Source organism: Legionella waltersii (genome assembly GCF_001468085.1).
GTDB classification, from domain to species: Bacteria; Pseudomonadota; Gammaproteobacteria; order Legionellales; family Legionellaceae; genus Legionella; species Legionella waltersii.
Genome location: NZ_LNZB01000015.1, coordinates 256394 through 314064, shown reverse-complemented (window position 1 = coordinate 314064; position 57671 = coordinate 256394). Strand labels below are relative to the sequence as shown.

Sequence of the window (57671 nt, the reverse complement as noted above, 5' to 3'; positions counted from 1 at the left end):
TTTGCCTAAAGGAGTGGTAGTAACACATAAAAATATTTGTGCAAATCTTGATCTTTTAGAAAAATATTTAGGGCATGAATCGGTAAGTATATGCGTCTCATGGCTTCCTATATTTCATGATATGGGATTAATTGGCAATACTTTATTGCCTTTATACACCGGCGGAACCTGTGTATTTATGGCACCGTTTACGTTTTTAAAACGTCCATTTTTTTGGCTAGAGACAATGAGCAAGGAACAGGGGACCTATTCAATGGCGCCTAACTTTTCTTATGATTTGGCTCTTAAAGCATTAATATCTAAAAAATCATCCGTAAAACTTGATTTTTCACACCTGCGTTGCGCTGTCAATGGTGCAGAACCAATTAAACCGGAAACGATACGACACTTTGAACACACATTGGCAGCTTATAACCTTAAAAAAGGTACGATGAGACCTGGTTATGGTATGGCAGAAACAACCCTTTGTATCTCTGTTGAGATGGATAAGGAGCGCATATTTCAAATTGACAAAAACGATTTAGAAAAAGGCATTGTCACAAAGATTAAAAATAGTAAATCTGGCGCCTCAGCTGAATTAGTAAGTTGTGGATCTGTGCCAGACGAATATTTGGCTCGAATTGTTGACCCTAATAGTTTGCAGGTGCTTCCAGCTAATACTGTCGGTGAATTGTGGGTTCAGGGCGATTCAGTTGCTTCTGGTTATTATAAAAATCCGGAAAAAACTAAAGAAATATTTGGTGCATTTACTGCTGATACTCATGAAGGCCCATTTATAAGAACAGGGGATTTGGCTTTTTTGGATGATAATGGCCGTTTAACGATTTGTGGACGTGTAAAAGATTTAATTATTATTAATGGGCGCAATATTTATCCTCAGGATATAGAGGCTGTGTGCTATCAAAGTGATCGCGCGCTGATGCCTCATTGTGCCGCAGCCTTTTCAATAACTCAAGATTCAGGTGAAGCTTGCGTATTGGTCGCTGAAGTTAGAGCAGCGCTTGGCGATACCAAATATCGAGGAATTATTGCCAACATCAAAAAAGCAGTTCTTGAGGCAACAGATGTTGGGTTATCCGATATTGTATTAATACCTCCGCAAAGAATATTAAAAACCAGTAGCGGGAAGATTCAACGCAACGCCTGTAAACAAGCTTACCTGAATGACGAGTTTGAACAACTGGCACGGATGAGACAACAGGCAGAACACATTGAAAATACCCCGGTAATACATACAGATGAAATAGAGAACAAGCTCGTACATTGGCTGAAAGAGTGGATTGCTACACAGACAGATACTCCTTTTGAGGCCATTGAAGTGGATGGGGTTTTTTCTGAATACGGGCTTACGTCAATCCAATTAGTAACGATGATGAGTGATTTGGAAAAAATTGTTGAGCAAACTCTTGATCCCTGGTTAGCTTGGGAGTTTCCCAACATCCATAGTTTATGTGCGCATTTAACCCAACATCAAGCGACTAATCGTCACGATGTAGAATCAAAAGACTACGAACCTATTGCCATTATTGGGATGGATTGTCGCCTACCCGGAAAAAACTATCAGGACATTAATGGTATTGATGCGTTTTGGCAGAGTTTGTTAAAAGAGGAGGACAGTATTGAACCCATTCCCCAATCGCATTGGGATAATCGACTGTATTTTGATGTTAAACCTGATACTAAAGGTAAAATGTATTCTGCCAAAGGTGGATTCTTAAATGATGTAAAACGCTTTGACGCAAAATTTTTTAACATTTCCCCTCGTGAGGCAGAATATCTTGATCCACAACAGCGTTTGGCATTAAGTACTACCTGGCATGCCTTGGAAGATGCAGGCCTAGTCGAAAGCGAATTAAAAGATACGCATACCGGCATTTATCTTGGCATTAGTACTCATGATTACGATCAATTAATTCAAAAACAAGTACCTCTCACCGAATTAGGTACTTATCAGGCCACAGGCACCAGTTTTGCTACCTCAGCAGGGCGCATTGCCTATTTCTTAGGTACAAATGGCCCTTGTATGGCCATTGATACAGCATGCTCTTCTTCTTTAGTCTGCATTCATCAAGCAAGTCGCGCACTCCAAGCAGGAGATTGTGAATTAGCAATTGCTGGTGGGGTTAATTTAATTTTGTCACCTGAAAGCAGCATTATTTTTTGTAAAAGTGGCATGCTTTCACCGCATAATCTGTGTAGTACTTTTGATATTAGTGCCGATGGTTATGTACGGAGTGAGGGATGCGGTATCGTTGTGTTGAAAAAACTAAGTGATGCTTTGCGCGATGGAAACCGCATTCATGCAGTGATTTATGGTAGTGCCGTGAACCAGGATGGTGCGAGTAACGGTTTGACTGCCCCTAATTTGGCAGCGCAAGTGGATGTGATTAATACTGCATTAAATTTGGCTCACTTAGAGCCTGAGCAAATCACTCATGTCGAAGCACATGGTACTGGAACTGAATTAGGGGATCCGATCGAATGGGAGGGGATTCGCCGCAGTTATGCTCAAGAACGTACAAATCCTTTGTATGTTAGCTCGGTAAAAACACGTATTGGCCATCTTGAGGCCGCTGCGGGCGTGGCAGGTTTCATTAAAACGGTATTAACAATTAAATATGGACAAATCCCTGCGCATTTAAATCTGCACCAGTTGAATCCTAAATTACATCTACACGATGCCATGTCGATTCCAATACATTGTATGCCATGGGAACATGAGGAGCGTTACGCAGGAATTAGTGCTTTTGGTTTTAGCGGCACCAATGCACATATCATTTTAGGCAACACACCAATGATGGAACCTAAAAAAGAGCAGATTAACCGACCCGAACATTTATGGGTTGTTAGTGCCAAAGATCCGATAATTTTGCAACAATATCTACAAAATTATCGTATTTACGGTGAACAGAATTCTACAATTCATTTTCCTTCTCTCTGTCATCAATCCTTGACTCAACGAACCCATTTTCCTTATCGGGCCTTTATTAGTGCCAAAGATGAGTCTAGTTGGTTGTCTGCTTTGCAGCAAGAGCAATGGCATGAAGGGAGCATTGCGAAAAGTAATCAGTTGGCCTGGCTATTTACTGGGCAAGGTTGCCTGTTGCCGAATGTAGCAACGTCTTTATACCAGACTATTCCAGAGTTTGCTGCGGTTTTGGAACAGTGTTGCACTATTGCTCAAAATTGGCTTCCTTATAATTTACGGGCCATGTTATTAAATACCCCTGGAGATGTGGATATCAATAATACCTTATATGCTCAACCCACCTTGTTTGTCTATGAATATAGCTTGGCGCAATGGTACTTACATTTAGGGTTAAAACCTAACTTGCTGTTGGGACATAGTTTGGGAGAATATGTTGCCGCCTGTATTGCAGGGATATTATCTCTTCATGATGCCTTATATTTGGTATGTAAACGTGCGTTATTAATTTCCTCCTTACCTGTTTCTGGGGGAATGCTGGCAATTAATGCTTCAGCACCTGAAGTAGAGCAGCTAATTTCTCGTTTTGACGATTTGGTCATTTCTTTAAAAAATGGCCCGGAACAAACGGTAGTTTCAGGAACAGATGCCGCAATTTTAGCCTGTCAAAATTATTGTAACGAACATGAAATTCGTTGTAAAAAAGTGGCAACTTCCCATGCATTTCATTCACCACTAATGAAACCAATCGTTGATGAATTTGCCAAACTTGCTACTGAAGTTACCTATCATCCAGCAAAAATGGCTGTTGTTTCTAATGTGACTGGGGAACTGTTAAAAGATGGGCAAGTCTCCACGGAATATTGGTGCTCGCACATGTTGCAAACCGTGGAGTTTTTACAGGGAATTCATACTTTGGTAGCTCATGGAGTAGAGTTATGCCAAGAAATAGGGCCCAAACCCATTTTAGTTGCTCAAGCACAAATGGTTCATGATTTTCTCATTTTACCTTCGGTGAGTGAACCTGAAAATCCCTGGCCTGGAATTATGGAAACATTAGGCACCCTCTATTTAAGAGGGGTGGATATCAAATGGCGGCAGCTGGATAAACATGCATCTTTTGTGCACGAAGAGTTACTTAAATACCCCTTTGGTGGTAAAGAATATTGGCTTCCCAAAACCGAAAATCATAGTCCTCAAAACACTGAGGTGTGGAAGACTTATTTATATCGTGAGCAATGGCTGCAAGTAGAACCCCATTTGCCGTTGATCAGCTTAAAAGATGAGCATGTACTTTTGAGTGGTACGACCATGGTTGAGCCTAACGCTCTATTTTTGTGTAAGTCCATAAACGTTCTCTCTGCGGAAAAAGTAGTAGATCGTTCTCATCAGAATTTCTTACAAAAAGCAGGTTGGGTTGTTTATTTTTGCCAGTCTAGGCCCGAACAGATTATCTCTGAGACGACTTCGTTTACCCATTTTGTCCAATACCTAATGCACTATTACCCGGATAAACCAGTTCTATTGCTTGCCGAGAAGGATTCTTTAGTTGCTCCTTCTCTATTAGCCTTACTGAAATCAGTAAAACAAGAATACCCACTATGGCCTGTGCATTATTTAGAATTCAACTTAAGTGATGTAGATAATAATCCAATGCAGTTTATTGGCAGTAAGGATGAACGTTATTGGGTTTTACGTAAAGAGCAAGAAGTATTTTATCGCCAGGATATTAATCCGATTGAGGCCGAGCATATTGATGGTGAACGGCCAATTAGTGCCGACTATTCATGCCTGGTTACCGGGGCAGGTGGGGATGTGGGACAAGCATTGATTGAATCATTATCCGCATTAGGAGCCCGATATATTATTGCGATTGGACGCAAAGAACAAGAACCTACCTGGAATGACGAAATAGCACAACAACAAATTAAAGGAACTAAAATTAAGTACTACTCATGTAATATCGCAGATTATGCCGCTCTATTGCAATTGCTAGAAACACTTGAGGAGTTCCCTCCCATAGGCATGATTGTTCATGCAGCAGGGCTTGCTCATGACAAGCCTTGGAAGGAAACTACAAAAGAGGATATACAAGAGATACTAGGCGCCAAAGCTATTGGGGCTTGGAATTTGCATCAGGCAACCCTGAACCATCCACTGTATGCGTTTATTACCATCTCTTCTCTCTGTGCGGTATTAGGTAATCAAGGACAAGCGGCATATGCTACAGCGAATGCATTTTTACATACGTTGAGTAGCTATCGTCATCAAAAAAGTCTACCTGCTCAATCATTAATTTTAGGTCCGGTTAAAAACACCGGTTTATTTAAACGTAATGAACAACAATTAACTGCTTATTTAGCTGAAAAGGGGATTACACCGTTGTTAAGATCAGAACTACAACTGATTTTTCAACAACAAATTAATGAACCTAATTTAATTGTGAATAATTTTTCAAAAATAACTTCATTGATTGTTACCCCCATAGCTTCCTTTCCTGATTATTCTGCGAATGCTTTGGATAATAAGTCATGTACTGCAGAAAAAATTCTGCAGATTGTCGAAGAGGTTCTAAAGCTTTCTTCAGGAGAGCTCTCTATTACGGATAATTGGTTTGAGTTTGGTATGGATTCGATTATGGCGACACAACTTATCTATAAAATTAACCATAAATATCCCAATACTCGTATTTCAGCACCAGATGTGTTTAACCATGCTTCTGCACAAGAGTTGGCACTAAAACTGAATGAGCAATCTAGAAATAGTGAGCCGGATAAAGGCGTAGCACAGACTCCTGTTTATCAAAGCAGACGTACGTTTCCTTTATCGTTACAACAGCAGGAAATTTGGAATTTTATCCAAAATTCGCCTCAAAGTCTAGCTTACCAGATTCCCATGGAGCTTGCAATTACAGGTAAACTATCCATAGATAAATTACAGCAAGCCTTGTCCTTTGTATTGATGCGCCATGATATTTTACGTTGCAGCTTCCATGAAATTGTACATCAGGTCAATCAGCATGTGCATAATGAATGTTCTCTCACTCTGGAATTATTTGATAAATATGATGAGCAGCAGGTTACTGACTTTTTTAATATGCCTTTTAATCTGAGTAAAGCACCTTTGCTCAGAACCTGTTTAATCCAAGATGGACAGGATCATTATCGCTGGCTGCTTGTTTTCCATCATTTAATTTGTGATGGCTATACGGCAACATCCTTTATAAAAGAAGTAATCGCGCATTATGAAAATGAACAATTTGAGGATGAGATAATTAACTACAGTGATTATGTCAGTTGGCAATGGGATCAGGTTCTAAATCGTTTTGATGGCGAGATTGAAACTTTTTGGTCGCAGCAATTACAAGGAATTTCTATAGGCGTACCTTTGGCAATGGAAACTCAACTTCCGCAAGAAGCTGGAGTGATTCGTGCAAATATTACCCTTAAAGACTTGAATTCATCTTTGGAATTAATTGAACAGAACAAACTCTCATTGAGTAACTATATTTTAGCAAACCTATTTACTATGTTGTTCGATAAGTTTAAACAGGAGAAGCAAGGAATTATCGTCTTTTTCTCTGGTAGAGAAAATAGCGACTTTGCTACAGTTTTTGGAGATACGTCGAATGATGTTCTGTTAGTGGGTGCCCATGATGCGTATATCTTTAGTCTCGCGCAGCAATTACAGCAGCAAATATTTTCCTTACATGAAAAACAATATTTCCATATTCCTGTATTCAAGGAACTAGGCCTGGCTGCACCGATGATATCATTTGATTTTCAAAGGAATAGTGACTTAAACATTAATACTCAATTACAAATTAAAGCATTAAAAAGTGGCAATATACAAAATTATTTATGGGGCGATGAGCCGCGCTTATTATCGTTTAAGGTTCTGTTAAAAGCACAAAGTTTAGAGCTAAGTTTGAAATATCGACGCGATAGAATAGATGAGCCATTAGCTCATTCTTTATTAGATGCCTGGGTGGATACTTTAAAAATCCAGGAACAAAATAATACTCATTTTGTTAAGGAGAAGCCCTTAGCTTTATACGATGCCTCAGTGATGCAGAGCAATTTATGGCCCTTATTTAAAGGACATCCTGATGGGGCTCCATATTATGTCCCAGTGTTCAAAGAGGTGAGTGGAGTTTTGGACATTGAGCGCCTTAATCAAGCAATCAATAAAGTGATTAGTGATACGCCTGCACTACAAGTCTTTTTTATTGAGGAAAATGGAGCACTTAAATGGAATTTTAATCCTAATGTGAGCACAGAAGTGCGCGTTATCAATGATAAGCATCTTTATGAAACCGTAGGAGGCTTATTAGTCGATCCAATTGACATAACGCAGGCTCCTTTATTTCGATGTTATCTAGTTCATTGCGAGGATCATGAGAAATCAATTTTATTAATTCGTTTTCATCATCTCATTGCGGATGGTGTTGGTGCAGAATTATTTTTTAAGAAGTTAGAAGATGTATATCTTGAGAAAAAAACCAGCTCGGAGCTCTATATACAAAAAAATAATTATCTGCATGATCATCATCAAGAAGCGATGCGATATGAGATTAATAAAGCAGAATATCATCGCTACTATAGTGAAATTAACCAGCAGTTGGAAACACGGTATTTCAATAAGCCACCCCAAACAATAAATTATGTTGGCGGGGTAGTTTATCAACTGTTACCACATGAAGATTCAGAAAGGGTCCATGCATTTTGTCGACGGCATAGTATTTCGCTTTATATTTTTTATTTCCATCTCTTTTGTCTTACTTTGGCGGCGGTAAATAAGCACAATAAGATTTATATTAGCATGGTGAAATCAAATCGTGGTCGCTTAAATGACCCGGAAATGATTGGATATTATGCGGATAGTGTTCCTTTTCTTTTTGAAGCCAAATCGAATAGCAACTCAACTCAAGCGCTTAAAAATACTCAGATGCAAGTGCTTCAATTAATTGAACGTTTTCCACATCCTTTACGTAGTGAAGATGCGGCACATTCTGAATATATACAACCACAATTTATTTTTAATCAATACAATCTAGAGCCTTCACGCGGTTTACTTTCTTGTGCCGATTACTTAATTGAGAGCTTAATTAAGCTCAGCGGCAATAAGGTGGGGCTCTGGAATTATAATCGTCCTGAACAGTTTAATTTATTAGTTCGTAGTAGCCATCTTAATCACATGATGGGATTGGTTTATGACCAGTCCTTATCAACGGAAGCTGAAGCGGAATTATTACTACAATATTTTAGAGAAAAAATATTAAGTTTTCTTTAGGTGATGATAAAACACCTAGAACCTCATCCTGGATATAATCAGATCAAGATCTCTTATAACAGGATCAAATTGGATTTGTGGTGCTCTGGACTCGAAAACGAAATATCAAATTATCAGACAAGCAAAGAGCCCTGCTTGTAGAAATAAGTAAAGCGCATACATCAACGCAGGTACATAAGCAGCGTGCTGATATTATTCTTCTGACAGAACAGGGTTATTCCCAACGAAAAATTGTATCCGCATTGAAAATTACTCATTGTACCGGGCTTTGTTTCCTAACCCCATGCCTTGGAGACTTTTCCCCGATTTTTTCATAGAGCACTCGCTGCGCTTGTTCATGTTCTGTTGCCTTTTTAGCGGCTTTGTCCGATTTATTGAATAAATCAGCCCCGTGCTCTATTAACTGCTTTTTCCATGAATGGACTTGAGCAGGAGATACTTCATATTTTTTACATAACTCATTTAAGGTCAACTCGCCTTTAATCGCTTGTAAGGCTATCTCAAATTTTGCAGACGATGACCACTTCTTATATTTACTCATATAACAACCTCCTGTCAGAGGCTATTATCTCTCAAATTTTACTCTTTGTGTGGTCTAAATTTTGGGGGGCATTATATTGGAACACGATCCATGAGTAAAACAAAATTGAGAAGTGCTACTTACTCCATTCATCATCTGGTGAAACAGATGAGGATCTCATCCTTCAATACTCGAGCAGATACGCGTGTCATGCTGGTACGTTGTATTAAGGATTTACATGAGCTGGGCTTTAAAGTAGGACATATCAAGGGAATTAAAGAACGGCATGTCCATGCCTTAATAGAACATTGGAAAAGCCAGGGGAAAAATCCAGCTACCATTAAAAATTACATGGCCAAACTGCGTAAAATGGCAATACAACTAGGCACTCCAGAGTTGATCAAATCAGAAAATATTGCTTATCAAATTGAAAGTCGCTCTTACATCCCCTCAGTCAATAAAGCCATTACTGATATTGATTTTTCACAGTGCCGCGATGCTCACATACGCTTGTCACTTGAAGGCCAGGCATTATTTGGATTTAGGCGTGAAGAATCACTTAAATTTACCTTGAGTGAGGCTTATGAAGGAAACCATCTTAATATCCAGCCCAGCTGGACCAAAGGTGGTATAGGCCGGATTATTAAAATAAGGACTGAAGAACAACGACAATGGCTTAATCGAGTCAGCCAGCTCGTCGGTCCTGGACAATCGTTGATACCACCTGAGAAGTCCTATAAAGAACAGGTGGGACATTATAAAACGATTACAGCTCAATTAGGTCTCTCTAATTTACATGGGCTTCGACATGCTTATGCACAGCGTCGTTATCACGAACTGACCTGCTGGTTTGATGAAAACAAACAAGGGCTTTTGCCACCCATTGCAGGAGGAAAACTTTTTAAAGAGTTGTCACCAAAAGAACAAGACTGGGACATACGTGCCAGGCAGATCATTTCCAGAGAATTAGGTCACTCCAGAATGTCGATAACCAAGATTTATTGTGGTTAATTCACCATTTTTTATAGAATTTATTAATTGAGTTTAGTAGAATAAGAAACAGAAAACACAACTGATGAACCAGTGTAATTCTGGTGAAACCGAACTCTTCGGTCTTGTGACTTGCTACCCTAATTCCCCAATCACTGTAGCTGAGCGTTTAGTCGGGAACCTGATATACCTTAATTCAATACACAAATATTGAATCCTATTAAAACAATAGAGGTGTACTCCTTTATTTTTATTTCATTAAAGCAATTAATCTTGTTTTGAACCCGTTTGAATTCATTGTCTGATACCTATCAGACAAACCCATTTTGAGAATGTATTCTTTAACAATTTGGGTTATTCAACCATGTTTAGAAAAAGGTGAATGACGTAGGCTTACGCTGGAGAAGAACTCAGCGTTTGCTGATTATTTCTCTGGCTTTTTACAGGAGAAATGGTCGTGCGTATTCAGACAGATACCTTAAAATATGCTAAGATTCTTAAAGAGAGTGGGTTTTCTAAAGAGTCATCAGAGGGATTTTTTTCCACACTGACTCAGATAGAAATTCACAACATTTATAGTATTGATGAGGTGGATAACATGTTAAGTGAAGCCGTCAGACAAGTGTTTGTTGAGCAAGATAAAAAACTTGTTGAACAGCGTCGCGAGTTCGATGAGCGAATGAAATCCTACAATGAACAACTGCGTGAAAACAGGGGTGAGTTGTTGGCATCAAGACGCTGGATGATTGGTACAATCATCACAGTCGGTCTTTCATTAGCCGCTTATCTTTCAGCATTAATTCATTTCAATCACTAAGCCTATATATAGGTTTGTAACCCATCGGGGAAATCACACTTCCTCATGGGGCAAGGGTATTTCCCAAAATCTAAGGAGAGAACCCATGCAACAACTATCTTTTGCAGAATACACCAATCAATGCACTCGAACTGATTTAGCCTTTTTTGATTTATTGCGCTCTATAGCGGAACTTCATGCCTATCAGCATGAGTTATCAGCAGAAGACATAGCACAACTTCAAATTGGCGCTCGAACGTTGAATGGAATAATTGCAAGGAATACCACAACGAACCATTCCATACAGTTGGTCTAGGAAGCAGGATTAACCCTGTTACTTGTTTTACCCGTTTTAATCCGCACAATCGGAAAATTTCTGCCTTGTGCGGAAGTTCTCCGATTGTGCGATTTTTTATTAATTACATTTAAAGGAGAACTAAAATGGCAGTATTGAACAAAGTCCAATTAATAGGTCATGTGGGTCATTCACCTAGAAGTACCCAAACAAAGGAACATCATCCTGTTGCATCAGTCTCCATTGCCACGAATGAATCCTATCGCCGTAACGGTGAGTGGGAAACCATTACTGAATGGCATCATCTGGTGTTTTTTGGAAAATTAGCAACTTTAGCTGTGGAACGCCTGCAAAAAGGCAGTCAGGTATATATTGAGGGCAAATTGCGCTCAAATAACTGGACTGATACAAAAGGTGTTAAACGCCAATCAATCAATATTGTGGTGCAAACCATCCAGTTGCTTGATAACGCAAAACCCAAAGAGCTACCCGAGCAGACTGATAAACCAACACCAGAAGAGTATTTAGCTCAAATGCACTCGATGTTGGAATGTGAAGAAGTTCCTTTTTAATTGTTTCATTAATCCCGAAGGGAGTTATCCCTTTGGGAACAACTCCTTTTTTAAAACTTAAGGAGAACCATTTAAAATGAATCCATTTGAACTGACCGCAGCATCTACTTTCCTCAGTTATTTTCCCGATGATATTGAGTATTCAACCCTTATCAATCGGTTAAACAATGATGAATTAGGGACTGATGACGATGCAATAGATTTTTGGCAGCCCTTTGAATACTACCCCGGTATATTCATCGCAGAATGCATAGAAACATTGCACGATCGATTGGTTAAAACGTTTCATACTCTAGCTTAACCCATTCAGGAATCTATCCTGAATGGGATGGATTTTTGAATGTTTTTAAGGAAAACATCATGAATTTAATTAAGAAAATTACCGCAGCTGTATTAGAGGATGAAGAGCCAACAGAGAAACAGTCGGAGCTTTTAGTCGAATCGTACCTTAATAGCAGCGACAGGCAGGCAATTGATAAGTGCTTTACTTGTCTTTGTGGGTATAGCCTATCCAGTTTAATTAATTAAAGTAATTTAATAACCCTAATGGGAGCAAGACTCCCATTAGGGACTTGCTCCTTTTTCTTTTGAATCAGGAGAACATAATGAATATTTTAACAAATGAACAACTTTATAAAGCAGCCCCTTCGCTATTTACTCAAGGAGCCGCTGAACACACTAGTGAGCGATATCAACCAATTGCCACTTCTGACATCATTAATGTATTGCTTCAGGAAGGGTTTTATCCAACCAAGGCAACACAATCAGCGAGTAGACATGAAGAAAGGAAGGCCTTTGCAAAACACATGGTCCGATTTCGACATAGAAACTATCACGAGCAGGATGGCGGTTTATTTCCTGAACTGGTATTGGTCAACTCTCACGATGGCATGTCCTCGTATCGTTTGATGGCAGGACTGTATCGTCAGGTTTGCACCAATGGTATGGTTGCCGGTAAAAACTACACTGAAGTGCGTGTTAGACATCAAGGTGATGTTATTAGAAACGTCATTGAAGGAACCTATCAAGTTGTTGAATCGTCTCACAGAATGCTTGATGCCGTAGAGCAAATGGAGGGGATTCAATTAACCAATGAGAGGCTTCTGGATTTTGCTCAACAGGCGCATGCTCTTCGTTTTAGTGAGGATGATAACCTGGTCATCGAGGCAAAAACTCTTTTAACACCAAGGCGACGTGAAGACATGAAACGTGATTTATTTTCTGTTTTAAATGTCGTTCAGGAGAACCTTATCAAAGGAGGATTGCCTGGTTACAGACAGGATGAGAAAGGACGCTGGCGACGTGCTCGAAGCCGGCAAATTAAAGCAATTGATCAAAATATCAAAATAAATCGAGATCTTTGGAGCATTGCTGAAAATACTTTGTTATCTTGCCCTTAGAACTAATCTGTTCAAAGCCCCATATCCTGGGGCTTTTTTTTGCCTTGAATTTTTCAAAAAACCTATTATCATTGCTTCATCTTTGCAAGGTTGGACTTGCATATACCAACACAAAGGGCTGATTTTGGCACAGGATCAGCCCTTTCTATTTTGTAACAAGAAGAATTTATGATTTCCTACCAAGCCCCGATGCTCCCCGATGTCAATTACGCACTGCTTGACGAAGACGCTTATTTTTCGTTAACTGATCTTGAATACGACACCATGAAAAGCTGTAGTCATTTTCTGGAAGAACTCAAATGGGTACTCATCGAAGAAAAACTGGTGCAGATACCTCAAATTCTGTGCGGTTATCTTTGCGCCTACCTTGGTACAATCACCACGGTACACACCGTTAAAAAAGCAGAAGCTTTAGTACCATCTCTCCTTACGCTCATCCAGCACCAGGCAAAAGCCTCACTCAATGCTTTTGCACAACACCCCATCAATCACAGCGTCAAAAGCACCGAAAAAAAGAAAATCCATCTTGATCAACTGCGCAACATCACCCCTGGCAGCATCGTGGTGCAAACCATGCGCCTTGGGCGAGAAATCATGGACATGTTTGACGAAATAAATAATCAGCCAGGAATCAGAAGCAAGAAAAAGCAACCTACCCCCTTCTGCTCTGATGAATCACTGACAAAACTCATGCTGCTGATGGGCTCAGAACAATGCGCACAATGGAGAGAAGAACTCGATGGGCTTTCAGACCATTATGTTCTCAATCAATTAGCCATCCAAATTGGTTGGGTGATGGGCTATTTCACTCACCTTCAAAACAAATCCCTCAAAGAATCACAATATTTTGATTATGGCCTACCCTTAGTGAGCCTCTTTCAAGAACATATTTATCGCTTAATGGAATCGTACGCCACCGCAGAGCATGCAAAAATAGAAGCCCAGCAAAGCTGCTCATTATGAAGAAACGGAATCCCTTTTAAGTGAAATTCGCCACCTTTCCGAACAGACCTACAACCAAAAAACGCCCGCTGCCAATGCATTTCAAAAAGAGGTTCTCATCGCCCATGCTGGCATTGAAAAAACACTCATGGAGCTGATAACCCAGGGGTATGAAGTTAAAATCATTTTAATGAGCCTTTTTTATTTCTGGTTTATCCTGGAGGCTCCTATAAATGGAGTGAGTGAACAAACACTGGGCAAGACTGACCCTTTCCACCACATGCTGCCCGTCATTAAACTGGTCAAATCAACTACCCACTCCCTGCCCAAGCCAGAATTAAGCAAGGAAATTCATGCGCTAAACGATTCCATGCAACAATTAAAAAAACATCTGACCCACCCTGAAAAATTGGATAACGTGCCGCAGAAAATTGCCCTGGAGCAGACCGAAGCGGTCAACACAGCCATTCACACCATCACCTGTGATTTCCTTAAAAAGGATATGCGCATCGAAGCTATTACTAATGCTTTATTCAGCCACTGGCTTCGTTTTTCCGTGTTTTTTGGTGTCAGTGAAAGTGAATGGCAAAAGATGGATTACTACCTGGTTGAGATTCTTAAAGCAGTCCGAGGTTATCTGGATTCTGAATTAGGGTAATAAGACTCTTCTTCGGCTAAAAAATTGGGTAAGTGCCTCCATTTCTATTTGTGATTAAGATTGGGTTACAATCGTAATCACAGGTATCCTGACTCGTCTCATATATTTATAATATAGCGTTTAGTCCTTTCTTTTCGATTAAAGAAAGTAATTTCAAAGAAGTACCTGCTGGTTTTTTAAGCCCCCTCTCCCATTGGCTAATAAGATCTTTAGACACATTAAGACAATACGCAAATATGGGTTGGCTCACATTTTCTCGTTCACGCAATGCCTTTATTTCTACAGGTAAAAATTCATGTATCGGGGTTAAACATGCGCGATCAAATTGTCGCATTGTTTTTTTATCAATAACACCCGCATCAAACATATCAACAACAGTTTCATGTACAGCCTCAAAAACCTCACTTTTATATGTTTTATTTGTGCTCATTATATAGTACCTCCACAAGTGCACCTGATTGGAGCAATCGCTCAATGTCATCACCAGAAAAATTAAGCATCTGCGAAGATAAATCTTTAAATATTTGCTCTTCTTCCTGGCTTATGTTGTCACGTTCATTTTTTGGAAATCCATACACTAAAAAGGCCAGATCTTTATATCGATATAAAATAATACACCGATACCCACCCGACTTTCCTTGGTTTGCTCTGCCAAGCCTTTGCTTTATAACTCCACCACCATAATCAACATCAATTAATCCTTTTTCAATCTCTTTTATTAACTTACATAATTGAGAATCTAAAATACGCTCTTTCTTTGCAAATTTAGTAAACCATTTGTTTTTAAAAACCCGCAAAATAACATTCCATATTTCTTTTTATTATATGGTGTAATTATATAGCACTCAGTTCTATATTTCAAGAAATACTAACCCAATTATTAATAGATAAATTTTAAATGATTAAATCCTGATAGATGGAAATCCAGAATATTAACCTTATAGAAATAAAGGACATGCTGAATTTAGGGAGAATTTCACCATCCGTAATGGCTATTCCAAAGCTCAGAAATAATGTAAACCCCCTCTTCATCAAGGTAGGATCGAGCATCAACAAAGTTTGATGTACCAACTTTTTCAAGTAGTTCTTGACCGCACTCAGGATCAAAAAAAGAGTACATCATAGCAAGCAATACTTGTTTGCTATGGCTATAACCGCCTATGGACTCTTTAATGAATTGATAGTTGGGTTCTAACTGCCATCTTTTGTGAGCATCATTGAGTGAGGATGCTTTTAGGTTAAAAAATTCAACACCAACTTTTTTTACACCTTGCTTCCAAGCCTTATCAAAGCGGATCATGAGATCATTTCTGTTATTCATTAGTTGTCCACCGTTTTGTATTTTATTCTCATTAACATCTACTTTACTTTAATGGCTTAAATAAGACCAAATTATGATTCAAATAATTCTTCTATTGTTTCCTGCATTTCGTCCTGACTGGGCTTCGCATAACGAAAAATTTCTTTTATTGAAACATTTCCACTAAGTTCCTGAGCAAAATGCACCCCATGCTTGTCAGTTACTTTCTTTAAGAACGTATGCCGAAGTTTATGGGGTGTAAATTCAAATCGCTCATTTTCTGGTAATAGTGCTAGCACTTGTTTTAAGACACGCTGACATATGCGAAAAATATTCCGAGTATTAATACGATTCCCAGCCCTATTAATAAATAATGGTTCGTCAGGTTCTGAAACGCGGCTTTTTAAATAATGTTCCAAATGTTCTCTACTTTCTTGCGGTAAGGGAATTTTAGTAGTCACCCGTTTACTTTTATGTCGTACTACAGAATGAAGCCCTTTTGAATGATATTGGTGTACATTTAATGAGACCAATTCAGATTCCCGCAAACCTGTTCCCAACAACACATAAAAAACAGCAGTTTCCAATAATGCATTTTGATTTTTTCGAGTACATATTTTAGCGCGTTGCTCGCAGGCTGCTTTTAAGCGCATAAGCTGTTTCGAGTTCAAACCATTCCATTCTGGAGCATCTGTCTGTAAATCTTTAACCCCTGATAAAGGATCGCCCGCAATTAAGGGTCGTTGTTGATAAAGCCAACGGCCTGCATGACGAATGGTTGCCATGGTCCGATTAATGGAAGTCGCTTTGTATGCTTTTCCGGTTTTCTCCGAAATGGTATTGCATAAGGAACGTTGAAATTGTTTACTTACTGCTGGTGTCCAATTATCTACCTGGTCGTGCCCTACTTCGACCTGAAAAAAATTTAAAAATTTAGATAAGTCTTTTTGTTTAGCCTGAACTGTTTTTTCGGGCGCACCTTTGACATGAACCTGAAAATAAAATGACAACCAGGCCGATAACGAATTGGTATCAAAATGAACATCCAATGGATGGAAAACCTTATCTACCCCAAACTTTCGATTTTTGTCGTTTTTATCATTCAGTAAATTCAAGGCATGCTCCATGAGTGCTTTTCTCATTTTACCTCATTTGGGGTAGATAAGGTACGTTATCTATCCCAAAGTATATCGCATATTATTTTACAATAAAATTCTTACTAAGTGGCCATTTTGTGCTACAATTAAATCATGGGTACTTTTGAAGAGAATACATGAAAACGGCAACAGTTAGAGCCAGGGTAGAACCTGAATTAAAATTGGAAGTTGAATCCGTATTAAATGAATTAGGGTTATCGGTGTCTGAGGCCATTGAACTCTATTTACATCAAATTAAACTGATTCATGGAATTCCATTTGATATACGTCTACCTAATAAAGTTACCCAACAAACATTTAAAAAGACAGATGAAGGCAGTGAACTCAATTATTATGATAATTCTGATGATTTATTTAAAAAACTGGGAAATTAATTCATGCTTCGAGCAGTAACAACTAACCAGTTTGAAAAAGACATTAAATTAGCCAAGAAAAGAGGTAAAGATCTCAATAGAATTTTTCACTTGATGAAATTGCTTTTAAATGAAGAAACAATTCCTTTAAAACATCGTGATCACAGCTTATCTGGAACTTATGTTAATCGTCGTGAATGTCATATTGAGCCTGATTGGTTATTAATCTACAAATTAGGAAGCGAAGAAATTATTTTTGAACGAACTGGGACTCATTCAGATTTATTTAAGTAAATTACATTGAATCATTGTCTTCTTATTTTAATGAATTTTCGATATTTTGATTATTAGATAAGTTTTTAATGTAAGCGGCCAAATTAAAATTGATAAACAATGGGCTGTCATTTTTCGCTGGGAACATGGAAAAGCTTATGATGTATGTATCCTTGATCATCATGACTAAGGAAAACAAATGTTTCCAACTAACAGAACCCCCACCCTGCCAGGGGAAATGCTTTTAGAAGAGTTTATCAACCAATGAATTTAACACAGAAAGTGTTCGCCTCTCATTTGGGTTGGACTTATGCTAAGCTGAATGAAATTGTTCATGGCAAAAGAAGCATAACTCCTGAATTTGCTTTGGATTTAGCAGATACTTTGAATATGGAGCCTGAATTTTGGCTTAATTTACAAAGAGACTGGGATTTATGGCGTGCCAAACAAAAACATAAACCAAGGATCGCAATTAATATATTAACTAATAGTCATGAGTAAAGAATTTAATTTGACATATGGAGATGAAAGATTAAAAGTATGCTTTGGATAGCAATAAAATTATATCGATAATTATTTTTATGTGCTTTACCCAAAAATTACTAGAATCAGCCTCCTGACACACCTCATTCATCATCCCAGGCCATATCCACCAAATGCTTTAATTCTAATAAATGCAAACGAATAAGAATCCGCGCTCCTAATGAAGATTTAACCACTAAAAAACGTAAGGAATGAGCACTATCCTGCTCATCAGGAACCCAATTATTCATCATCCACCCAATTCTAAGATAAACCAGCCACGCCGCTCATTCACTTCTCATTTCCTGATATTTAGAATGCCCTTTGTGTGAGTTAAGTAAGCGTAGGCCATTCGCAACAACAATTAAGCTTGCACCCATATCAGCAAATACTGCCATCCAAAGCGCAGCTAATCCTCCCAATGCCAGAATAAAAAATACTCCTTTTATGGCAAGGGACAACGTAATATTTTGGCGAAGAATACGCGCCGTTTTTCGGCTTAAATCAATGCATAAAGGAAGCATGGCTAAATTATCATTCATTAGTGCTACATCCGCTGTCTTAAAGCGGTATCAGTACCTTTCCCCATCGCAAAACTAATGGTGGCCTTAGCCAGGGCCGGTGCATCATTAATTCCATCATCCACCATTCCTACCGTGTTATATTGCACTAGAAGGGGCTCTAACCCCTAATTGAAGGCAAAACGGTATCAAACCGTTTTGCCTGGTGAATTATGCAACCAACTTGAAACATCAGAGCAGCCTTGCGTCAGATTAAGTCGAAACTAATTCACTTAATGAACTAGTTTCACTAGTCGATGTTTATCCCATATCCCTGTAAACGCCCTGCAGCAAGTGAGTGTAATTTACATATATTGACCACCATTAATATCAAAATTTGTCCCTGTGATAAAACCACTTTGTTCATCAGCAAGAAAGGTTACTAATCGCGAGACTTCTTTTGGATAGCCTAATCGTCCCACTGGAATTTGGGCAACGATGGCATCCAGAATATCTTCTTTTATTGACGCGAGCATTTCCGTTTTAATATAGCCTGGTGAAAGGGTATTCACTGTAATTCCTTTTTTGGCCACTTCCAAGGCTAAACTTTTAGTAAATCCATAAAGTGCTGATTTACTAGCTGAATAATTGCATTGTCCGAACTGTCCTTTGCGACCATTGATGGAAGAAATAGTGATAATACGGCCATAATTATTATCCAACATATTGGATAATACCGTTTTAGTCATATTAAAAACGCTGTTCAAATTAGCATTGATTACGTCCTGCCATTGCGTTTGTGTCATTTTTTTCAATGTAGCATCGTGGGTTACGCCTGCGTTATTGACTAACACATCGATTTTGCCATATTTTTCAATGACCATATCCGCCAATTTTTCACAATCTTTGAATGAAGAAATATCAGCATAGACAATATCAATATCAAATCCTTGAGTAGCCTGTCTGGTCTGCCAGGCTCTGGCCAAATCGTGATTGCCATTTTTGAAATAACACGCGATAACTTGATAATTTTGATTTTGCATCTCTTGGCATATAGACGTTCCAATACCCCCTGTACCCCCCGTAACCAGTGCAATCCGTTTACTCATTTTATTATTCCTCCTTGAATTTGACGGTTCATAAGATACAGCTGATTTTTATCACTTACTTGGCACAACAGACAAATCACAATAAGTGCTATTTAAATGAGCTCAACCTCTTCTGCCTGCAGCCCTTTCTGTCCTTTCCCCATTTTAAATAACACCTTTGCACCTTCAGGAAGGGTCTTAAAGCCGTTACTTTGTATCGCACTAAAATGAACAAAATAATCCCTACCGCTGCTTTCAATAAAACCAAAGCCTTTTCCTTCATTAAACCATTTTACTTTCCCAGGCACTTTATCAGTCATTTGCTTTTTTCCTCCTAAATTAAGCATTATTTTAACAGTGTCATGTCTCACAACTCACAATGTCAAGAGTCTATTCTTTAAAAACAGATCTGAGGGCTTTATGTTCCATCTAACTTAATCAAACGTTGATGTTTGGATGGTTTATTCTAACCTAATAATAGCGCATCGACACTCAACTCTATAATAAATAGCACGATTATTTATTCCCAGATTCGTTCATAAATTCCCCCATAGCAATCTCAAAGCATTCACGATGACCGAAACAAAACTTAGTTGATCGAGTAAGCCAAAGGAGCTCCCCCTTAGCTTACTCGATCACTTAGTAACATGGCGACTGCCGCGATAATTAAGCTTAATAGTAGCCCTATCATTGGATACAATATACCGGCCGCGACCGACACACCCAGTGCATTATAAATAAAAGCAAAGAAAAGATTTTGATAGATGTTTTTTATCGGATGCATGGAGAGTTCATAGACTTCCTAGCGCTTATTTAAATCGCAAAATACAGGGCAATTTAATAATTCCTTTTATTTATTGTTTAATGCTCGAAGTACATCTTTATTGATAGCTTATTTCATAATCTTAGAGTGATCATTTAATTAAATACCAAAATAATAAAGTGTTATTCAAGATTATTAACTCTACTGCATAGATGAAGTGTCTTTTTGCATTCCGTTTGTAATGTAGTATGTGAAATTTTAAATTGACTCAATAACAATGACTGAGCTTCCCCCCTTACTATTTCCTCTTTAAACCCCGAGGCAATAACAAGATGAGCGGTTAAGCTAATTTTATCGCTGGTTATAGCCCAGATATGTAAATCGTGTACATCTGAAATACCCTTTATAGACATTATTCGAGACTTAATTTTATTAAGATCAATTCCTGCTGGGACGCCTTCCAAAAGTATGTTGATAGTCTCTTGGAGAAGCATCCACGTGCGCGGCAATACCCACAAACCAATTAAAACAGCGATAGCTGAGTCCACCCAGCTCCAACCAATAAAACGAATTATAAGTGCTGCAATGATGACACCTACAGAACCTAACATATCACTCCAGACCTCAAGATAAGCACTTTTTAAATTTAAATTTTTATCTTTGTCACGGGACAATAAATACATCGACGCTAAATTAACAAGCAAACCCATACTGGCAATAATTAACATACCCATGGAATAGATTTCCGGAGGTTGTTTTAACCGTTGATAGGCTTCATATATGATATAGAGAGCCACACCAAATAAAAGAGCTGCATTAAATGCGGCGGCTAGAATTTCAAATCGATAATAACCAAAGGTACGGCGTGCATCAGCAGGTCGTTTACTTACACGAATAGCAATAAGTGCGATAATTAACGCGGTAACATCGGTTAACATATGCGCTGCATCAGATATTAATGCAAGACTGCCGGTCAGAATGCCACCTACAACCTCAGCAATCAGGAAACCACATGTTAGTAAAAGAGCCCACCAAAGTGATTTTTCTCTCAAAAATTGTTGAATATTGGGGTTAACCTTTTTGTTCATGAAGTCTTCCTAACAACAGGTATTACAATACCTCTTGAGAATCTAAAAATTTAGATCCAAGAGGCGCATTACACCAAAATCGTTTATAGCATTCTGAATGAAACACCTTGTAAAAAAATGGCCGCAAAAATTAGAACAATAAATACAACAATTATGAAATGTCGACTTTTTCTTTTTCTAAAAAAGAAAAGAAAAAAACCGCATAGCACAATCAGTACTGCTGCCACAACGACCAAAAACCACGGATTAATGTCCATCATTCTTCCCTGTCTGGATAAAACTAATCTTGCTATTCTTTACCTTGGTGCATATGTCCACCATCACCACCAAAACCCCCTTCATATCCTTCTTCGGGATGAGCTGGGGCAGGAGTGTTTTTTGCACACGACATTAAACTGCAACCCAGTAAGAATGCCCCAATCAAAATAATAATTTTTTTAGATCCCTTATTCATTTTTTTATTTCCTTTTATATCAGTTCAGATTGAGCATAACATACTGAATAATAGAATGTAGTGCCCCCTCTGCCCTATGTTAGTTTCAACCTCAAAAATACATTACTGATTTTTATTATATTCCTCCAAATAATCAATTATCTTATGTACATCGTTTACATTCATGGGCTTTGCAAAGCAAGGATAAAGGTTGTTTCTTAAAATTGTGCGAGGTGATGCACTAAGCAATATAATAGGTGTCCGTTTATTATAGGTTGATTTTTCACGGATCCTGTCAATCAGCTCGTAACAATCGAACCCTTTATTACGTTCTGCATCCAGCAAAATTAAATCATAAGTTTTCGACTCCACCAAAACCAAAGTGGATTCTCCATCAAAGGCCATATCGACAGAATGTCCCAATTGAATTAATTGAGAGCGTATGACAATACGTGCACCGAGTGAGGCTTCGGTGACCAAGAAATGCAATAATTCATTCATACGCTACCTCTCCATACCTGCCTGATCTCTTTCATTAACACTACATGTGATTTCTTATTTTTTTAATGTCTACACACTGCGTGCCTCAAGGAACTACAAATCCAAACATTTAAACTCACTCCTGAGTGTTTTGCAGCCATCAATATATCCCGAAAAAGTTCGGGCGGAATATTTAATGTCAATTGACCTGAATAAGGTACTTCAGGCTCTTTAAATTGTTCGTCACAATATTTCAAATAATTATCAATGGCCTCAATAAAAGCCTTTTTTAAATGGTGAGCCATAGTAGCTTGGAAGGTAATCACCGCTTGTGTATTAATAATTTCACCAAAAAATAGTTCATTGAGATCGTCAAATACCACATGGCCTATATAGCCTTTATATTGTAACATAACGACCTCCTAACTCATGTACCAACCTTATTAACGCCATTTTTTAAATCGCATAATTAGACGATTCAGTGTTGTCTTCCACTAAGTGATTACTTTCCATATAGGTTTTATGGGAGTTCAGCAGTCGTAAACCATTGGCCACCACAATTAAACTAGCACCCATATCTGCAAATACAGCCATCCACAGAGTTGCAAATCCACCCAGAGCTAAAATAAAGAACAGCAATTTTATAATAAGGGATAAGCTAATGTTTTGACGTAAAATTCGAGACGTTTTACGACTTAAGTGAATGAATAAAGGCAGCATCGCCAGATTATCATTCATTAAAGCGACATCAGCTGTTTCTAAAGCAGTATCAGTGCCTTTTCCCATAGCAAAACTAATAGTAGCTGCAGCAAGGGCAGGGGCATCATTAATTCCATCACCGACCATTCCCACTGCTTTATATTGCTTTAGAAGAAGACTGATGGCATTCATTTTTTCTGTAGGCAATACATTCGCTTGTACTTCATCAATGCCTACCAGCGTTGCAATGGCACGAGCAGTAACTGCATTATCCCCGGTGAGCATCGCGGTTTTTATGCCTTGTTGATGTAAGGCATCAATTGCCTTTTTACTGTTGGCTCGAAGCGTATCTGCCACAGCAAAAATCGCCAACAACCGGGTGCTACTGCTTAAAATTACCGTTGTTTTCCCTTCTTCTTCCAATCGGTTCAATTCCTGTTCGACTCCTAAGCTACATACTTCATTGTCTTCCGCTAGTTGATGATTACCCACATAATAAAGCTCTTGAGCAACGAAGCCTTTAACACCCCGCCCTGGCAGTGCGCTAAATTGCTCAACAGACAGCATTACTTCATCAGGCTGTTCTTTATGCCAATGGGCAACTAATGCGTTTGCCACGGGATGTTCGGAGTGGGAATCGAGGCTTGCTGCCAATAATAATAAATCGTTCTTTGTATGGGTTTTATCATAAATAATAAAATCAGTAACCACCGGTTTTCCTTCGGTTAACGTGCCTGTTTTATCCAAGGCAATCAATTTTAAACGATATCCATTTTCTAAATAACTTCCCCCTTTAATGAGTATCCCGCTTTTAGCTGCAGCGGCTAAACCACTTACCACTGTAACTGGTGTCGAAATAACTAAGGCGCAAGGACACGCGATGACCAGTAACGTTAATGCTTTATAGATCCAATCATAAAAAGGATAGCCAAATACTAAGGGTGGGATGAGTGCAATAAGAACGGCAATCAGTACCATTATTGGGGTATAGTACTTAGCAAATTGATCGACAAATCGTTGAGTTGGCGCACGCTCACGTTGTGCTTGCTCAATTGCTTTCCCAATTTTTGCTAATAGAGTATCTCCTGAAGCGTTACTTACTTTGACGTCAAACGAGCCATGTTCATTGAGAGTTCCTGCAAAAACAGCATCCCCTACGCGCTTACTCACCGGCATTGACTCTCCTGTAATGGGTGCTTGATTTACCGTACTTTGACCCGAAATCAAATGACCATCGAGAGGAATCCGCTCACCCGGTTTGACTCTAAATATTGCACCAGGCTGCACCTCAGTGACGAGTAGTGTGTGCCATTGACCATTGTCCATTTTAACATGCGCTACTTCTGGGGCAATTTCCATTAAACTTCGAATTGCTTGACGTGCCTTATCTAAAGAGTAACGCTCTATGCGTTCGGCAAGCGCGAATAAAACGGTCACCATAGCAGCTTCAGGCCATGCCCCAATAAAGGCAGCGCCCGTTATTGCAATTAACATGAGGCTGTTAATGTTCATCGCTTTGGTACGTAAAGCAAGCCAACCCTTTTTAATCGTTGCTGGACCACTCAGTGCAATGGCTAATAAAGCAGAGACTATGACCCAGACCGATTGCTCTGTTGCAAAAATAAAAGCCGCTAATTCAGAAAACAAAGCAAATAATCCTGCAAGACCAATGGTTCCCCAAGACCCATCAAAACCAAAACGCTTACCCCCTTGCTCTGTCACACTGCTGTTTTTAGAACGAACGCTCATGCCTAAGCTCTCAATTTTTTGCTGGATAAGATCAATCGTGGGTAAATAATGGTGCACCGTCACCTCTTCCGCGATGAAATTAAAATCCAACTGTTTAATTTCAGGGATTGTTTGTAATTGCTTTCTGATTAATTGCTCCTCAGAAGGGCAATCAAGGCCTGCAACAAAAAAAGTTGTTACTGTTAAAGGCGTGGTCATAATAAACTCCTAAAATAAGCCTCAACTCCTAGATTCTCCAAGTGGAGAATCAATGTTACACCGATGTTTCTCCATCCTGAACATTCCTGTTAATGTTCCGTCTCTTCAGTAAAGTGCTTGAGCATGTCATCTAAAATACAGCGCACATGCGCATCATAAATACTGTAATAAATGTGTTTTCCTTCACGATTAGCAACAAGAAGGCGAGACGAACGAAGTAAACTTAAGTGATGGCTGGCTAGCGGAACAGATAACTGTAATTGCTGTGCCAGTTCAGAAACAGACTTAGCACCATCTAAACAGGCTACCAAGAGTTTTAGACGATTAGGCTCACCCATTAAATGTAAAATGTCACTTAAAGAAATAATTTGATCGTGTGTTAACATGATAATGACTTAAACAGTTAAACAAGCATTTAACTATAAATATAGCTAAATACTTCGTTTTGTCAAACGCACCTTACATTTTTTCTAAACCAGGCTGGCTTTTTTTACGTCGGTCATGAAAAATATAATATAACCCGGGTAAAACCAACAGAGTAAGGAAGGTTGATGAAATAATTCCTCCAATGACTACTGTTGCCAAAGGGCGCTGTACCTCAGAACCCGTTCCTGTCGCAAGTGCCATGGGTACAAAACCAAGGGATGCCACTAATGCCGTCATCAATACGGGGCGAAGTCGTGCTAGCGATCCTTGCAACACCGCATCTTTTAAATAAAACTTGTTCTGCTCACGCAATTTATTAATAAAGGTAATCATAACGAGGCCATTGAGTACTGCAACACCCGATAAGGCAATAAATCCAACACCAGCTGATATGGATAAAGGAATGCCGCGCAACCATAATGCTATAATCCCACCAGTTAATGCCAAGGGTATTCCAGAGAACACTAATAAGGCATTTTTAACGTTTCCAAAACTCATAAAAAGGAGTAAAAAAATGCCCATTAAAGTAATCGGCACTACAATTTGTAGGCGCTGCGAGGCCGATTGTAATTGTTCAAACTGCCCTCCCCAGGTAATCCAATAGCCGCTGGGGATTTTGACATTTTGGTCTATCCGTTGTTTTGCTTCATTCACAAAAGAACTTAAGTCACGATTTCTCACATTCGCACTCACCACAATACGACGTTTACCACTTTCTCGACTGATTTGATTGGGGCTTTCACTTCGTACAAAGGAAGCGACTTCATTCAGTGGAATAAAATGACGTTCTCCATCTTTTGATGGGGGCAAAGGAATAAATATTTGGCGCAATACATCAGAATCTGAACGCATTGATTCAGGCAAACGAACGACCAAGTCAAATCGCTTGTCTCCTTCAAACAGCTCCCCGCCCTTCTTACCGCCTGTGGCAATGACTATAGCATCTTGTACGCTACTGATTTGTAATCCATAACGTGCTAAAGCCTCACGATTAATCTTAACGGTTAGAAGAGGCAGTCCGCTCACCTGCTCTACTTTCACATCGGCGGCACCTGGAACCTTTTTTAATTGAGCACTAATGGATTCAGCGATTTTCAATAAAATATCCATGTCATCACCAAAAACTTTTACAGCCACATCACTTCGAACACCTGAAATCAGTTCATTAAAACGCATTTGAATGGGTTGGGTGAATTCATAATTGTTCCCTGGCACTTGCTTCACTGCCTGTTCAATTTCTTGTACTAATTCTTGTTTGGTTTTTTTAGGGTTAGGCCAATCCTTACGTGGCTTTAACATGATAAAGGTATCTGCCACATTCGGAGGCATAGGATCAGTTGCTACTTCTGCAGTCCCAAGTTTTCCAAAAACAACATTCACTTCAGGAAATTCTTTCACCCGTTGTTCTACCAAATCTTGCATGGTTATGGCTTGGGTTAAACTGGTTCCTGGGATACGCATGGCATGCATTGCAATATCTCCCTCATCAAGACTGGGAATAAATTCTCCGCCTAAACGAAAAGCAAGAAGAAGGCTTAGTGCTACTAAAAATAATGCACCACTTAGAACTATCTTTCGGGCATGAAAACAGCGTCTTAATACGACTGCATAACCTTGACTAAGATGATGCACCAACCAATTTTCTTTTTCCTGAACTCGACCATTTAGAAAGATTGCAACTGCCGCAGGAACAAAGGTTAATGCAAATAACATAGATGCGAGTAGGGCAATAATCACCGTTTCAGCCATAGGCAGAAACATTTTTCCCTCTACTCCAGTTAACGTTAAAATGGGCAAATAAACCACGGTAATAATGAACACACCGAATATACTTGGCCTAATCACCTCAGTTGTCGCATAAGAGATGACTTTTAGGCGTTCCTCAAGATTTAAAATGCGCTTAAGGGCATGCTGTTGCTCCCCTAAGTGTTTAATGCAATTTTCAACTATAATCACCGCGCCATCCACGATCAAACCAAAATCAAGTGCGCCCAAGCTCATTAAATTGGCGCTGATTTTATTTTCCACCATCCCTGTAATCGTCAGTAACATCGATAAGGGAATGACCATAGCAGTAATTAAAGCAGCGCGAACATTGCCTAAAAAAAGAAACAAAATCACACAAACCAATAACGCGCCTTCAAGCAAATTTTTCTTTACGGTATCGATCGTTGCATTCACTAATAAGGTTCTGTTGTATACCGTCACCGCCTCAACACCGGAGGGGAGCGATTTATTAATTTCCTTCATTTTTGCAGCCACACGCTCTGACACGGTTCGGCTGTTTTCACCCATCAACATAAATACAGTGCCTAAAACGACTTCCTTGCCATTTTCAGTAGCAGCCCCAGTACGTAATTCTTTTCCTATAGCTACCTCAGCTACGTCACGAAGACGCACAGGAGTCCCTTCAAAACTGGCAATAACAATATTTTCAATATCCGCACTATTTTGCACCTGACCTGGAACACGAATTAAATGTTGCTCGCCATTTGTTTCAATATAGCCAGCACCCACATTGGCATTGTTCCGCTCCAAAGCCTCAACGACATCATTTAAACTCAATCGGTATCGCACCAGTTTCATGGGATCAGGCGTAATGTGAAATTGCTTTTCATATCCCCCAATCGTATTGACCTCTGCAACGCCTTCAACATTGCGTAATTGCGGCTTAATAATCCAATCTTGAATGGTACGCAGCTCCGTAGGATTATGGCGTTGACTCACCGGCACATTCGCCTGATTGGTCACGGTGTACATAAATATTTCACCAAGACCCGTAGAAATCGGTCCAAGGGTTGTTTCAACATCCGGTGGTAATTTATTTTTTACCTCTTGCAAGCGCTCATTAATCAGCTGACGTGCAAAATAGATACTGGTATCGTCTTTAAAGACTACCGTTACTTGGGAAAGACCATAACGCGATAAAGAGCGCGTATAGCTTAGACTGGGCAATCCACTCATTGCCAATTCAATGGGGAAGGTAATACGTTGTTCCACTTCAAATGGAGAATAACCTGAAGCTTGGGTATTAATTTGTACTTGAACGTTCGTAATATCAGGCACGGCATCAATAGGAAGGCGTTGAAAGTTATAGACGCCAAGAAAAGCAATAGCGGCAGTAAACAACAACACAAACCAACGGTGTTTCAGGGAAAACCGAATAATTTTCTCAAGCATTATTGATCCTTAGTGCTCATGGCTCGCGCCATCTTTACCTAATTCAGCTTTCATAAAGAAACTGTTTTTACTCACATAGCGTTGGTCTGCATCAAGACCTGAGACTACCTCGACCCATTCTTCGTCTTTTTGTCCTAAAGTTACCGGTGTTGCTTCAAAATAATCGCCTTGCTGTACAAACACAACCTCGCGTTCATCCAGCCGTTGAATGGCTGAAAGTAGAACAGCAACAGGTACTTTTTTTTCTTTAATAGTGATTGCTGCATTCACATACATGCCTGGTAGCCACGCACGTGATTCATTAGGAATCACAGCGCGAGCTAAAGTGGTTTGACTGTCTTCGATCCCTAAAGGAGCAATGTAAGAAATGGTACTGGTGGACTGGGGCTTTCCTTCATCACCCGTGACGGTAACTTCCATGCCTGGTTTGATCAAGGGCGCTTCTTTACGATATAAGGTAAAATCTGCCCACACATTAGCAAGATTGGCTACTTCATAAATGGGTTTTGTATTTTGAGCCAATTCACCATTGGTCGCATATTTTTGCACAATAGTCCCCGTCATGGGAGCGGCAATGGTATAATTTTGTAAACTTTCGTTACTTTCAATCGTGACTAAAACCTCGCCTTTTCTCACCTCAGCACCCAGATTTTTATTCATAGACTTAATAATCCCAGAATAGCGCGCATAAATAGGAGCCAGAGTATCGCGATTTGGGACAATTTTTCCTACTACTTTTAATTGGGTTTTAATGGTCTGGCTTTGCGCCAATTCCGTTTGAATATCAGCGGCTTTTAAAACGAGCTGGGGAATTTTAACTCGGCCTTCAGAAGTCGCATAATGCCAGGTGAAATTTTGCCCCTTGATATTTAACGTAACCTCTGCCTCAAAAGAATGGGGTTCACGAATTACTTCATTACTTTGTAAATAAGTCTCAACGGGCGTGAACTTTATGGTGTCCTTTTTTCCAGAAAATCGAGTCAACGTAACAATTAACTGCGCTTTATCAGGTGAAATTACGTCTCCATTCTCATAAAGGTACGCACGAAAATGAGGAGGCATACCCCGTTCAAATATTAATAGTTCAACAGCCAACGAACCATTTTTGAATAACCGACCTCCTTGTGGGCCTTTTTCCATGGTTTCTTGATGTTCTTGTTCTTCCGCGGCCGTTGAATCTTCCCCTGCCCATACAGGAATTATGCAAAGAACAGTTAAAATAATAATGAAGGGTTTTAAAAATTTCATTTGCTCTCCTTGGGATTATCCAGCCCCAAAAGTCCTGTGATCTGAATTAAGGATTTGTGATAGTCGGCATGAGCTTGTTGGTAATGTCGCTCTTCTTCATATAATGCATTTAAAGCCACTGATAATTCAATGTAGGTGTAGCGCCCCATTTGATACCCTTCTTGAGCAAGTTTTATGGACTTACGCGCCAACGGTAACAACGATTTAGTGACCAATTGAGCTTCATAATTATTTTGCTGTGCTTGTAAAAAGGAAGCATACAGATTTTGTCGCACCTCCAATTGTGTTCCTCGGTATTCATGGGCAGTTTGTGTGTACTGTGCCTCAGCAGTAAGGATTTTACCTTGATTTCGATCATAGACAGGAACTTGGGCAAATGCTGAGACAACAGCAGCATTACTGCCATCGTCTGAGAAATGACGGCCACCTAGTTGGATGTTTAAATCCGGCCAAACTGATTTTTTTACCGCAGTAATGGTTGCACGCTTGGCTTGCAGAAGAAGCTTCATTTGGAGCAATTGAGGGCTTCCTGCTATTTTTTTTAATAAATGCGGCCAGTTCCATAAAGTGCCAGGTAATCCTTTATCCACCAATTCATTATCAATCCGGATAGTATTCCCTAATAATCGCGCCAATTTTGCTCGTTGTAACAAGGCCTCTCGTCCCGCTTTATTCTCTTGAATACGCGCCTCACCCAATCGTACCTGGGCTAATCTTAAGTCTAATTCTGCTCCAGCTCCCGCTTTCACTCGCCGCTCTATTGCGGTAACAATATCCTGGTTAAGAATAATTAATTTGTTGGTGACGACGTGCCATTGAGAAGCATACAAGGCATCCACATAGGCAACACCTACAGCAACATAAAGCACGGCTTTTTGCACGTTAATGTTGGCAAGGGAGGCTAGATAATCCGCATAAGTGGCTTTTTTCAGATACTGTAAACGATGACCTAAAGGAATGGGTTGAGTTACGGAAAGAGTCGTTTCTGCAGCTTCATAACTGCTGTAAGCACCTGAGCCACCGAAGTTTTCTGCGGTCAGGGTGACTTGAGGGTTGGGATAAAGCCCGCTTTGTATGAAGTAGCCACGCATCGCATGAGCTTTATCTATTTCTGCCTGCAATTCTGGATTGTTTTGATAAGCCTGATGCAATGCTTCTTTAAATGTGAGTGGGTGAGCAGCCATCACTTCGTTTAAAACAAAGCTCAATAAAACCGTAAGTATCCCTCTTGAAAAATAAAGCATCCCTTCCCTTCAATAAATGTCTGTATTAACGAACCTCTATTTAAGTTTACTCTTAATTAAATCATTTATACACCCCTGCTCATTGATTCTCTGAAATCAGTATTAAAACCCTGGGATACATGTTAAAACAAACTTATTGATTATAAAAATTAACGCGTTAGTTCTAAAAGTGACTCTACTATGATGACTCGTTTTATAGGCATAATTCTTTTGTTACATGCTTCTATAGTAGAAGCTAAACCATTGAATATTGGAATTGTATCTTATGATCCTCCTTTTGCTATTCGTGCCGATCAAGATCATTATTTTGGCTTTGATATTGAGCTAATGTCTAGCCTATGTATCGAAATGAAAACTGAATGCCAATTTAAACCCATGCCTTTTAACCAGTTATTTACACAAATAAATAAAAAAACAATCGATTTAGCAATTGCTGCAATTATCATTACCGAAGAACGACAAAAACAATTTTCCTTTAGTCTGCCCTACTTGTTGAGCAACGCACGTTTTATTACAACCCAGAACAATTCAATTACCTCCATGAAAGACTTAAGTAAAAAAAATGTGGGCGTCTTAGAAGGAAGTATATTTAAACAATGGATAACTCTAAAATTGACAGGAATATCTATTACAGAATATCCTGCTACAGACCAATTAATCAGTGCATTAAATAAAAATGAAGTCGATGCCGTTTTAATGGACGATTTTTCTGCAGACTATTGGATTATCAATAATCAGCACTCATTTACAGGGATTGGAGAACCATTACTCATAGGAACTGGCTATGGAGTTATGGCTAAAAATGACTCATTTGCACTAATAAAGAGAGTAAATAAAGCACTTGAAAAAATAATAAATAACGAAATTTATATTTCTTTATATAAAAAATATTTTCATATCATTCCAACGCACTAAGTATGGTAACGGCTTTTAATAAACTAATAAGGATAGTACCATGGGATTTTTGAAATTATTAAATAAATTAAGTACCGTTTGTTTACTTTTAATGTTCTTGTCCTCTTGTTCTGCATCCACAGAACCTACTAAAACCAGTAATGACACTCCGAAGAGTCCTGGAGGCGGTTATCGCCCTCATGGCCACCCAAGACATTAAATTAAAAAGATTAATTTCTCTCTTTAGAAGAGGACACTTATGAACAGGAACAACTTAAGCCTAAACACACTATTGACCCAAAGTGCTAAAATTCTATTTCTTTTTTTATTCTCGATGTCTCTGGCAATAGCAAATGAACATCCAATTTCTCAAGTGATTATTCCTAAAACCATTCCAGAAATTTTTCAAGAAATAGACGAGTACAATTTAGCTCTTTATAAAATGATTGAAAACAATCAGTTAAATGAAGTGCATTACCATGTTTTTGCTGTTCTTGAATTAGTGAACGCACTACCTAATTTAAGCCAACAATTATCCCCAGCACAATTAAAGATGCTTCAAAACACTATTGCTTCTGTTAAAAAACTGGCCACTCAAATGGATGCAAGCAGCGATGCTAATGACAAAGAAGCGGCTCAATCCCATTTTGAAAAACTACGAACCATTATAGACGAACTCCACACGTATTACTCCATTAAAAAACATACCCAATAACCTCTTAAACAGATGTATTTATCTCTTTTGATGGATTTTTATAATCCATCTATACTTGAATCAATTCCTTTGATAAAAAAGAGATAGGATGGACATCGGATTAAATCATAGTATTCTTGTTATAGCGGGTATTATTTTCACTATAGGAATTGTAGTGTTGATTCTTGCCAATGGGAGTTCTGGAAGAACAATGCGGCGTATGGGGTTTATTGTTTCTGGTTTTGCATTAATTGCCTTTATTATCTTTTTCTTTATTGATGTAGTTCCAATGAACACTTAAATTCGGTTCAAAATCTGAAAGAATAAACCCCTCATTTTAGAATTTATAGGGTATTTGCCATCTTTTTAAGTCGATTTTAGTCAATCAATTAATAAATTGAATCATTATTAAATCAATGTATAGTTGGATTTTAAGGGGTAATAATACTTATTAAATCTACTACAAAAACCAGCAAGGGACGATATGTCATGATGAGCCATCACCATAAAAAGAATAAGAAAAGCAACGGTTTAAAAAAATTTCACATCTGTTTTTGGGTCGTCCCCCTTATGGTTTTATTGGTTATCACCAAATTTTTTATTCATCGTTTCAATTTAGAATTTGTAGCCGTTAGCCCTCTTTTTACAAGCACGATGGCCGGTGCCATTTTTATTATCAGTATTTTGCTTGCTGGAATTTTAGCAGACTTTAAAGAAGCTGAAAAATTCCCAGCAGAAATCCGAGCCTCCCTTGAAAACATACTGGAGGAAGCAACCCTTTTTCATCAAAGGAATAATAATTTTGATATAAAAAAAATTCATATGGATATTCGAAAAATAGTACGGCTTTTTTTTAAAGGAATAGATCATGAGGGAAATCACCACGATTTAGGTCCTTGTTTAATCTCAATTAATCAACTGGCATCCTCTTTCGCCGCCATGGAAGAATTGGGCATGCCACCTAATTTTCTTGTTCGGTTAAAAACGGAACAAGGTACATTGCGAAAAATTATCTTACGAATATATCAAATTCAAAGGACTCAATTTATTCCATCCGTACATATTTTAGCTGAATCATTAATAGGCTTCCTCACCTTGTTTCTCCTGTTCTTAAAGACCGAAGGCTCTCCAGAATCATTTATACTTTTTGGCTTCATTGCTTATTTTTTCCTGTATATTGGACGTCTCATTAGGGTATTAGAAAAACCTTTTAGAGAGGGGCATGAAACCATGGATGATGTGAGTCTTTTTCTACTTCGAGAGATGAGCAGCTAAGAGAATCCCTATTGACTATAAGTCATTTTTGTTGATCATACCAATAGGTCAAATCTAACAACCGTCGTTGTTGATGCACCCAACATCCTACATGACGAATGGTCGCCCTGTAGGATTTACAGAAGTGACTTTGTAAGCATTTCCAGTTTTCTCAGAACTAGTTTTACTCAAATTCTTTTGAAATGGCTTGCTCACTGCCAGTATCCAACTACCCATTAAAGCATATCCTGCTTCAGCTTGAAAAATGAATAAATTTGTCACAGATGATTGATTGTTACCTGTTCCATTTTGTAATGGCCTCCCTTTCACATGCGCTAAGTAATAATATGTCAATCAAGTCCTGCATTTATTGAGCAGAAAAATTCAAACTTTAAATAATATGTTCAATGCAGTAGTTCCTAAAACATAATAACTCCCTAAATTACATATATATTCGTACCATCAAGCGATATAAGACGATATCATTAAGTTATTGTTTTCCCTTCGAGGGGATAATGATCCTCGTATGAGAGGGGCAAATCGTGCATAGGGTGATCAAGTGAACATGCAAAAAATCAGGGAACTATTGGAGAGTTGGCAAATCAGTATTTACTTTGGCACGGTTATCGTGGCGATCATGATTTCTATGCTTTTATCTTGCACAACAATTCTTGAAGGCGCTGTAAATCCTGCATTAGCTCTGATGCTGTTTGTAACGTTCCTCCAAGTGCCAATTGCTGATTAGTGCAGTTTCGCTTTCTAGCAATTCTGCTTAGCGTGAATTTCATCATAGTTCCGTTACTTGTAGCGATTTTAATTCAATTCCTTCCCACTGATTCTATGGTACGACTTGGTGTATTGCTGGTTTTGCTCACCCCTTGTATCGATTATGTTGTAACCTTTTCACATCTTGGGCAAGCCGATGTCCGCTTGTTGCTGGTGGCTACACCTGCTCTTCTTATCATACAAATGTTACTACTACCCATTCATCTGGGCATCTTCCTTGGAGACAATGCCGCGAACTTAGTTCAGTTAGGTCCATTTGTTCAAGCGTTTATATGGCTCATTGCCTTCCTACTTATTCTTGCAATACTCGTGCAGCTATGGGCAGCACGCAGATTAACCGGTAAGCTTATTTCAATAGCACTTGGATTACTCCCTGTGCCCGCAACAGCTCTTGTACTGTTTTTGGTCATTGAAGCAGTGATCCCACAGCTTAGCCTTGCGATTAACGTGGTTTTAAAAGTAGTTCCTGTCTACATTGCTTTTGCAATTGTCGCACCTTTAGTTGGGTGGTTTGTCGCTCGACTGTTTCGACTAAATGTATTTGCCAGCCGAGCAGTAGCATTCAGCGCAAGTACTCGCAATTCACTCGTGGTCCTGCCACTTACCTTTGCAATCCCCTGGCGCGATTCCTATACTGCCTGCGGTCATCGTTACGCAGACACTCGTGCAAGTGATAGGTGAATTGATCTATGTACTTCCCAAATTAATGCACTCATAAATGTTGATACTTCGTATAGGACTCCTGTAATCACCAACAGTCGATAGCATCGTCTACATCACCGCTATATGATAAAAACAAACGATTTACTCAAGTTGTTAAAGACAATTATATTGCCCAAACCGTAAGGCAGTAAATACTATAGAAGAAACCATCACCTATATTTAGGGATGGCTTTAAAGGAACACGCCATGAATAAAATATTGTTTCAAGCACTGGAGCACGAATGTCTCATTTATTTATCTGGGAAAGAGGTGACGCAAGAACTGCTTCGCCCGTTGATTAATGAATTTCTTTCCACACAACTAGAGCATCTACTGTTAATCCTGGCCAAAGAAGAACAAACGACAAATGCAGTCAGTGATGTAATCGCCCATCAATTCACAGATACCCATGATATTTTAATTCATCGAGTGATACACCACCTTAACGACCTGCTTTATGAAACCATCTGCGTAATCATCCATAGTCAGATTGCCTACGTTAAACCCCTTACTGATCTCAAAGAGTTCTGGATTAAACTTTTTAGAAAGGAGCTTTTGATTTAAGAGTTCCTGACGGATTAAAAGCAGATGTGGTCCAATCTGGTGGCAATTGTCTTCGGTGAGGTAATAATTAATCGTTTTATTAAAGGTGTCCAGTAGTTTTTCGTCTGGTTTTTTAATAGTAAGACGCTCAATATATTTGCGGTATTTTTTATAGGACTCATTAGTTCTAAAATCATAGCCTTCAGGTTTACGTGGCCATTCGCGTACTTCTTCAAAATCAAAGAAATCAAACTCAGTGTCTGACTCTTCCTCGTCAGATGACTCATCAATCTCATCACCAAACAAGGAAATGACGTTGGTGTGGCCAAGGGCTACTGATGTTATCACTGGGATTGACAAATCAGTTGGTTTTGGATTGATGTTACCAGGTTTTAATGTGTCCGTGTTTATCAATGGTCTAATTGATTCATTATTTTTGTCTTGTAGTAAGGTACAGCCATCCACTATCGCCTGTGAGATACTAATATCTTTTTGATGTGCGATGTCTTTTAATGCGTTATAAGCTTCATCACTAATGGTGATGGTACGCAGAGTTTTCTCGACCAGATATTTTTTTTGATTCAGAGCACGATAACAGCGACTAAAAGCTTGAAGATCTACGAATTCATCAAGCCATAATTGAAACAAGAGGACTGTTTCTTCATCATTCGCGGTGTTTTTGAGTTTAGAAAAGGCCTGAATTGCCTGAGTTCTTATTGGGGGTCCTGTGGAATAACCACCAAAAGTGTTAATTCTGAATTAAACCGGCTACCAATCTGTAATAAGCAAAGATGGAAGTTTAACCCTTAGTTTGCATAATCAAAAGATAACCTTATCAAAAGCCATTTAGAAAATTTCATTCAATGTAAATTTTTTGCAAAATAAGTTGAATTAGAAAAAAATAAAACATCTTTTTTGTATAATATCTGGGCAGAGCAATATGAGTTTAACTATGTTAATAGAGCTTACATTGTATCCATTGTCCCCTATTTAAGAGGTTTATCATGCATGTTGTTTTGTTATTAGGGTCATCAACCGCAGGAAAATCATCACTGTGCAGAGAATTGGTTAAAACACATGAGTGGAAATCTTCGAGTATTGATGAAATGGTGGATAAAATTGTTAATATGAGTCCGAGTAATCTCAAATTATTCATGCTTGAGAAACTTAATGCATCGGGTGTTATACAAAACCTTCAAACACTAATGACTGAAGATGAACTTGTAACATTATGCAGTAGAGGGGTACTTACTATATCCAAAGGCAGTCATTTAATTACAACCCATGGATTTCCTAATCCCTTGCTTCCTAACCTCGAAGACGTCCTAAAAAAGGCGGGATTTATAGAAAGCGAAATATCTAAACTGGCTAAAGAGTTACGTTTTGTTACCAAAATCGATGATCCTACGGTGATGCTTTATGATGAGGTGTTCGATAAGGGCAATTCTGGGCAATCTATTGTTATTGATCTTGTGCCAAATCCAGATGAAAGCGCCAAAGAATGTTTAGAATATTTTAAAAAGCGTGCCCAGCAATATCGTGAAGAAAACCCAAGCGAAACATTAACCACTTCTATAGTTTTTGCTTATTGCCCAGTGCAGAAATTAAGTGAGCGTATTCAGGAGAGAAATCGTAAAGCGGACATCGATAATCCTATGGATAAACGGGAAGGATTATTTCCATTTCATCAGTTAGCAACGTTAGTCACGGCAGATAAATTATTTGATGATTCTTCTGAGCACGTTCTCTCAAGAAATGAATTGTTTTATATGGTCAATAAACATGCCAATACAGACAAAAATGGTGACTCCTTATTTTTAGAAAACCCTGTTGACATTGATGCGCTACAACAAAGTCACCACGAAGAAGTACAGATAGTAACCACCTCAGATCGGGTGGTCAAACTGCAGATCAACGATGATTCTCTGGAATTATCCTCCGATGATTTACCACGCATAGGCTCTAAAAAAACTATTGAGGAGTATAGTAAGCTAGCTAATCGGTTTGGTTTTTTTGAAAACCAAGAACGTGTTTCGCTTAATATTTCCAAAGGCATCGATTTTGATGCTGTTATTAATACTGCAAAAGGGAATCCTACCACACTCGCTAACGAATTTTTAGAGAAATTGGAAAAAAGTAAAATATCCCCTGAACATGTTTCAACACTATAAAAGTGTTGGCATAGGTTTCTTTATGATTTAAAATCAATCAATTAATCTTAATAATCAACATCAAGAGCTTTACCATGGTTTCATATTGAAAGGAGAGGGGTTAAATATTACTTGTTCTTGTTCCCCCTCTTCCGTCCTTTTAGGTTCTATATCCTTATTAGACTCAGTTTTTTCTTGTTTAGAGGGTTTATAAGGTTTGGGTTCCATTGAAAGTGGATTTGGAGCAAGAGTTCGCTCTTTTGTGACTTCATCTTTTTCTTGTGCTTTCGGACTGGGTATGGGCACTAAATTATTTGCTAGTCTTTGGATAAATGCATCGTATAGGGCTAATGTGGGCATGGTAATACTAAGAGAACGTATGTTTCCTTCCTCATCTTGAATGAGTTGTAAACAATCATCGTAAAGATTATTCTCTTCTTTAAATTCATGGAATTCTTTTATAATCGCTTCCATGAATTTTTTTAATTCTTTACTTTGCTCTTCAGTTAATTCCTTAGGTTCACAAAGCAATTTAATCGTAAGGGTCTTTGATGCGCGATCACTATCAACCAGCAATAGTCCTTTGGCAATCAATTCAGCAATTATTTCAGGGTCAAAACTAGATTCTAAATCAAGTTCTTCTGAACCAAACTCGCCTATTAATCCATCCGTAGTCTCAACTATGTTGCGTGGTCGAGCTAGAGATCTATCTTCACTTTGGCTTGCATTTTCCTCAGATGTCTTATCAGAGGAGGCACTATCACCTCCACCGCCGCCACCACCACCTCCATGTCCAGAACAAAGACGTTTAGGTACAATTTCTTTAAAACAAACCTTGCAACGTACTTTTGCTGTTTCATCAGCAGACTCTTTTTTTTCTGCCTCTTTATTTTTTTCTTTTGCTTTGGTTAATAGTTGTAACGTGAGTGTAGCTGAAGATATTTTTGGTTCTTCTGCTGTAGTTGATTCAAAGATATGCCGATGTTTTCCTTTGTCTTTTTTCATGAAGAAACCAATTTTAAATCTGTAATAATAGAGAAATTATATGTGAAATTAGTTCATTTAATTCTTTTTGCTGGAATTTTTACATTATTTTTACGGAAGAAGCTGTAATACTATAATAAATCTTCCTAAACACTGTGACACCTAATGTTCTACTTTATTATCACCATACCTTTTTTATTAGTTATCTTAAAACTTCTACTAACCAATATACTTGTTCCCCATTTCAAGAAAAAAGAGCTAAAAAAACAGTTAAGTCAGAATACAGATTGGTCAAGAATAGAAAAAAGGATTGGGATTTTGGAGACACTTTACAAAAAGGCTCGTGCAAAATCCTCTTCGATAAGGTATCGATTATTACATTTGATTCAAGATAAGGAGTTTATTTATGGAGAAATCGATTTTTTGTCGTTTTATACCATTCTTGAGCGAGCCACCCCTTCCACTCAGGATATTTTTTTTGACTTAGGTTCGGGCTCGGGAAAAGCAGTATTGAGCACTATGTTATTTTTTAATGTTAACAAATCTATTGGTATTGAGTTGTTGCCACCTCTGTATGAGCAATCGAATACCCTGCTTAAAAAGGCAATTCAACGATTTCAACAAATTGATGTTGAGAAAGAATACCTACCTCAAATGGAGCGCATTCAATTTATCAATGACAGTTTTTTACATTACGATTTTGGGGATGCTAGTATTATTTATGTGGCAGCCACTTGTCTTACTGATGCGACCTGGAATGAATTAATTTCAAAGATGGCTTGTCTAAAATCAGGAAGTCGAATTATTGTGGCCACTCGAATAATACATCATGAACAATTTGAACTTATTTATCAGGGCGTAGAATTAATGAGTTGGGGGCTATGTCCAGTTAGAATATATAAAATCATACACTAAACCGTTTGGCTGAATACAGCCCATAGGAAGTATAACTGAGAAGGAGTACTCCATAAACCAAACTCATTCCAGGAACAGCGAAATTACCGCATCGCATAAAAAAGAATAAAACCAAGGTAGGTGTTGCAGCTACAGCTAATAGACGACATGCGGCTTTAAATGGGAGTTTAAAGCTGAAAAAAATATCAGAAAACAACTGCACCAGTGCAGACAGTAAAAGTAACATAACCCCAAAAAAACCAAAATAAAATAAAATTATGCAGGGAAAAATAAGGATTTGCATCAACGTATTTAATCTGGAAATCCCAGTGGAATGAATCCACTCTTCGCCAGAGAGTATTCCATTAAGCCCTTTGTCAAAAGTACGTATATAAATGGGGTTGCCAATGTTGCTTTTAACCAAACCTAAAAACTGTTTATAACTAGGCGGTCTTAAAATCATTTTATTTTTGGTGATTAAAACCGTGAGTTGAGGGTATGCCTGATTCATATCAGACACTGTTCCTGTCGTATCGATTATTGAAACCACTTCTCCCTTGTTGTTTTTTATTAAATAGGGCATAGGTTGATCGTAAGTGATCTCGCCATTTTGCATGGTCAGTAGCGGGAGTGACTGTATGGGGAATAGAATCTCCTCCTTAAAAAAATGATTAAATTCTACGATTACCCGTCCAGATAAAGGAATGGCCCCCAAAATAATGAGGAATAAAAGATACCCCAGACCCAATCCCTGCCAACGCTTCACCACATCGGAATATAAAATAGAAGAATAGAACGAAGCGTAAAGAGCTTTACTATATTGTGATAAAGCAAAAAACCAATGATATAATCGTTCGTACATTAGTACCTCTTGGAGAATACTATCATTAGCTGTATTTTCCTGTATAACCAGCTCATGATGAGATATTTATTTTCTAATTGAAGTATCAACCTTTTTCTCCGATAGAAACATTTCGAGAACGTAAGTACAGATACAACGTAGTTTTAGAAATATCCAACTGTTCAGCAATTTTTTTAACAGGGATGGTTCCATTTTTATAAAGAGCTTCAGCAATAGCCGCTTTTTCCATTGCTGATTTTGACATGCCCTTGGGTCTTCCTCCTTTTCTTCCTCGAGCTCGAGCTGATTTTAACCCCGCTTGAGTTCGCTCTCGGATTAATTCACGTTCAAACTCTGCCAATGTTGCGAAAATACCAAATATCATCCGTCCCTGGGCAGTTGATGTATCAATTGGATCGTTCAGACTTATTAAGCCAACTTTTTTTTCAATCAATTTATTGGTTAAGTGAATAAGGTGAGCCAGATTCCTGCCAAGTCTATCCAGTTTCCAAATAACCAGGGTGTCATCTTCCCGAATGTTACGCATAATTTCTTCAAGCACTGGTCTTGCCGTTTTTGCACCACTGGCAATTTCTTCATGAATTTGATCACAACCGGCTTTTTTTAATGCATCCACCTGCATGGACAAAGATTGATCTCTAGTTGAAACGCGCGCATATCCAATTTTCATACAGTTTAGTCCATTTTACTAATAGAAAAACAATATTTTGAACCAAGATTTACTGAACCGCTTTATCTTACTAAAAATCAGCGTACAATGCGACCTTTGTTGACTAAAAAATTAGTTCACCCAAACCTCCGTTTTTTTGAACCAAAATATGTCCCTGAAAAATCGGTTGCAATTACTTACCGACGCAGAAATTGAAGATCTTTATGCTCGCCCAGAGTTTAATGCTGGCGAACGTGAGCTGTATTTTTCATTGAGTAGGGACGAGCTTACTGCGTTGAAGCAATATTCAACGACAAAAACACGGGTTGCCTTTATTCTGCAGCTTGCTTATTTTAAGGCCAAGCACCAATTTTTTACATTCACTTTTGACGATGTTCGCACTGATGTTGATTATATCCTTGAACGGTATTACAAAATAAAAAATGCCATTTTACCAAGCAGCATTACCAGGCAAAGTTTGAATCAGCAAAAAAACGTTATTCTAAACTTATTTGGTTATCAGGACTGGTCACCAAGGCAAGCTGGTTTAGTTGAAGCTCATCTCTGTGAATTGTTACGCTATTATCCAAAAGGTCACGATACATTTCGGCAATTGCTGGTTTATTTTGATAATCAAAAAATACTATTGCCAACCTATCGCAGTTTGCAAGATCTGTTTACCCAAGCATTTTCAAAAGAAAATGAACGGCTGGGCAAACTAATACTAGCAATCCCGCAAGCGCAACAAGACCAATTATCAAATTTGATTAATCGAGAGGATGGGCTCACTAAACTCAATGTCATTCGTGCCGATCAGAAAAGTTTTAAATATTCCTCCATCAAAGAAGAAGCAGCCAAAGCAGCAGAAATCCTGAGCTTATATAAATTTGCAAAGGAATTTATGCCAACCCTTCAGCTGTCCAAAAATGCCATTCGATATTATGCTGATTTGGCTGAACAGTATGCTGCCTCTCGATTACGACGACTTAATATAACGCAGCAATGGCTGCAAGCATTATGCTTTGTTTACCACCGCTATCACCAAATCATGGATAATTTGATAACAAGCTTTATGTTTCATATCAGAGCTATACTGGCTGATGCTACAAAACATGTCGATAAAGCACTGGCGGAATATAATGCAAGCCTAGTTGTTGATCTACCCAAATTGGCTCGTTTTATGAAATGGTTTCCCAATCGCAAATATGGCCTTAGCCATGAAGAATTAAATCATGAAGCCTATAAGATTTTACCAGAAAAGCAGTTTCCTATCATTGCAGAGTATTTAGTGGGTAGCACTTTTGACAAAAAGGCTGCCAGGAGAGATTTTTATTTGGAATCATCCCGTCTCTTCGCCCTTTATCTGCGCCCCGTATTACTCAATGTCTCGTTTGACTATTATAAAGAAGACAGCGACATCATGGACTTTATCGAGTTAATGAAAAATCATTACAGCCGAAAAAAAGGCCCATCGTCCTTTAAACTCCCCAAAGAGATGCAGGATTCTATTTCAAAAACCATGTTGCCTTATTTGAAAAAGAATGCGGATGATGAACATGTAGATCCCCATTTATTTGAATTTTTTGTGTATCACAAGATGTATCGCCGTTTGGATAAAGGATTACTCTGTTGCAATGACAGTGTGTCCTACTGTGATATCGATCATGATTTGGTTAGTGAAAGCTTGGTGGATGATGCCGAAAAAATTGCTACCGAGTTTGGCTATCTGAAAATTCCAATCTATTGTGACCAACGATTAGATGACGCAGTAAATGAGCTAAACAGTGCATGGGATAAGACCACCGGTCGTATTCGTCGTGGTGAAAACTTAGCATTCAACATTAAAGAAACTAAATCGGGAGAACAAGACTGGAGTTTGAGTTATGACAGTGTTGAAAAACTTGATGACAGTTTTTTTAAAACACTGCCACAAGTTGAAATTCCAGATATTATGATGCACATGGGGGATCGTACCGATATGTGGAGTGTGTTTACCCACATGAAAACGCGATATAATGTAAAAGTAAAACCTACCAAAACTGCTGTCAATGCATGTATCCTCTCAAATGCTTTCGGTATTAGCACTGAAAAAATGGCCGAAATGTCTGATCTGAAATTTAATCTATTACGTTCAACTCAAGAAGACTATATTCGAATTGACACAATGTGCCCTGCAAATGATAAGGCAAGTAACCTTGTACACTCACTGCCTATTTTCAAGTTATGGGACTTGATCGATAATAAAATACTGGGGGATGCTGATGGGCAAAAACTGGCGACTAGCGAAAGCACTATTCAATCACGGTATTCAAAAAAATACCTTGGGAAAGCACCGGGCATTTCTGTTTATACGTTAATAGCGAATTTTGACCCCTGGCCGGGATCCTGGTAAAAAAGGGTCATGTTCAATTTTTAATCCCTATTAATACCGAACTGTAATGGCATTGTCTGTCGTGACCTGGACAAATCAAAAACACCATAGCGGTTAATATTCTCCCTGAAATACGCTGATAAAATCGATAAATCATCCTTACTATATTTGACCTCTTCAGCAGAAAGCTGGTTCAAAACATTGGTTGTGTTGGCAACAGTGTAGAACATCACAGCATTAGCAACCATCCTGCCAAACGCAATAATTTTTTGCTGAATTATACTATTGTTTTCGTGAATAACGCCGTCCTTGCCAAAGGCGATCCAGTCAATAAAATCATTAAACTCTTCACTTTTACAAGTAGCTGCTTGAATCTTTTTACGAAGGTCAACATCAGCAATATAATTTAAAAGAAAAATGGTTCGCACCACTCGTCCCAATTCACGGAACGCTTGATGCAGCTTATTCTTCTTGCTATTGGAGCGCAGCTTTTTCAATATAGTTGACGCTTTGATTTTGCCACTTTGGATTGACATAACAACGCGCAACATATCGTAGTACATTGACTCTATGAGTTGCCAGTTGGGCTCTTTCGATGTAAAAATATCACTGATATGTTGGTATGATTTTTCATTCATTCCAGCTGGTCGGTAAAAGTTGAGATGCTTGAAACTACGTATTCTGGGCATAAGTGTTATTGCCAACAAATAGGCAAACCCAAATACCACTTCGTTTTGCGCATGTGTATCCCCATGGATTGTATCTGGACGTAAGGCTTCATCACTTTCATAAATCCCATCGAAAATGTAAATGGCCTCATAAACACCACACGGGATAAAGTTTCCAAACAAAGCAACATATTGATCAGAAACGTGATAATAGCCAATCCCTCCATATTTTCCATAGCGAATATGGTGCTCTGCCAGTAAATTATTGGTATACATATCCCAATAAGTCCCATCAACAGAAGCACTTTCACCATTGCCCCAAATATAAGGTAGCTCAAACTGTTTGTATGCCTTGATAATGACTTCACTAATTTTATTGAGACGAAGCTCAGTAATGTGGTGATTGAATAACCAAGCAATTTGTTTACGTGAATACTTTTTCAAGCATCGCTCAGCTTGAACTGGGCCTACATTACAACCATATGCGAAACTGGTAGCAATAAACCGCAAATCATAGTCATCAATTTTGGGTTCGTACCCTGATAAGGGCTTTAAATGGCGACTGATACCAAGCCAATTTTCTACGTCAGTAAGTACAGAGACGATATCTGTTAACGGCATTTTGGATGCTACTAAATTTGAAAATTTTTCTTGTTCTTGACTCACTTTCTTACTGATAGCTCTCTTTAATACTGGCTCACCATTGATAATGTTCAAATATTCATTATCGACAAAATTGCGATTCACCTTTTCAGCCGCTTGCTGATGTTCTACCTGTAGTTCTTTTACAAATAGCCAGGGATCGTCAGACTTACCTATCAGCTCAGTATAAGGCTTTAGGTTTTGGTAAAATTCATCCCATGGAATAAATTGTTTATTGGGATCATCGTTCTCATAGCTGTTAAGAGCAAAAGCATCGGCACAGTTAATTTCATCCATGGCAAATCTAAAAACAGCTAGCTCTAATTTCTGTTTATTAACGGTTCGAATTTGATTAGTGCAACGCTTGGTCTTGCCCTCGGTAATGAACTGAAACCACTGGTCATCAAGCCATTCCAAATTGTTAAACTCTTCTGGATTGATTTCAACATATTCTCCATGGCTTCGTTGGTGTGCCAATATGAATTCGACTAACTTTTCTACTAGCACATCTTTAGAAGCTGACTTGATCTCAATCTGCTTGAGTAAGCGAAACATAGTATGTCTTTTTACTTGATAATACTTCAGCATTAAAGGTAAATCGTTATCGTCAGCATAAGCCAGATATTGTTCGCAGGCTTCAATTGAAGCATCGATATCATTTGGTAAGCTTTGCTCAATTAGCACTAGTTTTTCTTCAGGTGTTTGGGCAGTTTGTTTGCTTGCGACGAGAACTTGTTTAAGGCTACCAATGAGTTGATCTGTTATTTTTTGGTTGGAGTTTCTGATTTCCTGCAGCGCTTCCGCTGCATCATTTTTTATTTTACGCAGCCAGCGTGCCAGCACAGTAACAATGCTATCAAGCGATTTTGCGTACTGATGGTATAACAACATAGCTGATAAAGCATATCTTTTGGCTTCTTTAATACGGCGCATATCGGCAATATCTAAAGCCATTGCTTCAGCAACATATTGATCTAAACGGTGTTCAGGAATATCAGAAAGATCAATTGGGGTTTCATCTCGCCACTTACGTAACTGATCCAGGTAATCAGTAAATTCTCGAATGTTTGCGACAGATGGTTTTTTCATTTCTTGTTTAAGATATTCCCAGCCACTGCTGAACTCATGGACTGGCGAAGTGGATAGCAATAACTGGTCAAAAAATTGCTTAGTCTCATCGGTAAGTTGGTCGCTGACTTTTTGATACAGTACCGAGCTAACTATTGTTCGAGCAGCACGTGCCAATCTGAGCAATGTTGAAAATGCCGGAATTTCAAAATTATTTTTGATAAGCTCTTCGAGCATATCATTGATAATGTCAGCTAAATTTTCTTTAATAGCCGCAGATTTTAAGCCAGCAGACTTCATTATTGACTTGCGTTGCTGCTTGCACTCATTAATAGACAGAAATTTGCGTATAACTGTTTTGTGACGCTTGCGTTGTTTTAGCTGCATGTAATTTTGTAGCTTTGCTTTATCTACTTTGATCTCAATGCAGTTTGCAATATATTCGATAATTGGTTTAGGTATTGTGTTGATTGAAATGTGATACCCTAAACATTGATAACATTTTAGCGAAAGCATAAAACCAAGCCGGCTATGAGGTGATTTCTCACTGGTGCTTTTATTGAGTAGTTCAAGCTCTGCTTTTGATGGCAAAAAATTCTGTTTGAGTTCTTGGTCGTCAGGATTTGGTTTCAATCTTGGATAAGCGGTTTCATGAATTGCAGTCATTGTGAATTTAAGGTATCTTTTGTGGTGGCCGAAAACATTAGTTTATGGCCATGATAAAATCAAGACTTTTGATCCTTATATTTAAAGGGTTTTAGACGGACGAATTTTAGGGGGTTTTTGGCCAGGTATGAAAGCAGGAATTTATGCCAGAGTTTCAACGCATGACCAACAGACGTTAAACCTACAAATTGAGGCAATGAAAAAATATGCTCAGGCGCGTGAATGGTATATTGAAAGTGAAATTACAGAAATTGGGTCGGGGGCTAAAGATACTCGGCCCCAACGTGAAGAACTTATTAACCAAGCTAAACGTCGGCAGATCGACGTTATCATTGTTTGGAAGTTGGACCGATGGGGTCGTTCAGTTAATGATCTTTTTCATACATTGAATGAGTTAAACGGATTAGGTGTTGGATTTATCTCTTTGACAGAAGCCTTAGATCTTACCACTGTTACAGGAAGGGCAATGGCTGGGTTACTTGCAATCTTTGCAGAATTTGAAAGAGAGATTTTGCGTGAGCGAGTGAAAGCAGGTATTGCCCATGCAAGACAAAAAGGGAAAAATCACGGTCGACCTACGACAATAAAAAAGTATGAATCTGAAATATATCATTTATTTGAGTCTGGATTGAGCAAATCTGAAATTGCTAAAAAGCTTGGCATTGGCCGAACATCGGTAAGACGAATTTTATCTGCACAATTACAGGAATTATAATGCTAATTATTTTTGGTGGACTACCAGGAACTGGTAAAACAACAATTTCTAAAGAAGTAGCCAAACGCTTAAAGGCCGCTTACTTAAGGGTGGATACTCTTGAGCAAACTTTAAAAAATTTAGAGGGTTACCCTGATTCATTATTAATAGGTTGTGAGGGTTATTTAATAAGCTATGCTATCGCGAAAGAAAATTTAGCCTTGGGCTTAGATGTTATTGCTGACTCAGTTAATCCAATTGCCATTACGCGCCATGATTGGCGCCAAGTAGCGAAAGAAGCAAATACCATTTTTGTTGAAATTGAATTAATTTGTTCAGATAAAAAGGAACATCAATGTAGAGTTGAAGGGAGAGAAGCAGATATATATGGTCATAAGTTACCTAAATGGGACGATGTTCTAAATAGAGATTATGAACCGTGGGAGTCAGTATCTATGTCAATTGATACTTCAAGACATACTGTAGATGAGTCTGTTCAAAAAATTATTGAGCATATTAAGTCGGAGGCTTAGTTCAGTGGAACCTACTATATTTTCAAGCAACACTGAATATTATGAGCAAAAATTTTCTAACTTAAGTTATCCCTCTACAATAATTGAGGATAAACTATTCGAAGGATGCCAATTTGTCAGTACAAATTTTTCTGAATCTCAGTTTATCCGATGTAAATTTATTGACTGTGAGTTCAAAAATTGCAATTTAAGTACAGTTCAATTCAAAGCGTCATCATTTAAAGATATTACTTTTTTCGAATCAAAAGTCACAGGCGTTAATTGGACTATGCTAAACTGGCCACATATTCGACTATCCAGCCCATTTCAGTTTTACAGTTCCATTATATCGCATTCAAGTTTTTATGGTTTGGAACTGCAAGAACTGGTGATTGAAGCATGTATTGCACATGATGTTGATTTTAGAGAGGCAGATTTAAGGCGCGCCAACTTTAAATTAACTGATTTTGAGAAAAGCCAATTTGTCCACACAAAATTGTATGCGTCTGATTTCACAGAAGCTCACAGTTATTCTATTGATCCCACTCAAAATGATATTAGAAAAGCAAAGTTCAGTTTTCCAGATGCGATTCATTTACTTGATGGATTTGATATCCAGATTATAAGATGATGAAAATTGAAAAATATAAACTTAAAAAGACTAGAACCAAAGATAACTACAATAGCTGAAATTAAACTCATTGCATCTAAGTTTGAAATGTCATTTGCAGAGGATCAAACGGAACAACTTTGGCGGAATTTTAGCCCAACTATAAAAAATATTCCAAATAAAAAAAATCACTTGAAATATTCAGTTCAGATTTTTCCTAATACAAATTTTTTCAAAGACTTTGATCCAAAAACTACATTTAAGAAATATGCCGCCGTAGAAGCCGATATTAGCAAAAATCTTCCAAAAAACCTGGAAGTGTTAACGATACCTGCAGGCCTTTATGCCATATTTACTTATATCGGTAAGCCTAGTGAAGCTGAAAAAACCTTTTATTATATCCATTATCAATGGCTAAAAGAATCTAGTTTTGAACTTGATGAAAGACCACATTTTGCGATAATGGGTGATAAATATATAGGAGAGCACCCTGATTCAGAAGAAGAGTTATTCATTCCTATCAGGTATCAAACCACTTCAAGCTAATAGTAGATAAGTTTTGGCTAAATTCAAGAATTTTTTGATTAGATTATTTTGATAGGTGTTCAGTGTTGCACACATACAAAACTATAATTTGTGCCTAATTTGAACATGACCCTTTTTTACCAGGATCCCGGCCGGGGGTCTAATAGACAATTTTTGGCGAAAGTCAAAGGCATAGGGAATGGATATCATACAGCGGTTTCAGTGGCTGTTAAAAAGTTTAATTTCTAGAATAAGATACTTTTTATATGCTATATTTATCAAATAGTTAATCTATTTTGGTTGTTATGAATTATAGAAAAAAATAGCTTATATGTAAAAATTGTCCATTAGTTTATTATTAATATTAATTTTTTGACGGTCATCAATTGCGCGTTTACTTCGCCGATTTGGTTTAGCCCATTTAAATAAAGAAGCTTTTTATGTAAAGAAATATTTGGATGGTATGTGTCATAATCGAAGCTTTAATGGGGATCGTTCAACTGCACACATTCTCAATTTTTTGGCAGCGGTATGGTCAAGAAACGCCTGGAATCACTGTCTTGTTGTCGGTTTCATATGAATTGCCCTGATATCTTTTAGGACTTTTTCTTAACACGTTAATATAGATTCAACAAGGGAATATAAAATGAGCCCATCTTTTATAGATGACAATAAAGACTGTTTCAAAATCGCATTTGATTACTCTCCCACAGGTATAGTACTCGCAACTTTAGATGGTTATTTAAATAAAGTGAATTCTGCTTTCTGCAAAATGCTTGGTTATGATAAGGACGAGTTGCAGAACATGCATTTTCGAGACATTACTCATCCTGATGATCTAGAAAGCAGCCTTGATAATGTTCAACAGTTAGTACACGAAAAAATTTCTCATTTTCAAATGACTAAGCGGTACGTTTGTAAAAATGGTCATATAACTTGGGCAAACGTCAATGTTTCCATGGCACGTGATGAATCACAAATACCTCTTTATTTTATCATTAATATCTTGGATAACAATAAACAAAAGGATATGGAAGCACAACTCGAGCGTAAAGCCTATTTTGATGAATTAACTGGATTAGTTAATCGTAATCAATTAGAACATCTTTTTGATAGGGTTCTTAGTACATCCCGACGTCACAATAGAAAATTTGCTGTTTTATTTCTTGATCTTGATAAATTTAAACAAATTAATGATACGCTCGGACATGCAGCTGGCGATCAACTCCTTAAACTAACGGCGGAACGACTTAAGAACTGTCACCGTTCTGATGACATTGTTTCAAGATTAGGAGGGGATGAGTTTGTTGTTATTTTAACAGATCTTAGTAGAGATGATTCAGCTGCTATTGCTGCTGAAAAAATCAAGAACTCACTATTACGCCCCGCCAAAATTATGGAGCATGAAGTATATATGGCTGTTAGTATTGGTATCAGTATTTATCCGACAGATGGAGTGCATTATCAAACACTAATTAGAAATGCTGATTCAGCACTATATAAAGCAAAAGAAAATGGTGGAAATAATTATCAATTTTATACTAACAAGCCTAATTTGAAAGACCATAGAACAATTGATTTTGAAAGCGCTTTGCTAGAAGCTTTGGATAAAAATGAATTTCAACTTTATTTTCAACCTAAGATAGATATTATTCAGAATCGTGTTATAGCTTTAGAAGCTTTGTTGCGCTGGCAACACCATGAATTTGGAACAGTTTCGCCTCAACAAATGCTTCCTTTGGCAGAGGAAACCGGACTTATCATTCAATTAGGTGACTGGATAATAAATACAGCTTGTGTACAAACTAGTTTATGGCAGCGAGCAGGATTTCCTTCTTTAACCGTATCAATCAATGTTTCACCACGACAGTTTAGACAGCCTGATTTTGCAGATAGCATCATCAAGGCATTAAATATAAGTAAATTAGCTCCTCATTTTCTTGAATTAGAGTTTAGTGAGAGTTTAGCGATGCAGGATCCGGAATATACACTACAAACTATTAATACCCTAAAAAATCTAGGTATAAAAATTACTATTGATAATTTTGGGACAGGGTATTCATCATTAAGATATTTGCAGCGTTTTGGAGTTGATCATATTAAAATAGATCAAACGGTGATACAAAATGCACACATCAATTCGTGGGATGCATCCCTTGTTGTTGCAATGATTGAATTGGCTAAGAATTTGCAATTTGAAGTCATTGTACAAGGTGTTGAAACAAAAGAACAGTATACGTTTTTGAAGAATAATGGGTGCGATAAAATGCAGGGTTATTATTTTAGTGTGCCCATGACTATAGATAACACAACAGAATTTTTAAAGGAATTCAAATTTTGATCGGGCCTTTGCATATATGGCCTTGTGCGCGCATCGGAGCTGCATTTTGAGAGTACTTCAATAAAATAGTAAATTTGGTTTAAGATCAAAGGTATCTAAGTATTAAAAGCGCATATCAATTTTACAATAGCAAGATTAACCTCTATGTTTGCTTTAGTTTCGGGTGTATCAAGGCCGTCAGGAACCACTAGTTAATTTTTCTCACGTTTTCTTATTCTACTAGTAAATGTTGCATTTTGGTTGAGGTGACACTGGTTTTATAAAGCAAATCATATGGGGTGAGCTTGATTAATCTGGTATTTTTGCCTCTCTCAGATTTACTTGGAACGTGCTTAAAGGCAAAAAATGAACATGAAAACAATAAGAGAAATACTTGAAGCTAAGCAAATCATTATTTATTTTTCTACAGTTATTATAGCTAGCATAATTGCTTTGCTCGTGCCGGCCACGAAAGTTTTTGCAAGCAGTGTAAACCTTACATTAGCTCTGATGCTGTTTGTAACTTTCCTACAAGTGCCACTTGCTGACTTTAAGCATGCACTAGTGAAGTTTCGTTTTCTCATAGTTCTATTTGTTGTGAACTTCATGGTTGTCCCGGTAATTGTAATCGCGTTAGTCCAATTTCTTCCCGTCGATCCAATGGTACGACTCGGCGTGCTGTTGGTTTTACTCACTCCCTGTATTGATTATGTCGTAACTTTTGCACATATTGGACGCGCCGATGCTCGCCTGCTGTTGGTGGCGACTCCTTCCCTTCTCATCTTACAAATGCTGCTTCTACCTATCTATCTTGGACTACTCCTTGAGGAAAAAGCTGCCCTCTTAGTTCATCTTGGCCCATTTATTGAGGCCTTTGTGTGGATCATTGCTATTCCGCTTGTGCTCGCTGCACTCATGCAGGTGTGGGCTAATCGAAAATCAACTGGCAAGCGGGTTTTAATAACACTTGGATTGATGCCTGTACCAGCGACGGCTCTTGTTCTATTCGTGGTCATTACGTCGGTAGTACCGCAGCTAGGACTTGCGACAGGCTCTGTTTTAAAAGTAATTCCAATCTACCTTGCCTTTGCTATTATTGCTCCTTGGGCTGGGTGGTTTATTGCTCGAATGTTCCATTTGGATGTGCCTTCCAGCCGGTCTGTAGCATTCAGCGCAGGTACACGCAACTCACTTGTTGTCTTACCGCTTGCTTTTGCGATACCAGGCGCTGTTCCTATTCTGCCAGCGATCATTGTCACTCAAACACTCGTGGAGTTAGTAAGTGAGCTTATCTACGTGCACTTAATTCCTAAACTAATGAAACAAGAATGACGTATTTAATATTTTGTACCTGATGCGATCAATTTCAGATCAACAATTCTAGCAAGTATCAGTGCGAAACACATGATTCTCAAAATACTACGATGATGCTTGCTATTAATAAGCTGTGAGAAAATATAATGTGGTGATCTTAGTGGTGGAAACAACACAGTCTGCTCAAAATAAAAACTATCATTTTGATGAAATTATTCATTTGATTAATTCTTCAAAAGAATTGGCATATCAAACAGTTAATTATGTATTTAATACATCTTCTATTTGATCTAATTAATATCAGCATACTTCGATCCTACGTTTTATTTTCTCTTCACTTCTAGATAAATTCATTTGAATTGGCTTGGGATGATACGGATATAATTACAAAGATAAAACATAAATTCACTATTAGGGGTGGTGAGTACGTAGACCCTGTTTTTGGACAACATTTAAGATTTTATTTAGAACAAATCGATTAACTATTAAATCAGATGGGAAATAGAAGCAGTTCATAACGCCGATAATGCTTAGAGGCGTAACTATTTATTGATGATAAGGCGGTTTTAGGCCTTGAATTGCTAATGATATTAAATGAAATGCTAATTAATGACGACTACATTATTGAATGTGGGAACTAATCTTGACCGAAAACAGGGTCTACGTACACACTAGGCCTGAGAGTATAAAAAAGTGTGAATATCGATTTAGCTCCCATCATTTAAGCTCTAATTTGTAGCTAAATCGATAAGATTATAGTTGGTGTAATCGCGCCATCATTATGTGGCCTTTGGTTCTTTTTCAAGTAACATTTTAGCTTCTTGGTATTCCCTTTTGACTTCCTCTTTTAATTGTTCAATTGTCGGTAAATGAAGTTGGTACTTTCGAGAAAATATCTGTTTGTTGTTTTCGGGCAAGGTATATTTCACTACAGCATCATTTTTTTCTGCGCAAAGAAGCAATCCTATTGTAGGATTATCATCATTTTGTTTAATGTCTCGATCATAATAATTCACATACATTTGCATTTGACCAACATCACCATGTGTTAGTTTATTGATTTTTAAATCATATGTTGCGCCAGCAGTTATGTGTTGTTGAGTCATAAAAGCCTCATTCTATCTCGTTCAGGTATCTTTTAATACAACATAATAGAAATGTCTATTCTGTAATGGTTATCACTATTCAGGAGACGCTATCATGTTTGAACAACTATTTAAACGACCTTACTACGTTAAAAGACATACCCAAGCTCCTTTTCTTGAGGAAAGAATACAATATCTTCAGTATCTTCAAGGACGTGGTAGAGTAGATCAAACGATACGTGATACAGCACAGTATCTATTACGCATTATTGAGTTTCTAGATTTGGAGTCAAAGCAAACAGCCGGCTTAGAAGAAATAGATCAAGCGGCGGATAAATGGGCTCGATACCAATCAAAACATCCACAAAAACGAAGGGAATTTTCCTTCTCAGCAAAAGACCATTTTACTTGGCATGCCATTCATTGGCTGCAAATGAATAACCGGCTAGCTGCACTTCCTGAAGAGAATATACCATTAATTACTAAAATTTTTGAACGTGGTGCAGCACTTAAACGTCATGCTAATTCGCCATTGTTAAAAGAGCGTCTTTTATATTTGGAGTATTGGAAAGTGAACGGTGCGGCAAAAGATGAACTAAGGTGTTTTGATCAATATTTATTGCGCATCATGGAGTATCTTGATTTTTATGCGCTGAGAATCGTTACTGTAAATGAAATTAAAAATGCCGCAGAGCGCTGGGCTAAAACTCAAAAAATCAGTAGAAAGAACACTATCTACTCCAAATCTGCAAAAGAGAAGTTTATAAGAGATGCTACACGCTGGCTTGATATGTTGGGATGTTTAAAAAAAGAACCTAAAGAATCCATTCCATTCGAAGTATATCTCACTCAATTTCTTGAGTTTATGCACAACGAACAAGGGCTTTCAGAAAACACCGTTAAATCAAGATTTTTTGTTCTAAAAGATTTTTTGATTCATATTGATAAAAAAGAAAAAGACTTTATAAACGTAACGCCATTGATTATTGATGAAATTATAATAAAAAAACACCAAATTGATAAATACTCTCGAAGAAGTGTTCAATCTTATGTGAGTATCCTCCGATCTTTTCTACGGTACGCAGAAACGAAACGATGGTGCCAAAAAAATTTGGCGGACAGTATCAAAGCACCACGTGTTTATCGTTATGAATCCTTACCCTATTCACCCAGTTGGGATGATGTAAAAAAGATATTAGCGGCCTCAAAGACAGATTGTCTAACAGATATTAGGGACCATGCTATTTTAATGTTGCTTGCAATTTATGGCTTACGATGCAGTGAAGTGACCCATTTATCTTTGGAAGATATTGATTGGAAAAACGAACAACTACATTTAAAACGAGCAAAAGCTTCGAAACCTCAAGTTTTTCCATTAATCCATTCGGTCGGTGAGGCCATTTTAAATTATCTAAAAAAAGTAAGGCCATGTTGCTCATTTAGGGAAATATTTTTATGTCGAAGAGCACCTTATCGCCCGCTAAAAAGCTGTACTGTTTTTGGTATTGTTAATAGGCGATTAAAACCTCTTCACCTGACGATAAAACATCAAGGCCCACATGCCTTGAGGCATGCTTGCGCCACTCATCTCATTAACGAAGGCGTATCTTTAAAAGAAATCAGTGATCATCTTGGGCATCAAGGGCTAGATACAACACGGATTTATGCAAAGGTTGATCTGGTCAATTTAAGAAAAGTGAGCGAAGGGATGAACTTAGGAGATTTATTATGAAACTGAGCGAACTTATTGAGCAATACATCAATTACAGAAAATCATTAGGTGAGAAATTTAAAACAAATGAAATGTATCTCAAGTCCTTTTGTAAAACTATGGGGGAATTAGCCACAATAGAAAATATTACAGAAAAAGAAATTAATCATTTTTCTTTACGACGATTCTCAACCCATAACCTCAGCATGGTTTGTTAAACACACAGCGATCTTGGGGTTTTATCAATATGCATTGAGACGAGGGTATGTTTCCAAAATTCCTTTGCCACAAACGCTACCTAAACGACCTCCACCCTTTGTTCCTTATATTTATTCAAAACAAGAGCTTAAAGACTTATTTTATATGGCCTTGAATTATCCAATCAACAAAAGCCATATTTCACCTGTCATGGTTCGTGCCGTATTAGTGCTAACTTATGCATTAGGCTTGCGACTACACGAAACGGTTGCCATTACTTTAGGCGATATTGATCGAGAAAATTCCGTTATCACTATAAAAGAATCCAAATTTTATAAATCTCGATTAGTTCCATTTAATTTGCAAATCAAAGAGTTTATTGACACTTATTTAGAATGGCGGATTAAACAACATCAAGCACAATTATCAGAGGCCCCCTTGTTTATTGGAAAAAACAACCAAGCATTTAATGCAGATACTATGCGAGGAATATTCCAGAGAATACGACAGCAAGCTGGTATCAAACGAAATGATGGTGCTCGCTATCAACCAAGAATACATGATCTCAGGCATACATTTGCTGTGAATAGACTAACCCTTTGGTATAAAGAAAATGAAAATGTTCAACAGTTGTTGCCTGTCTTGTCAGTGTACCTTGGACACAAATATCTTGTTCATACAACTGCTTACTTGACGATGACTGACAACTTACTTCATGAGGCTAACAAACGTTTCGAGCGATATATTACGGGAGAGAAGAAATGAAAAATTCTTATTATATCAGTTCATGGATTCGACGCTTTTTACAAGAGTACTTGATTAGTATTCGAAATTTATCCAAAAATACGCAACAAAGCTATCGTGATACATTTCGACTAATGCTGCCGTTTATTGCGAAGAAAAATAAAAAGTCTATTGAGAACTTATTGATTGATGACATGACGGCAGAAATAACAAAGGACTTTCTTTGGGATTTAGAAACAAATCGACATTCTTCTTTATCCACTAGAAACCAACGTCTCTCCATGATTCATGCCTTCGCCAAATTTATTGGGTTAAATAGTCCTGAACATATTGAATGGTGTCGTCAGATGCAAATGATACCCTTTAAGAAAACAGGCAGAACACTGATTACCTATCTTGAACGTTCTGAAATGGAAGCTTTACTTAATGCATCAGATAAAACCACTGAACAAGGTCAGCGTGATTATACGTTGCTACTGTTTCTTTACAACACAGGTGCTCGGGCCGATGAAGCAGCGCAGCTTCTAATTGATGATCTTCATATTGCCTATACAAAAAGAGACTTATCTACAGTACTCATTCGTGGAAAAGGCAATAAATTAAGGCGCTGTCCGTTATGGGAAAAAACGGTTACAGAGCTTAAAAGGGTAATCCAATCTCGAGAGCCTCTAGAGCATGTTTTCCTCAATCGGTGTAAGCAACCTATTACACGTTTTGGTATTCATACTTTAGTAAAACGACATGTCGAAAAAATTTTACCTATTTTCCCTGATATAACCAAGAAAAAAGTCAGTCCTCACACCATTCGCCATACTACCGCCACACATTTATTGCAGTCTGGTGTTGACATTAATACAATTAGAGCGTGGTTAGGCCATGTTTCTATTAATACAACGAATGTTTATGCGGAAGTTGATTTGGAAATGAAAGCAAAAGCGCTAGCTTGTTGTGAAGTTACTGGTGAAAAGAAAAAAGTAAAGCCATGGCGAGATGATAAAGATCTCATGAGCTTTCTAGATTCTCTTTGAGTAGAAAGCAA

The 57671-nt window shown here is 38.0% G+C and carries 57 protein-coding genes and 2 pseudogenes (1 of these 59 cut by a window edge); 33 read left to right on the top strand and 26 right to left on the bottom strand.

The genetic code is table 11. The features are described 5' to 3' along the window. A protein-coding gene (locus Lwal_RS04640; protein WP_058479740.1) for a type I polyketide synthase crosses the window boundary here: on the top strand, positions 1 to 8218 show its 3' portion. The gene continues 533 nt to the left of window position 1, outside the view; the window shows 8218 of its 8751 coding nt (coding positions 534–8751); its start codon lies beyond the left edge, outside the window; it ends in the stop codon at positions 8216 to 8218. A 253-nt stretch (positions 8219 to 8471) separates the two neighbouring features. On the opposite strand, the gene Lwal_RS04635 is transcribed toward Lwal_RS04640, so the two are convergent. Next, positions 8472 to 8759, bottom strand: coding sequence for a transposase (locus Lwal_RS04635; RefSeq protein WP_058479739.1), 288 nt, complete (start codon positions 8757 to 8759; stop codon positions 8472 to 8474). Positions 8760 to 8849: 90 nt separating this feature from the next. Here Lwal_RS04635 and Lwal_RS04630 point away from each other — a divergent pair, with 90 nt between their 5' ends. From Lwal_RS04630 to Lwal_RS04595, 9 genes are all read left to right on the top strand, one after another. Continuing rightward, a complete protein-coding gene (locus Lwal_RS04630) occupies positions 8850 to 9749 on the top strand; it encodes a phage integrase N-terminal domain-containing protein (RefSeq protein ID WP_058479738.1) in 900 nt (299 codons plus the stop codon). Between the two features lie 436 nt (positions 9750 to 10185). Next, positions 10186 to 10545 carry a hypothetical protein gene (locus Lwal_RS04625; RefSeq protein ID WP_006871718.1) on the top strand — a complete coding sequence of 120 codons (360 nt, stop codon included), beginning with the start codon at positions 10186 to 10188 and terminating at the stop codon, positions 10543 to 10545. Between the two features lie 85 nt (positions 10546 to 10630). Further along, the gene (locus tag Lwal_RS04620) at positions 10631 to 10840 is read left to right on the top strand and encodes a hypothetical protein (protein WP_058479736.1); all 210 of its coding nucleotides are present in this window, start codon (positions 10631 to 10633) and stop codon (positions 10838 to 10840) included. 125 nt (positions 10841 to 10965) lie between these two features. Then, complete coding sequence (locus Lwal_RS04615) at positions 10966 to 11391, top strand: single-stranded DNA-binding protein (protein WP_058479735.1); 426 nt, start codon at positions 10966 to 10968, stop codon at positions 11389 to 11391. A 76-nt stretch (positions 11392 to 11467) separates the two neighbouring features. Then, positions 11468 to 11692: a hypothetical protein gene (locus Lwal_RS04610; RefSeq protein WP_058479734.1), complete on the top strand. Its 225-nt coding sequence runs from the start codon at positions 11468 to 11470 to the stop codon at positions 11690 to 11692. 59 nt (positions 11693 to 11751) lie between these two features. Continuing rightward, the gene (locus tag Lwal_RS17275; protein WP_157066264.1) at positions 11752 to 11919 is read left to right on the top strand and encodes a hypothetical protein; all 168 of its coding nucleotides are present in this window, start codon (positions 11752 to 11754) and stop codon (positions 11917 to 11919) included. A gap of 77 nt (positions 11920 to 11996) precedes the next feature. Continuing rightward, positions 11997 to 12791, top strand: coding sequence for a DUF932 domain-containing protein (locus tag Lwal_RS04605; protein WP_058479733.1), 795 nt, complete (start codon positions 11997 to 11999; stop codon positions 12789 to 12791). A 168-nt stretch (positions 12792 to 12959) separates the two neighbouring features. After that, a complete protein-coding gene (locus Lwal_RS04600; RefSeq protein WP_058479732.1) occupies positions 12960 to 13754 on the top strand; it encodes a hypothetical protein in 795 nt (264 codons plus the stop codon). A 127-nt stretch (positions 13755 to 13881) separates the two neighbouring features. Next, positions 13882 to 14391, top strand: a complete 510-nt coding sequence (locus tag Lwal_RS04595; RefSeq protein WP_058479731.1) for a hypothetical protein — start codon at positions 13882 to 13884, stop codon at positions 14389 to 14391. A gap of 106 nt (positions 14392 to 14497) precedes the next feature. Here the strand turns inward: Lwal_RS04595 and Lwal_RS04590 are convergent, their stop codons facing one another. From Lwal_RS04590 to Lwal_RS04575, 4 genes are all read right to left on the bottom strand, one after another. After that, positions 14498 to 14821, bottom strand: coding sequence for a helix-turn-helix domain-containing protein (locus Lwal_RS04590; protein WP_015444995.1), 324 nt, complete (start codon positions 14819 to 14821; stop codon positions 14498 to 14500). Next, positions 14808 to 15188, bottom strand: a complete 381-nt coding sequence (locus tag Lwal_RS04585; RefSeq protein ID WP_028383801.1) for a type II toxin-antitoxin system RelE/ParE family toxin — start codon at positions 15186 to 15188, stop codon at positions 14808 to 14810. The genes Lwal_RS04590 and Lwal_RS04585 overlap by 14 nt, the downstream gene beginning before the upstream one ends. Positions 15189 to 15367: 179 nt before the next feature. Continuing rightward, positions 15368 to 15712: a hypothetical protein gene (locus Lwal_RS04580; protein ID WP_028383800.1), complete on the bottom strand. Its 345-nt coding sequence runs from the start codon at positions 15710 to 15712 to the stop codon at positions 15368 to 15370. A gap of 71 nt (positions 15713 to 15783) precedes the next feature. Then, positions 15784 to 16833 (bottom strand): tyrosine-type recombinase/integrase, encoded by a 1050-nt coding sequence (locus Lwal_RS04575; protein WP_065235645.1) that lies wholly within the window; start codon positions 16831 to 16833, stop codon positions 15784 to 15786. A 131-nt stretch (positions 16834 to 16964) separates the two neighbouring features. Between Lwal_RS04575 and Lwal_RS04570 the strand changes: the two genes are divergently transcribed. The 3 genes from Lwal_RS04570 (at position 16965) to Lwal_RS04560 (ending at position 17975) form a co-directional block, all read left to right on the top strand. Then, on the top strand, positions 16965 to 17222 hold the full coding sequence (locus Lwal_RS04570; protein ID WP_058479730.1) for a type II toxin-antitoxin system RelB/DinJ family antitoxin: 258 nt from the start codon (positions 16965 to 16967) through the stop codon (positions 17220 to 17222). Positions 17223 to 17225: 3 nt separating this feature from the next. Then, on the top strand, positions 17226 to 17495 hold the full coding sequence (locus Lwal_RS04565) for a type II toxin-antitoxin system YafQ family toxin (protein ID WP_058479729.1): 270 nt from the start codon (positions 17226 to 17228) through the stop codon (positions 17493 to 17495). A gap of 243 nt (positions 17496 to 17738) precedes the next feature. Continuing rightward, complete coding sequence (locus Lwal_RS04560; RefSeq protein ID WP_231950999.1) at positions 17739 to 17975, top strand: HigA family addiction module antitoxin; 237 nt, start codon at positions 17739 to 17741, stop codon at positions 17973 to 17975. 125 nt (positions 17976 to 18100) lie between these two features. Here Lwal_RS04560 and Lwal_RS17270 read toward each other — a convergent pair whose 3' ends face one another. The 14 genes and pseudogenes from Lwal_RS17270 to Lwal_RS04505 form a co-directional block, all read right to left on the bottom strand. Continuing rightward, positions 18101 to 18250 carry a hypothetical protein gene (locus Lwal_RS17270; RefSeq protein WP_157066263.1) on the bottom strand — a complete coding sequence of 50 codons (150 nt, stop codon included), beginning with the start codon at positions 18248 to 18250 and terminating at the stop codon, positions 18101 to 18103. Positions 18251 to 18283: 33 nt separating this feature from the next. Further along, positions 18284 to 18672: pseudogene (locus Lwal_RS04555) on the bottom strand (heavy metal translocating P-type ATPase); the annotation flags it as partial. A gap of 189 nt (positions 18673 to 18861) precedes the next feature. Then, positions 18862 to 19605 (bottom strand): acetoacetyl-CoA reductase, encoded by a 744-nt coding sequence (gene phbB / locus Lwal_RS04550; RefSeq protein ID WP_058479727.1) that lies wholly within the window; start codon positions 19603 to 19605, stop codon positions 18862 to 18864. 92 nt (positions 19606 to 19697) lie between these two features. Continuing rightward, entirely contained in the window at positions 19698 to 19904 is a 207-nt protein-coding gene (locus Lwal_RS04545; RefSeq protein WP_058479775.1) for a cold-shock protein, read from the bottom strand. A gap of 216 nt (positions 19905 to 20120) precedes the next feature. Next, positions 20121 to 20353: pseudogene (locus Lwal_RS17850) on the bottom strand (hypothetical protein); the annotation flags it as partial. Positions 20354 to 20529: 176 nt separating this feature from the next. Continuing rightward, a complete protein-coding gene (locus Lwal_RS04540) occupies positions 20530 to 21435 on the bottom strand; it encodes a cation diffusion facilitator family transporter (RefSeq protein ID WP_058479726.1) in 906 nt (301 codons plus the stop codon). 289 nt (positions 21436 to 21724) lie between these two features. After that, positions 21725 to 21889 (bottom strand): hypothetical protein, encoded by a 165-nt coding sequence (locus Lwal_RS17625; RefSeq protein ID WP_165481844.1) that lies wholly within the window; start codon positions 21887 to 21889, stop codon positions 21725 to 21727. 102 nt (positions 21890 to 21991) lie between these two features. Further along, positions 21992 to 22369: a response regulator gene (locus tag Lwal_RS04535; protein ID WP_058479725.1), complete on the bottom strand. Its 378-nt coding sequence runs from the start codon at positions 22367 to 22369 to the stop codon at positions 21992 to 21994. 62 nt (positions 22370 to 22431) lie between these two features. Next, positions 22432 to 22761: a type II toxin-antitoxin system HicB family antitoxin gene (locus Lwal_RS04530; protein ID WP_058479724.1), complete on the bottom strand. Its 330-nt coding sequence runs from the start codon at positions 22759 to 22761 to the stop codon at positions 22432 to 22434. A 43-nt stretch (positions 22762 to 22804) separates the two neighbouring features. Further along, positions 22805 to 24994, bottom strand: a complete 2190-nt coding sequence (locus Lwal_RS04525; protein WP_058479723.1) for a heavy metal translocating P-type ATPase — start codon at positions 24992 to 24994, stop codon at positions 22805 to 22807. Positions 24995 to 25083: 89 nt separating this feature from the next. Further along, on the bottom strand, positions 25084 to 25380 hold the full coding sequence (locus Lwal_RS04520; protein WP_058479722.1) for an ArsR/SmtB family transcription factor: 297 nt from the start codon (positions 25378 to 25380) through the stop codon (positions 25084 to 25086). Positions 25381 to 25453: 73 nt separating this feature from the next. Then, entirely contained in the window at positions 25454 to 28600 is a 3147-nt protein-coding gene (locus Lwal_RS04515; RefSeq protein WP_058479721.1) for a CusA/CzcA family heavy metal efflux RND transporter, read from the bottom strand. Between the two features lie 9 nt (positions 28601 to 28609). Continuing rightward, complete coding sequence (locus Lwal_RS04510) at positions 28610 to 29848, bottom strand: efflux RND transporter periplasmic adaptor subunit (protein WP_058479720.1); 1239 nt, start codon at positions 29846 to 29848, stop codon at positions 28610 to 28612. Continuing rightward, positions 29845 to 31092 (bottom strand): TolC family protein, encoded by a 1248-nt coding sequence (locus Lwal_RS04505; RefSeq protein ID WP_058479719.1) that lies wholly within the window; start codon positions 31090 to 31092, stop codon positions 29845 to 29847. The genes Lwal_RS04510 and Lwal_RS04505 overlap by 4 nt, the downstream gene beginning before the upstream one ends. 180 nt (positions 31093 to 31272) lie before the next feature. Here Lwal_RS04505 and Lwal_RS04500 point away from each other — a divergent pair, with 180 nt between their 5' ends. The 5 genes from Lwal_RS04500 to Lwal_RS04485 all read left to right on the top strand — a co-directional run bounded on the left by Lwal_RS04500 (position 31273) and on the right by Lwal_RS04485 (position 33955). After that, positions 31273 to 32007, top strand: a complete 735-nt coding sequence (locus tag Lwal_RS04500) for a transporter substrate-binding domain-containing protein (protein WP_231950998.1) — start codon at positions 31273 to 31275, stop codon at positions 32005 to 32007. Positions 32008 to 32047: 40 nt separating this feature from the next. Next, complete coding sequence (locus Lwal_RS17260) at positions 32048 to 32206, top strand: hypothetical protein (protein ID WP_157066262.1); 159 nt, start codon at positions 32048 to 32050, stop codon at positions 32204 to 32206. A gap of 39 nt (positions 32207 to 32245) precedes the next feature. Continuing rightward, positions 32246 to 32701 carry a hypothetical protein gene (locus Lwal_RS04495; RefSeq protein ID WP_058479718.1) on the top strand — a complete coding sequence of 152 codons (456 nt, stop codon included), beginning with the start codon at positions 32246 to 32248 and terminating at the stop codon, positions 32699 to 32701. Between the two features lie 88 nt (positions 32702 to 32789). Further along, complete coding sequence (locus tag Lwal_RS04490) at positions 32790 to 32981, top strand: hypothetical protein (RefSeq protein ID WP_058479717.1); 192 nt, start codon at positions 32790 to 32792, stop codon at positions 32979 to 32981. A gap of 188 nt (positions 32982 to 33169) precedes the next feature. Then, a complete protein-coding gene (locus Lwal_RS04485; RefSeq protein ID WP_065235644.1) occupies positions 33170 to 33955 on the top strand; it encodes a hypothetical protein in 786 nt (261 codons plus the stop codon). Between the two features lie 87 nt (positions 33956 to 34042). On the opposite strand, the gene Lwal_RS04480 is transcribed toward Lwal_RS04485, so the two are convergent. After that, on the bottom strand, positions 34043 to 34288 hold the full coding sequence (locus Lwal_RS04480) for a hypothetical protein (protein WP_058479716.1): 246 nt from the start codon (positions 34286 to 34288) through the stop codon (positions 34043 to 34045). A 211-nt stretch (positions 34289 to 34499) separates the two neighbouring features. Here Lwal_RS04480 and Lwal_RS17795 point away from each other — a divergent pair, with 211 nt between their 5' ends. After that, a complete protein-coding gene (locus Lwal_RS17795; protein WP_197697706.1) occupies positions 34500 to 34679 on the top strand; it encodes a hypothetical protein in 180 nt (59 codons plus the stop codon). A gap of 32 nt (positions 34680 to 34711) precedes the next feature. Then, complete coding sequence (locus Lwal_RS04475; RefSeq protein WP_197697705.1) at positions 34712 to 35401, top strand: hypothetical protein; 690 nt, start codon at positions 34712 to 34714, stop codon at positions 35399 to 35401. A gap of 438 nt (positions 35402 to 35839) precedes the next feature. Here the strand turns inward: Lwal_RS04475 and Lwal_RS17255 are convergent, their stop codons facing one another. Next, positions 35840 to 36613, bottom strand: coding sequence for a hypothetical protein (locus Lwal_RS17255; RefSeq protein WP_058479715.1), 774 nt, complete (start codon positions 36611 to 36613; stop codon positions 35840 to 35842). Positions 36614 to 36969: 356 nt separating this feature from the next. Between Lwal_RS17255 and Lwal_RS04465 the strand changes: the two genes are divergently transcribed. Beyond that, complete coding sequence (locus Lwal_RS04465) at positions 36970 to 38136, top strand: hypothetical protein (protein ID WP_058479714.1); 1167 nt, start codon at positions 36970 to 36972, stop codon at positions 38134 to 38136. A gap of 69 nt (positions 38137 to 38205) precedes the next feature. Here the strand turns inward: Lwal_RS04465 and Lwal_RS04460 are convergent, their stop codons facing one another. Continuing rightward, positions 38206 to 39120, bottom strand: a complete 915-nt coding sequence (locus Lwal_RS04460; protein ID WP_058479713.1) for a hypothetical protein — start codon at positions 39118 to 39120, stop codon at positions 38206 to 38208. A 144-nt stretch (positions 39121 to 39264) separates the two neighbouring features. On the opposite strand from Lwal_RS04460, the gene Lwal_RS04455 reads away from it, so the two are divergent. Continuing rightward, the gene (locus Lwal_RS04455; protein WP_058479712.1) at positions 39265 to 40014 is read left to right on the top strand and encodes a class I SAM-dependent methyltransferase; all 750 of its coding nucleotides are present in this window, start codon (positions 39265 to 39267) and stop codon (positions 40012 to 40014) included. Here Lwal_RS04455 and Lwal_RS04450 read toward each other — a convergent pair. Together Lwal_RS04450 and Lwal_RS04445 are read right to left on the bottom strand one after the other, a co-directional pair. Beyond that, positions 40004 to 40855, bottom strand: coding sequence for a DUF1189 family protein (locus tag Lwal_RS04450; protein WP_058479711.1), 852 nt, complete (start codon positions 40853 to 40855; stop codon positions 40004 to 40006). The two genes, Lwal_RS04455 and Lwal_RS04450, sit on opposite strands and share 11 nt — an antisense overlap. A gap of 85 nt (positions 40856 to 40940) precedes the next feature. Then, positions 40941 to 41525, bottom strand: a complete 585-nt coding sequence (locus Lwal_RS04445; RefSeq protein ID WP_058479710.1) for a recombinase family protein — start codon at positions 41523 to 41525, stop codon at positions 40941 to 40943. Positions 41526 to 41673: 148 nt separating this feature from the next. Between Lwal_RS04445 and Lwal_RS04440 the strand changes: the two genes are divergently transcribed. Continuing rightward, complete coding sequence (locus Lwal_RS04440; protein WP_058479709.1) at positions 41674 to 43896, top strand: DUF4158 domain-containing protein; 2223 nt, start codon at positions 41674 to 41676, stop codon at positions 43894 to 43896. Between the two features lie 20 nt (positions 43897 to 43916). Here Lwal_RS04440 and Lwal_RS04435 read toward each other — a convergent pair whose 3' ends face one another. Further along, positions 43917 to 46919: a Tn3 family transposase gene (locus Lwal_RS04435; RefSeq protein ID WP_058479708.1), complete on the bottom strand. Its 3003-nt coding sequence runs from the start codon at positions 46917 to 46919 to the stop codon at positions 43917 to 43919. 127 nt (positions 46920 to 47046) lie between these two features. Here Lwal_RS04435 and Lwal_RS04430 point away from each other — a divergent pair, with 127 nt between their 5' ends. The 6 genes from Lwal_RS04430 to Lwal_RS04405 all read left to right on the top strand — a co-directional run bounded on the left by Lwal_RS04430 (position 47047) and on the right by Lwal_RS04405 (position 52912). Beyond that, the gene (locus Lwal_RS04430) at positions 47047 to 47634 is read left to right on the top strand and encodes a recombinase family protein (RefSeq protein ID WP_058479707.1); all 588 of its coding nucleotides are present in this window, start codon (positions 47047 to 47049) and stop codon (positions 47632 to 47634) included. Beyond that, complete coding sequence (locus tag Lwal_RS04425) at positions 47634 to 48146, top strand: P-loop nucleotide/nucleoside kinase family protein (protein ID WP_058479706.1); 513 nt, start codon at positions 47634 to 47636, stop codon at positions 48144 to 48146. Before Lwal_RS04430 ends, Lwal_RS04425 begins: the two co-directional genes overlap by 1 nt. 4 nt (positions 48147 to 48150) lie before the next feature. Beyond that, positions 48151 to 48756 carry a pentapeptide repeat-containing protein gene (locus Lwal_RS04420; RefSeq protein ID WP_058479705.1) on the top strand — a complete coding sequence of 202 codons (606 nt, stop codon included), beginning with the start codon at positions 48151 to 48153 and terminating at the stop codon, positions 48754 to 48756. Between the two features lie 6 nt (positions 48757 to 48762). Beyond that, entirely contained in the window at positions 48763 to 49281 is a 519-nt protein-coding gene (locus tag Lwal_RS04415) for a GyrI-like domain-containing protein (RefSeq protein ID WP_058479704.1), read from the top strand. 625 nt (positions 49282 to 49906) lie between these two features. Beyond that, entirely contained in the window at positions 49907 to 51601 is a 1695-nt protein-coding gene (locus Lwal_RS04410) for a sensor domain-containing protein (protein WP_058479703.1), read from the top strand. 345 nt (positions 51602 to 51946) lie between these two features. Next, the gene (locus Lwal_RS04405; RefSeq protein ID WP_197697704.1) at positions 51947 to 52912 is read left to right on the top strand and encodes an arsenic resistance protein; all 966 of its coding nucleotides are present in this window, start codon (positions 51947 to 51949) and stop codon (positions 52910 to 52912) included. A 761-nt stretch (positions 52913 to 53673) separates the two neighbouring features. Here the strand turns inward: Lwal_RS04405 and Lwal_RS04400 are convergent. After that, positions 53674 to 54000 (bottom strand): PDDEXK nuclease domain-containing protein, encoded by a 327-nt coding sequence (locus tag Lwal_RS04400; protein ID WP_058479702.1) that lies wholly within the window; start codon positions 53998 to 54000, stop codon positions 53674 to 53676. A 94-nt stretch (positions 54001 to 54094) separates the two neighbouring features. Here Lwal_RS04400 and Lwal_RS04395 point away from each other — a divergent pair, with 94 nt between their 5' ends. Genes Lwal_RS04395 through Lwal_RS04380 form a run of 4 tightly spaced genes read left to right on the top strand, consistent with a single transcriptional unit; the run spans position 54095 to position 57660 of the window. Next, the gene (locus tag Lwal_RS04395) at positions 54095 to 55711 is read left to right on the top strand and encodes a site-specific integrase (protein WP_058479701.1); all 1617 of its coding nucleotides are present in this window, start codon (positions 54095 to 54097) and stop codon (positions 55709 to 55711) included. Beyond that, positions 55708 to 55908: a hypothetical protein gene (locus tag Lwal_RS17790; protein ID WP_058479700.1), complete on the top strand. Its 201-nt coding sequence runs from the start codon at positions 55708 to 55710 to the stop codon at positions 55906 to 55908. Before Lwal_RS04395 ends, Lwal_RS17790 begins: the two co-directional genes overlap by 4 nt. Positions 55909 to 55921: 13 nt before the next feature. Further along, entirely contained in the window at positions 55922 to 56653 is a 732-nt protein-coding gene (locus Lwal_RS04385; RefSeq protein WP_197697703.1) for a tyrosine-type recombinase/integrase, read from the top strand. Then, positions 56650 to 57660, top strand: coding sequence for a tyrosine-type recombinase/integrase (locus tag Lwal_RS04380; protein WP_058479698.1), 1011 nt, complete (start codon positions 56650 to 56652; stop codon positions 57658 to 57660). Before Lwal_RS04385 ends, Lwal_RS04380 begins: the two co-directional genes overlap by 4 nt. Positions 57661 to 57671 lie beyond the last annotated feature (11 nt).

Bases quoted from the DNA above. Each gene is read 5' to 3' on its own strand.
- Lwal_RS17625 (WP_165481844.1), bottom strand. From the start codon at position 21,889: ATGAATAAGGGATCTAAAAAAATTATTATTTTGATTGGGGCATTCTTA.
- phbB (WP_058479727.1), bottom strand. From the start codon at position 19,605: ATGAGTAAACGGATTGCACTGGTTACGGGGGGTACAGGGGGTATTGGA.
- Lwal_RS04435 (WP_058479708.1), bottom strand. From the start codon at position 46,919: ATGACTGCAATTCATGAAACCGCTTATCCAAGATTGAAACCAAATCCT.
- Lwal_RS04440 (WP_058479709.1), top strand. From the start codon at position 41,674: ATGTCCCTGAAAAATCGGTTGCAATTACTTACCGACGCAGAAATTGAA.
- Lwal_RS04630 (WP_058479738.1), top strand. From the start codon at position 8,850: ATGAGTAAAACAAAATTGAGAAGTGCTACTTACTCCATTCATCATCTG.
- Lwal_RS04460 (WP_058479713.1), bottom strand. From the start codon at position 39,120: ATGAAAAAAGACAAAGGAAAACATCGGCATATCTTTGAATCAACTACA.
- Lwal_RS17270 (WP_157066263.1), bottom strand. From the start codon at position 18,250: ATGATGAATAATTGGGTTCCTGATGAGCAGGATAGTGCTCATTCCTTA.
- Lwal_RS04530 (WP_058479724.1), bottom strand. From the start codon at position 22,761: ATGTTACAATATAAAGGCTATATAGGCCATGTGGTATTTGACGATCTC.
- Lwal_RS04500 (WP_231950998.1), top strand. From the start codon at position 31,273: ATGATGACTCGTTTTATAGGCATAATTCTTTTGTTACATGCTTCTATA.
- Lwal_RS04590 (WP_015444995.1), bottom strand. From the start codon at position 14,821: ATGAGCACAAATAAAACATATAAAAGTGAGGTTTTTGAGGCTGTACAT.
- Lwal_RS04525 (WP_058479723.1), bottom strand. From the start codon at position 24,994: ATGACCACGCCTTTAACAGTAACAACTTTTTTTGTTGCAGGCCTTGAT.
- Lwal_RS04600 (WP_058479732.1), top strand. From the start codon at position 12,960: ATGATTTCCTACCAAGCCCCGATGCTCCCCGATGTCAATTACGCACTG.
- Lwal_RS04520 (WP_058479722.1), bottom strand. From the start codon at position 25,380: ATGTTAACACACGATCAAATTATTTCTTTAAGTGACATTTTACATTTA.
- Lwal_RS04595 (WP_058479731.1), top strand. From the start codon at position 13,882: ATGGAGCTGATAACCCAGGGGTATGAAGTTAAAATCATTTTAATGAGC.
- Lwal_RS04495 (WP_058479718.1), top strand. From the start codon at position 32,246: ATGAACAGGAACAACTTAAGCCTAAACACACTATTGACCCAAAGTGCT.
- Lwal_RS04455 (WP_058479712.1), top strand. From the start codon at position 39,265: ATGTTCTACTTTATTATCACCATACCTTTTTTATTAGTTATCTTAAAA.
- Lwal_RS04635 (WP_058479739.1), bottom strand. From the start codon at position 8,759: ATGAGTAAATATAAGAAGTGGTCATCGTCTGCAAAATTTGAGATAGCC.
- Lwal_RS04405 (WP_197697704.1), top strand. From the start codon at position 51,947: ATGAACATGAAAACAATAAGAGAAATACTTGAAGCTAAGCAAATCATT.
- Lwal_RS04380 (WP_058479698.1), top strand. From the start codon at position 56,650: ATGAAAAATTCTTATTATATCAGTTCATGGATTCGACGCTTTTTACAA.
- Lwal_RS04570 (WP_058479730.1), top strand. From the start codon at position 16,965: ATGAAAACGGCAACAGTTAGAGCCAGGGTAGAACCTGAATTAAAATTG.
- Lwal_RS04580 (WP_028383800.1), bottom strand. From the start codon at position 15,712: ATGAATAACAGAAATGATCTCATGATCCGCTTTGATAAGGCTTGGAAG.
- Lwal_RS04565 (WP_058479729.1), top strand. From the start codon at position 17,226: ATGCTTCGAGCAGTAACAACTAACCAGTTTGAAAAAGACATTAAATTA.
- Lwal_RS04545 (WP_058479775.1), bottom strand. From the start codon at position 19,904: ATGACTGATAAAGTGCCTGGGAAAGTAAAATGGTTTAATGAAGGAAAA.
- Lwal_RS04610 (WP_058479734.1), top strand. From the start codon at position 11,468: ATGAATCCATTTGAACTGACCGCAGCATCTACTTTCCTCAGTTATTTT.
- Lwal_RS04445 (WP_058479710.1), bottom strand. From the start codon at position 41,525: ATGAAAATTGGATATGCGCGCGTTTCAACTAGAGATCAATCTTTGTCC.
- Lwal_RS04410 (WP_058479703.1), top strand. From the start codon at position 49,907: ATGAGCCCATCTTTTATAGATGACAATAAAGACTGTTTCAAAATCGCA.
- Lwal_RS04485 (WP_065235644.1), top strand. From the start codon at position 33,170: ATGATGAGCCATCACCATAAAAAGAATAAGAAAAGCAACGGTTTAAAA.
- Lwal_RS04490 (WP_058479717.1), top strand. From the start codon at position 32,790: ATGGACATCGGATTAAATCATAGTATTCTTGTTATAGCGGGTATTATT.
- Lwal_RS04515 (WP_058479721.1), bottom strand. From the start codon at position 28,600: ATGCTTGAGAAAATTATTCGGTTTTCCCTGAAACACCGTTGGTTTGTG.
- Lwal_RS17275 (WP_157066264.1), top strand. From the start codon at position 11,752: ATGAATTTAATTAAGAAAATTACCGCAGCTGTATTAGAGGATGAAGAG.
- Lwal_RS17260 (WP_157066262.1), top strand. From the start codon at position 32,048: ATGGGATTTTTGAAATTATTAAATAAATTAAGTACCGTTTGTTTACTT.
- Lwal_RS04575 (WP_065235645.1), bottom strand. From the start codon at position 16,833: ATGAGAAAAGCACTCATGGAGCATGCCTTGAATTTACTGAATGATAAA.
- Lwal_RS17795 (WP_197697706.1), top strand. From the start codon at position 34,500: ATGCAAAAAATCAGGGAACTATTGGAGAGTTGGCAAATCAGTATTTAC.
- Lwal_RS17790 (WP_058479700.1), top strand. From the start codon at position 55,708: ATGAAACTGAGCGAACTTATTGAGCAATACATCAATTACAGAAAATCA.
- Lwal_RS04620 (WP_058479736.1), top strand. From the start codon at position 10,631: ATGCAACAACTATCTTTTGCAGAATACACCAATCAATGCACTCGAACT.
- Lwal_RS04505 (WP_058479719.1), bottom strand. From the start codon at position 31,092: ATGCTTTATTTTTCAAGAGGGATACTTACGGTTTTATTGAGCTTTGTT.
- Lwal_RS04605 (WP_058479733.1), top strand. From the start codon at position 11,997: ATGAATATTTTAACAAATGAACAACTTTATAAAGCAGCCCCTTCGCTA.
- Lwal_RS04615 (WP_058479735.1), top strand. From the start codon at position 10,966: ATGGCAGTATTGAACAAAGTCCAATTAATAGGTCATGTGGGTCATTCA.
- Lwal_RS04560 (WP_231950999.1), top strand. From the start codon at position 17,739: ATGAATTTAACACAGAAAGTGTTCGCCTCTCATTTGGGTTGGACTTAT.
- Lwal_RS04540 (WP_058479726.1), bottom strand. From the start codon at position 21,435: ATGAACAAAAAGGTTAACCCCAATATTCAACAATTTTTGAGAGAAAAA.
- Lwal_RS04450 (WP_058479711.1), bottom strand. From the start codon at position 40,855: ATGTACGAACGATTATATCATTGGTTTTTTGCTTTATCACAATATAGT.
- Lwal_RS04430 (WP_058479707.1), top strand. From the start codon at position 47,047: ATGAAAGCAGGAATTTATGCCAGAGTTTCAACGCATGACCAACAGACG.
- Lwal_RS04400 (WP_058479702.1), bottom strand. From the start codon at position 54,000: ATGACTCAACAACACATAACTGCTGGCGCAACATATGATTTAAAAATC.
- Lwal_RS04425 (WP_058479706.1), top strand. From the start codon at position 47,634: ATGCTAATTATTTTTGGTGGACTACCAGGAACTGGTAAAACAACAATT.
- Lwal_RS04510 (WP_058479720.1), bottom strand. From the start codon at position 29,848: ATGAAATTTTTAAAACCCTTCATTATTATTTTAACTGTTCTTTGCATA.
- Lwal_RS04535 (WP_058479725.1), bottom strand. From the start codon at position 22,369: ATGAATGAATTATTGCATTTCTTGGTCACCGAAGCCTCACTCGGTGCA.
- Lwal_RS04465 (WP_058479714.1), top strand. From the start codon at position 36,970: ATGCATGTTGTTTTGTTATTAGGGTCATCAACCGCAGGAAAATCATCA.
- Lwal_RS04395 (WP_058479701.1), top strand. From the start codon at position 54,095: ATGTTTGAACAACTATTTAAACGACCTTACTACGTTAAAAGACATACC.